Origin of the sequence: Photorhabdus cinerea, assembly GCF_011189575.1 — a bacterium.
Lineage (GTDB): Bacteria > Pseudomonadota > Gammaproteobacteria > Enterobacterales > Enterobacteriaceae > Photorhabdus > Photorhabdus cinerea.
Window position 1 is genome coordinate 57,672 of the sequence record NZ_PUJW01000009.1, and the last position, 57,671, is coordinate 115,342.

Here is a 57,671-nt window from a genome sequence, read left to right on the forward strand (position 1 = left end):
CAGCAGGAAAAAGACGAAGGCTGCAATAAATACTTTCAGCACTTCTTTCCCCTTCTCATTGATTTTTCTGTAGGTATGGCTCAAAGGCTTTACTGTAACGCTCTTCGAAGCCTTTCTTTGTTTTTATAATCATAAAAACCGGGATATTAAGTTTTTCTGCAACTTCCATTCCTTTCTCTGGGCCTAAAACATTCAGTCCAGTAGAAAACCCATCAGCACTCATACAAACTGGAGCAATTACCGTAATAGAGACCAAATTATGGGAAATAGGATTCCCTGTTTTTGGGTCAATCGTATGTGAATAGCGCACACCATCTTGTTCAAAGTAATTACGATAATCACCAGAAGTCGCTATCGACATATTCCCAGGCGTTATCACTTCCTGAGCATTCTGGGCCATGCCAGTGTCAGATGGCTTTTCAATAGCAATCCGCCACGCCAGATCTTTACCATTATGGCCTGATGTACGGACTTCCCCACCAATATCAACCATATAATCTTTGATATTCTGGGATTCCAGATATTCAGCAACCACATCTACACCATAACCTTTAGCAATAGATGACAAATCGACATACAACTCTGGAACGGTTTTAATCAGGTTATTGCCTTCTACCGCCAGTTTCTCAATCCCCGTCCATTCACGGCGTTTTTCCAGTTCACTTGCAGAAGGTGCTTTCGTCACACGACCTTCAGGACCAAAACCCCATAAATTAACCAATGGACCAACCGTCACATCCAATGCGCCATCCGTCAATTTGCTAATATGAATTGCTTCCTTAACGACTTTTGCCGTCGCTGGCGATACAGGGAATGGTTTATTAATTTCACGACTTTGATTAAAACGACTTAATTCAGAATCAGGGCGATAAGTCGACATCTGGTCGTTAACTTCTTCCAGCAAACGATCAATCTCTTTTTGCAGAGTTTCTGGTGAAGGAGCCGATGAATCTGTAACAAATTTAATGGAGTAGTAAGTCCCCATTGTTTGCCCATGAATATTTTTCTGCTCCAGACTATCGCATGCCGCCAGCAGCAATACTGCAAACATTAACGCTATCCAGCTACTTATCTTTTTACGCACAATTAACCACTCTTTCCGAATCGTTAACGCCCACAAAATTGTGGGCGCCAGTCATTAAAATCAAACTATTTATGACTTATCAGCCACCAAAGTCATCTAACATAATGTTCTCATCCTCAACACCGAGATCTTTTAACATCTTAATCACCGCGGCATTCATGACCGGAGGCCCACACATGTAGAACTCACAATCTTCAGGTGCTGGATGATCCTTCAAATAATTCTCATACAGAACATTATGGATAAAGCCGGTGTAACCATCCCAATTGTCTTCAGGCAATGCATCAGATAAGGCAACATTCCAGGTAAAATTTTCATTTTCAGCCGCCAGTTGATCGAAATCCTCTGTATAGAACATTTCACGTTTAGAACGAGCACCATACCAGAAACTAATCTTACGTTTGGAATTCAATCGATTAAGCTGATCAAAGATATGAGAACGCATTGGTGCCATACCTGCACCACCACCGATGAAGATCATTTCCGCATCAGTATCTTTTGCGAAAAATTCACCGAACGGACCAGAAATAATCACTTTATCACCGGGTTTGAGTGACCAAATATAAGAAGACATAATTCCCGGAGGAACTTCTGAATTTTTTGGCGGCGGTGTCGCAATACGGACATTTAGCATGATAATACCGTGTTCTTCCGGGTAATTCGCCATTGAGTAAGCCCGAACTGTTGGCTCTTTCACCTCAGAAACGAAACGAAACAAATTAAATTTATCCCAGTCTTCACGGTATTCTTCTGGCACATCGTAATCCGCATAACGCGCAATATGTGGCCGAGCTTCAATCTGAATATAACCACCCGCACGGAAAGGTACGACTTCCCCATCAGGGATCTTCAATTTCAACTCTTTAATGAAAGTTGCCTTGTTATCATTGGAGATAACTTCACATTCCCATTTCTTAACACCAAATATCTCTTCTGGCAGGTTGATTTTCAGGTTCTGTTTTACATTGACCTGACAAGCCAGACGGCAACCCTCTTTCGCTTCACGCTTATTAATATGAGAAAGCTCTGTCGGCAGAATATCGCCACCGCCATCTTTAATTTTTACGCGGCACTGACCACAAGATCCACCACCACCACAAGCAGAGGATACAAAAATACCCTGGCTTGATAACATATTCAGTAACTTATCACCGGCAGGAGCTGTAAAGCTCTTTTCCGGATCACCATTAACTTCAACTTTGATATCCCCAGTGTTAACTAACTTTGATTTTGCGAACAAAATCAGCGCTGTTAGTACCAACACAATCAGGGTAAACATCACTACGCCTAAAATTACTATATCCATGAACTCTTCTCGCCCTTATAGCTGCACACCGGAGAAGGACATAAAGCCCAATGCCATTAAACCGGTGGTGATAAAGGTGATCCCTAACCCTTTTAAACCAGCCGGAACATCAGCGTATTTCATCTTTTCACGGATAGAAGCCAGCAGAACAATTGCCAACATCCAACCTATACCTGAACCGAAGCCATACACGATGGATTCAGAAAAGTTATAGTCACGTTGTGCCATGAAAGAAACACCACCGAAAATTGCACAGTTAACGGTAATCAGTGGCAAGAAAATGCCAAGAGCGTTATAGAGTGAAGGGAAATAGCGATCAAGGATCATTTCCAGAATCTGCACCAACGCCGCGATTACACCGATAAAGGTGATAAAGTTCAGGAAGCTAAGGTCAACCCCTTCGACCAATGCGCCATCACGCAAAACTAGGTTATACACCAAATTATTGGCAGGAACAGAGATCCCCAACACCACCGTTACAGCAATACCCAGACCGAACGCTGTCGCTACATTTTTCGATACCGCCAGAAAAGTACACATTCCGAGGAAGAAAGCCAACGCCATATTCTCAATAAAGACAGCGCGAACAAACAGGCTAATATAATGTTCCATGTTGTCAGTTATCCTTTCTCAACCTGCGCCGGTTTCAAAGTCCTCAGACCCCAAATCAGCATACCAATAATGAAAAACGCGCTAGGTGCTAACAGGAACAATCCGTTCGGCTGATACCAGCCACCATTCTGTACGGATTCCATAACGGTAATACCAAACAGTTTACCGGAGCCGAACAACTCACGCAGGAAGCCAACCAATACCAGAATAACCCCGTAACCTAAGCCATTACCGATACCATCCATAAAGCTCTCAATGGGAGGAGACTTCATTGCATAGGCTTCTGCACGCCCCATCACAATACAGTTAGTAATGATAAGGCCAACAAATACAGACAGCTGCTTGGAAATTTCATAAGCATATGCCTGCAAGATCTGATCTACCACGATAACCAGTGATGCAATAATTGCCATCTGTACAATAATTCGCACACTGCCAGGGATGTAATGACGGATCAACGAGATAAAAAAGCTGGAAAAAGCAGTAACCAATGTTACCGCCATGGTCATCACCAATGCAGTTTCCAGTTTGGTTGTTACAGCCAGCGCTGAACAGATCCCCAGAACCTGCAATGCAATCGGGTTGTTATCCAATAGTGGCCCAAGAAGGACTCGCTTTATTTCTTTACTATCAGCCATCTTTCAACGCTCCTTCGCGTACTTTTTTCAGGAACGGACCAAAACCGTTATCCCCTAACCAGAAATTAAACATATTCTGGACACCGGTAGAGGTGAGAGTCGCACCAGACAAGCCATCAACACCATGCGGGTCACCAGTAGCAGCGCCGCCACGGACAATTTTGATCGCCGGATTACCTTCGTCGTTATACAGTTTTTTACCTACCCACTGCTTACGCCATTGTGGATTATCAACTTCACCACCCAGCCCCGGTGTTTCACCATGCGAATAATAAGTGATACCACGAGCCGTTCTACCATCCACATCAACGGAGATAAAGGCATACATGACAGACCACAAACCAGAACCATAAACAGGCAAAACGATTTCACTGGTTTTACCCTGCTCATTCTTCACCAGATAGACCTCGGCCATATTGGCGCGACGGCGGATTTTCGCCAGATCCTTCTCAGGTGGTAATGCGATACTGGTATCATCACCGCGCAGTGCATCGTTCAAGTTAAACTTGCCCTGACTGCTTGCAAGCGTTGCAGTCTCCAGATTCAATAACTCAGTTTTAATACGGCTTCTGAACGTTTCTTTAACTTCATCAGCACCCATTTGAGGTTTCAATAAGCCAGCAACATCAAGAATATTACGTTGTTTATCCAGCAGTTTTTGTTCCTGTTGCTGAGATTTCAACCCTACCGCAGAACCTGCTACAACAATTGAGCAAACGAGACATAGCACAAAAACAACGATAAACGTTCTGCCGATGCTGTCATTATTTTTGGGTTTATCATTAGCCACGGGCTTTTCTCCGCTTAATATTGGCTTGCACTACCAGATAATCAAACAATGGCGCAAACAGGTTTGCGAACAGAATCGCCAGCATCATACCTTCTGGGTATGCTGGATTAACAACCCTGATAAGAACACACATCACACCAATCAGAATGCCGTACCACCATTTACCTTTATCAGTAAATGAAGCGGATACCGGATCTGTCGCCATAAAAATCATACCAAAAGCGAAACCACCCAGAACCATATGCCAATACCACTGCATTGCAAACAGAGGATTAGTGTCTGAGCCGATAGCATTCAACAAGTAAGAAGTTGCAACCATACCCAACATGACACCCGCGACAATGCGCCATGAAGCAATGCGGGTAAACAGAATAAGTGCGCCACCGATGAAAATCATCAGAGTAGACACTTCACCGATAGAACCAGGAATATTGCCAATGAAAGCATCCATCCAGGTAACAGGTTGACCGGTAACCGTATTCACTAATCCCTGACTACCACCAGCCGCCCATTGAGATAACGGGGTCGCACCAGAGAAACCATCAGCCGCAGTCCATACCAAATCTCCGGAAATCTGTGCAGGATAAGCAAAGAACAGGAAAGCTCGGCCAGCCAGTGCCGGGTTTAAGAAGTTACGGCCTGTACCACCGAAGACCTCTTTCGCAATGACAACACCGAATGTAATACCCAGCGCCACCTGCCACAGAGGAATCGTTGGTGGAACAATCAACGCAAACAAAATAGAAGTAACGAAAAATCCTTCGTTAATTTCATGTTTACGGATAATGGCAAACAGCACTTCCCAAAAACCACCAACCACAAATACGACGATATAAATGGGCAGAAAGTAAGTTGCACCAAGCAACATTTTACTGCCCCAACCCGCATCCAGTGTCAGTGATGCGCCCAAAAACTGAGCAACACGATAGTGCCAGTCAGATGCCAAAATTTGTTGCAGTTCTGCACCACTGTATAAATGATACAGTGCCGGAATCGCCTGCTGACCAACGTTATACATCCCCCAGAACATTGCCGGGAATACCGCCAACCATACCGTGATCATCATACGCTTTAGATCGATAGCGTCGCGGACATGAGCACGGCCAGAAGTTACTGTACCTGATGTATAAAAAATCGTGGTTACCGCTTCATACAACGGATAATATTTTGCTAACTTGCCCCCGGGCTCAAAGTGGTGCTCAATTTTTTCAAAAAAGTTTTTCAGGCCCATGGATTATCCTTCCTGCTCAATCTTAGTCAGCACTTCACGCAATACCGGACCATATTCATATTTGCCCGGACAGACGTAGGTACAAAGTGCCAAGTCTTCCTCATCTAACTCTAGGCAACCCAGCGCCTGAGCACTGTCGGTATCACCTGCAAGTAAATCCCGCAGCAAATGCGTTGCCATGATATCCAAAGGCATAACACGCTCATAGTTACCGATTGGTACCATAGAACGTTCACCGCCATTAGTTGTGGTTGAAAAAGCAAAACGCTTATTTTTCAGGAAATGGCCAATAGTAGTACGAGTAATGGAAAACTTATCAGAACCCAGCATAATCCAACCGAACAGCTCTTTTTCACGGCCTTCACGCAAAACAGAAACCAGAGTGTGGAAACGGCCAAGATAATGGTGAGCGTCATCTGACTGAGTACCGCACAACACAGAACCTGAAATAATACGGTTTTCACCCTCTTTCAATTGATCCTGAGTCAACTCAAGCAAATCTGCCCCCAGACGGGTACGTATAAGACGTGGCCTCTCAACCTGTGGACCGGCCAATGCAATAACACGGTCAGTATAAAGAGTGCCGGTAGTGAACAACTTACCGATAGCAATCACATCCTGATATCCCAGGTGCCATACAGTTTTAGTCGCACTGGCGGGTTCAATAAAGTGAATGTGAGTTCCAACTAATCCCGCCGGGTGCGAACCAGAGAACTGACTATAAGTGATTTGTGCATTATTACCGACATTCGGCAAACTTCCTACACCGTGGCAAACATGAACTTTACCTTCGGTCAGTTTAGTCAGCACATTCAAGCCATCAATGAAAGCCTCTTCTTCGGTAGCAATAATAACCTGTGGATTTGCAGCCAGAGGCTGAGTATCCATAGCAGTTACAAAAATTGCTTTTGGCGAGGAGCCAGGAACAGGACTTCGGCTGTAAGGGCGGGTACGCAGAGCAGTCCATAACCCAGAATCGATAAGATTCTTTTCTACTTGTTGACAGGATAACTGAGAAAGTTGGGCACGATCATAACGGTCAAAATTAACTTGTTCGTCTCCCGTTATCTCAATCACAATTGACTGTAAAACACGTTGTTCACCGCGATTAATCGCCACAACCTGCCCACAGGCCGGACTGGTGAAAACCACACCTGGATTCTTTTTATCTTCAAAAAGAATCTGCCCTTTCTTAACATGCTCACCTTCCTTAACCAACATAGAAGGACGCATTCCAACATATTCTTCACCCAACAATGCTACGTGGCAAATAGTCGGACCGTCTTCTATCACTTGAGCAGGCACCCCTGCAATCGGTAGGTCGAGTCCTTTTTTAATTTTAATCATAAGATTTGCACAAGTTTATCAATTAAATCATATGCTACAAATTACCTGGTGGTAACATAGCCACTCTATAAAAAATCCCTTAAGTCACGAATCGTGCCCAGGTTATTATTCTCCGATAATTATTACGATTTTCTCTTAATCTCAGGGCGGCAATTTTAACATCTCCCCCCCTAGACTGTCTGACTAATCAAGTGATTTAGTTCAAGCAAACAGGAATAATTTTGGCACTGAACCGTTAATAGATCGTAAAAAACGAACTATTATATCACCTTTACCGACAATTGATTGTTTTTTGATCTTATAATCACTTTGTAGAAAAAAGCCATGGTTATTATTTTTTATTCACAAAGTTGATAACTCATGGCAATCTTAAGCTAAATTTTTAGTTAATTCGTTATGTCTCTATATGGTAGTCACATGAAAAAAACTGCTGCTTTTGCTGCAATAATATTGATGCTTTTTAGTTCATTCCCTATCTATGCTCAGGATACTCCTGTAGAGTTTAAGCCAAACTCGTCTACACAATTTGGTTATCCTATATTCATCCAAATATTCAAAGAAGAACGGATATTAGAGCTCTATACTAAAGGCAGCCATGGAAGTTACCAACTGGTTAAAAGTTATCCCATATGTAATTACTCTGGCGGCCTTGGTCCCAAAACCACAGAAGGGGATCTAAAAAGCCCAGAAGGCTTTTATCGTGTGAAAACCAGTCAATTAAATCCGAATAGTCGGTATTACCGATCTATTAATCTCGGTTTTCCAAATGAATACGATAAATCCAGAGGTTATTCCGGCAACTATTTAATGATCCATGGAGAATGTAAATCTGTAGGTTGTTACGCTATGACTAACAGTTATATGGATGAAATCTATCATTATGTAGAAAGTGCATTACTGAACGGACAATATGAAATTAATATCAGTATTTATCCATTCAGAATGACACCACAAAATATGTTACATCACCGGGCATCTTCCCATTATATGTTTTGGCTGCAATTACAACCGGCCTATGAGTATTTTATAAAAACCCGTCGACCGGCTGCTATCAACGTCATCAATGGTCAATATGTTGTTAACGCTATACCGATTAAATCGCCACTTTTGCAAAATCAATCACAATATGCGTTCACCAAGGTGAAATAATGCATAGCAACCCGGCTCAATCCGGTTCCAGAATTCATTGCCGGTTAAAGGCTGGGTAACAATGACAGAAACTACATCATCCGGCTGCGTGTGCTGCTGGAAATCAATTTCAACATCCTGATCCAGAAGCTTCGCTTTCCCAAACGGTGCTCGTCGGGTAATCCAGTAAAGATTAGTTGAACAATATGCCATCACAAAACACCCATCTGACAATAGCATATTAAACACACCTTTCTTTCTGAGTTCGTCCGCTAATGAAGCAATGAAACGAAATACTGCTGGCCAGTTAGAGGGAGTCCTTGGATATTTTTGTGAAAGTCGATGCAAAATCCAACAGAAAGCATGTTCGCTGTCAGTTTGCCCGACTGGGCGATATTGACCTGTTTCAAGCTGCCGATAACCTCGAAGCTGCCCATTATGGGCATAAGTCCAATTACGTCCCCACATTTCACGAATAAAAGGATGCGTATTTTCCAACGTAACATTACCGCGGTTAGCCTGTCGGATATGAGAAACCACCACTCCGGATTTAATCGGGTATTCCTGCACGAAGCGGGCAACGGGTGAATTATAACCCGGTTGATGATCTTTAAATGTGCGACAGCCCCGCCCTTCATAAAAAGTGATCCCCCAACCATCTTTGTGGGGTCCAGTATGACCACCACGCTGAATCAGACCACGCAAACTAAAGCAGATATCTGTTGGCACATTTGCACTCATGCCAAGTAACTCACACATTTCCCACCTCTGTAACCTGTAAAATTAGGCTTTAATCATCTCTTTTTCAATAAGTTGAATCAGTATATGAATAACTTTGATATGAATTTCCTGAATACGATCTGCATAACCAAAATGCGGGACACGAATTTCCACATCAGCCGTTCCTGCCATTTTGCCGCCATCCTTGCCTGTCAGCGTAATTACTTTCATGCCTTTTAGGCGAGCTGCTTCAATGGCTTTAATAATATTACCGGAATTACCGGAAGTAGAGATACCCAGTAACACATCACCCCCTTTCCCGACCGCTTCCACATAACGGGAAAAAACAAATTCATAGCCAAAATCATTACTAACGCAAGAAAGATGGCTGACATCAGAAATTGCAATAGCCGGGTAGCCAGGACGGTTTTCACGGTAACGGCCAGTCAGTTCTTCAGCGAAATGCATCGCATCACAGTGCGAGCCACCATTACCACAGGAAAGCACCTTACCACCTGCTTTAAATGAATCAGCCAATAATACCGCTGCTTTTTGAATCGCTTCAATATTCGCATCGTTACTTAAAAACTTTGCCAGTGTATCCGCGGCTTCACTCAATTCACTACGGATCAGGTCTTGATACATAGGTTCCTCACTTCAGTCAGGTAATCTTTAATTTTGTGCCAAATGTCAGTGTACCGGATCAGGAGAATTGAAAGAAGACACCATCACATTTCAGAAAAATTAATCCATGTCCGATCACCATGAGTTTGTGAGCTACATTGTAATTAAGATGTAAATATATTGATAAAAACGCCTTAGTCGTCTAAAAAGAAAAGAATGCCACAACAGGTCAGACCTCTGATGACTTACCCTGAGATTAACCGGGAGCTTTATTATGACCACATTTAGTATTGTTCTATTTTTAGTGTTAATTGGGATGCTTTGCTACCACAAAGTAAACCTCAATCTCAGCAGCCTACTGCTCCTTGTCTATACCGTCTTGATGGGCGCTATTGATGCATGGAGCTACTGGATGTTGTTACCAATGGCCATTATTCTATTCCCGCTGAATTTTGCGCCAATGCGTCATTCCTTACTTACTGTTCCGGCCTTAAAAGCCTTCCGTAAAGTGATGCCAAGTCTGTCCCGCACGGAAAAAGAAGCTCTTGACGCCGGTACTACTTGGTGGGAAGGAGAACTGTTCCGCGGTAAACCCGACTGGAAGAAATTACATGACTATCCAAAACCTCAGCTAACTGCTGAAGAGCAAGCGTTTCTAGATGGACCTGTAGAAGAAGCTTGCCGTATGACAAACGATTTCCAAATAAGCCATGAACTTGCTGATTTGCCGCCTGAATTATGGAACTACCTAAAAGAACATCGTTTCTTTGCCATGATTATAAAAAAAGAATATGGTGGTCTGGAATTCTCTGCTTATGCCCAAGCGCAGGTATTACAAAAACTGGCGGGTACTTCCGGTATCCTGGCAATCACTGTCGGCGTACCTAACTCCCTCGGTCCAGGTGAATTATTACAACACTATGGTACTGATGAGCAGAAGAACCGTTATTTACCCGGGCTTGCCCGTGGTGAAGAGATCCCATGTTTCGCACTAACCAGTCCAGAAGCTGGCTCAGATGCCGGATCTATCCCAGATACAGGCGTCGTTTGTATGGGAGAATGGCAAGGTGAACAAATTCTGGGTATGCGTTTAACCTGGAACAAGCGTTACATTACACTTGCACCTATCTCCACCGTGCTTGGTCTGGCTTTCAAACTTTCTGACCCAGACCATTTACTGGGTGATACAAAAGAATTGGGCATTACCTGTGCATTGATCCCAACCAATATACCGGGAGTAGAAATTGGCCATCGTCATTTCCCGCTGAATATCCCATTCCAGAATGGCCCAACTCGCGGTAAAGATGTTTTCGTGCCAATCGACTACATCATTGGTGGACCGAAAATGGCCGGACAAGGCTGGCGTATGCTGGTTGAGTGTCTGTCTGTTGGCCGTGGCATCACTCTACCTTCAAATGCAACGGGAGGAGTGAAAAGCGTTGCTATGGCAATTGGCGCATACTCTTATATCCGCCGTCAGTTCAAAATGCCAATTGGTAAAATGGAAGGAATTGAAGAACCACTGGCACGCATTGCTGGTAACGCCTATCTGATGGACGCAGCTTCAACACTTGCTACAACAGGTATTATGCTGGGCGAGAAACCCTCTGTGTTATCAGCTATTGTAAAATATCACTGTACCCACAGAGGCCAGAAATCTGTTATAGATGCAATGGATATTGCTGGTGGTAAGGGTATTTGCCTCGGTCCATCCAATTTCCTTGCCCGCGCTTATCAAGGCGCACCTATCGCCATTACCGTTGAAGGCGCTAATATTTTGACCCGCAACATGATTATCTACGGTCAAGGCGCTATCCGCTGCCATCCTTATGTACTTGATGAAATGGCCGCTGCTGAGAATAACCGTATCAAAGATTTTGATAAGGCATTGTTCCGTCACCTTGGTCACGTTGCCAGTAATATGTTGCGTAGCTTCTGGCTTGGCCTAACCAATGGCCGTACCAGCAGTACACCCGTCAATGATGCAACACGCCGTTATTATCAGCAATTAAACCGTCAGTGTGCCAATCTTGCGCTGTTATCAGATGTAGCAATGGGTGTATTAGGTGGCAGCCTGAAACGCCGTGAACGGGTTTCCGCCCGTCTTGGGGATGTTCTGAGTCAAACCTACCTGGCTTCAGCAACTTTGAAACGCTATGAAGATGAAGGTCGTCAAAAAGAAGATTTACCGCTAGTACAGTGGGCTGTTCAGGATAGTCTGTACCAAGCTGAACAGGCGATAGATAACTTACTACGTAACTTCCCAAACCGACTGGTTGCTGGTCTGATGCGCGTTATTGTCTTCCCATTAGGACGCGTAAATTCAGCACCATCTGACCATTTGGATCACAAATTAGCGCAGCTCTTACAACAGCCTTCAGCTACCCGTGATCGCATTGGTCGTGGTCAATTCCTGACACCAAGTGAGTACAACCCTCACGGATTATTGGAAGAAGCTCTGCAAGACATTATTGCCGCAGAGCCGATCCATGCCCGTCTGAGCCGCGAAGCTGGTAAACGTCTTGGCTTTACTCGCCTAGATAAACTGGCAGAACAAGCATTGGCAGAACGTAAGATTACTCAAGAAGAGGCCGAAATTCTAAAACGTGCCGAAGCAAGCCGTTTGCGTTCTATTAATGTCGATGAGTTTGAACCGGAAGCACTGGCTGTTCCCGTTCCAGTTAAAAAGCCGAGAACAAAAGCAGCTTGATACTGACGGCTGAAAAAGAGTGAAAATTAATCATGGGGCGATATCCCAGGGTATCGCCCCGTATTTTATGACAAGGATACCTCTTCCAATGCTAATAACTCTTCAATCGTTTGACGACGGCGAATCAATTGAGGTTTGCCATTAATGAACAACACTTCGGGGATAAGCGGGCGGCTATTGTAATTAGAAGACATCGACGCACCATAAGCACCAGTATCATGGAAAACCAAATAATCGCCAACCTGAGCAGGCTGCAACATTCTTGACGCAACTCCCCCACCCTCAACCTGCGTAAAAACATCACCTGATTCACACAACGGACCCGCAACTAACGTTTCCTGTAATGGAAGCTGATCAATCTTGCCTCCACCAGAAGGCAGAACCGAGATATTATGATAACTGCCATACATTACTGGGCGCATCAAGTCATTGAACCCCGCATCCACCAGAACATAATTACGGCTACCCATCTGCTTAACCGCCCGGACTTCTGTCATCAGAACGCCAGATTCCGCAACCAGAAAACGTCCCGGTTCAATTTCTAGCTTAACGTTATGACCCAAGTGTTGCTCAATTCTTTTGCGGGCATCATCCCACAACCCAAAATAATGAGCGATATCGATTTGTTCATCTCCCAACTGATAAGGGGTAGATAACCCCCCACCGGCTGAAATTGCCTGAATATCTTCACCACAGAGAATAACCTGCTCAACCATTGCATCGCACACACTGGCAAGGTGCTGATAATCAACACCAGAGCCAATATGCATATGTAAACCAAGCAACTTCAATTCATAGCGACGTATTTTCTCAATTGCCTGTGGCAGATCCTGATACCAAATACCATGTTTGCTGTTTTCACCACCCGTATTGGTTTTCTGACTATGACCATGACCAAATCCCGGGTTAATCCGCAACCATACCGGATGCCCTTTTCTATATTGACCAATCTGCTCCAACATATCGATAGAACCCGCATTAACCGGAATATCTAATTCAATTATCCGCTTAAGTGTTGGCACATCTATTAAATCAGCAGTAAAAACGATGTCTGCCGTTTCTTGACCAGAACAAAACCCAGCCCGCAAAGCACGTTCAATTTCACCCAGCGAAACTGCATCAACCTTCACACCATACTCACGCATAAGGCGTAAAATATGAGTATTAGAGCAAGCTTTCTGGGCGAATCGAACCACATCAAACTGATGTAATATTTTGATTCTCTGAATAATTGTTTCACTATCATAAATCCATAACGGAGTACCATAAGTCTCTGGCAAACAACTCAGATTCTCTGGTATCAGAGCAGAACAATTATTACAGTCAAAAGTATTCATCAGGGTTTCTCTCACAAAATCAGTAGATAACCTATTATTGGCAGTAAAAAAACAGGAATAAAAATATCTGTTTCGCTATAGTCTATTCATCTGTGATATCGGGTTATCATCTGAAGGGATCATCTATGTCCTCTTGTTCATGGCGCCATATTGAAATCTTCCATGCAGTAATGACGACAAAAAACCTGACGGAAGCCGCTGTTTTATTACAAACATCACAGCCGACGGTCAGTCGTGAATTAGCGCGATTCGAGCATTTGATAAAATTCAAACTGTTTGATCGGGTAAAAGGCCGCCTGCATCCGACAGCACAAGGATTACGCCTTTTTGAAGAAGTTCAGCGCTCTTATTATGGGCTTGAAAGAATAATGAATGCAGCTGAGAGTATCCGCAAATTTCAACATGCCCAGCTTTCTATTGCTTGCTTGCCGGTATTCTCACAATCATTGTTACCGAAAGTTTGTCACAATTTCGTTCGCCAATATCCTGATACTAATTTGACAATCATTCCACAAGAATCCCCTCTGCTAGAAGAATGGTTGTCAGCTCAACGCTATGACCTCGGTTTGACTGAACATTTGCAGACACCACCAGGTACTCAAAGAGAAACCCTAATAACGATGAATGAGATTTGCGTACTGCCCGCAACTCATCCACTCAGTTATAAATCATTACTAACACCCGAAGATTTCAGAGAACAAAATTTTATCAGCCTATCGATAACAGACAGCTACCGCCAGCTCATTGATGGGATATTTGCAGAGCATCATATTAACCGCAAAATGATTATGGAAACTCACAGTGCTGCGTCAGTATGTGCCATGGTGCGGGAAGGTATCGGTGTTTCTATTGTTAATCCGCTGACTGTACTCGATTATATGGGCTGCCACGGCCAATCTGAAATATGCGCCCGCCCATTTAGTATTAACATTCCTTTTACTGTCAGTCTGATAAAACCCATTCATCGCCCTTCTTCTGCTCCAGTTGATGCCTTTATTGAATACCTGAAAGCTCGGATCGTACTATTTCCTCAGAAATTGGAGTCAGCTTTTCAACATTAGTTTTTGCCAGTATGGAGAAGAAGCAAACCATTTCACTAAAAAATCCAGTAATGCCCTAAGCGTTACTGGCATATTTTGACGGCTGGCATAAATGCCATAAATCCCCATAGCCTGAGGTTGATATTCCGGCAACAACTGAATCAATTTTCCGGATGCCAAATGAGAAGCAACGGAATAATAGGGTTGCATAGCAATTCCAGCGCCTTGCAATGTTGCTTCCATTAATACAATGGATTCATTAGCACTTAAAGTACCACTGACGGGAACAGAATATTTCTCCCCCAGGCGTTCAAATAACCAAAGGCTTTTGCCAAAGAAATTATAAGTCATACAGTTATGCAAGGCCAAATCAGCAGGCTTTTGAGGAATCATTTTACCCGTCAGATAGGAAGGAGCAGCACAAACAACAGAATGACAAGTCGATAGCGGTCTGGCGATCAAATTCGGTTCTAAATTATTAGTGATCCGTAATGCCAAATCTATCCGTTCTTCAACCAAATTTATTGCCTTATTACTCATCTGCATATCAATGGCTATCTGAGGATAAATTTGCATAAACTCAGGGATAGCGACCGACAATGCACTCATTGCCAGAGACTGAGAACTGCTTATCCGCAAAAGACCGCCAAGTTCCTGAGCTTCCACTGGCTGATGAACTGGTATCTCTTCTGCCAATTGCAACAACTTACGGCTACGCTGATAGATAACCTCTCCTGCTGACGTCAGGCTGATCTTTCGCGTTGTGCGATGTAACAGACGTACTCCCGTCCATTTCTCCATTTCAGCCAGATAGCGAGATACCATTGCCCGCGACATATCTAACCGTTCCGATGCAGCAATCATGCTACCTTGTTCTACAATTATAGTGAACACCTGCGCAGCAGTGACTCTATCCATCAATTAGCTCGATTTATGCAACAAATAATTGTCAATTATGCTGTTTTTCCATCGAAAAACGCAACTTATTATGAACCTCGTTCACACAACATCAGGAATTCAATTATGACTCGCAAAACAAAATTAAACATCGCGCTGGCTGGTATCCTTTCCTTGGGTACCATTTCTCTGGCACAAGCCACTAACCTAAAACTGGATGTTTTCAATCCAGGTGAAAGAAGCGTATTTCCCGTCTCTTCTGAGCTCATCATCGGTGATAGAGAAGTTGTACTGATCGATGCTCAGTTCCAAAAAAATGACGCTGAAGCACTGGCCAGAAGAATTAAGTATACCGGCAAAAAACTGACAACTATCTATATCAGTCAGTCTGATCCTGATTTCTATTTTGGCCTTGATACACTGACCAAAGCGTTCCCTAACGCAAAAGTCATTGCATCACCAGAAACCATTGAAGAAATCAAAAAGACCAAAGATGGCAAACTGGCTTATTGGGGAGGTGTTCTGAAAGGACAGGCCCCAAAAAAAGTTATCGTGCCGCAACCGTTGGAAGGTAACACTTTTACAGTTGACGGTGAGAAGTTAATCGTCGAAGGTCTTGATGGCCCTGCGGCTGACCGTACTTTCGTTTGGATTCCAAAACTGAAAGCGGTAGTCGGTGGCGTCACCGTTTCAAGCAACATTCATGTCTGGATGGCAGATACACAGACTAAAGAGTCGCGTAAAAACTGGATGCAAACATTAGATCGTATACAAGCACTGAAACCAACAATTGTAGTTCCGGGACATTTCATTGGTAACACACCAATGACATTGGAATCAGTCAAGTTTACGCAAAGATACCTGACTACTTTTGAAAAAGAGCTAGCAAAAGCAAAAGATTCAAAAGCGCTGATAGCAGCAATGGAAAAGTGCTATCCAAAACTTGGAGACAAATCCAGTCTCGAATTAAGTGCTAAGGTGTTGAAAGGCGAAATGAAGTGGCCTCAATAAATCAATTAACTCTTTTTCAGGAATAAGTAGTATGCCCGGAATAACTCTGCATTATATCTATGATCCACTATGTGGCTGGTGTTATGGCGTTTCCTCTCTGATACAAGCAGCAAAAGAGGTCGCAAATGTGAAAATTGAATTGCATGGCGGCGGAATGCTGACAGGTGATAACAGACGCCAAATAGACAACGCATGGCGTGATTATGTCCTTAGTCAGGATAAACGGATTGCAAGCCTTACCGGGCAAGTTTTCAGTGAGCAATATGTCACACTGCTAAACGATAAATCACTGATTATGGATTCATTACCACCAATATCAGCCATTCTGGCAGCAGAAAAGCTGGCTGGTAAAGGTGTCGAAATGTTACTGGCAGTACAAAAAGCGCATTATGTTCGTGGATTAAAAATCAGCGAAACTGAAACATTATTGAATTTAGCAAATGAATTACAGCTTAATTCAGAACTGTTCCAGCAAGAACTGACACTGAATAATGAATCAGAAATTCTCCAACACATTAGGAAAAGCCGTGAACTATTGGCAAAAGTTGGCGGCTCAGGCTTCCCAACGTTTATTTTAGAAAATAACAGAAACGAGCTATCTATTATTTCTCTTGATAAATACCTGGGACAACCCAAACGTTGGCAAGATGCATTGATTCACTATCAGTTTTGATACCACAATTTTAACTACTGGCGCCCATACATTTTCAGCTATCGGGCGCCATCCACGATACCCCATCCATTCCCAATAAATTCAAATAGATCATTATGATCGCAGAAATAGCTATATATGGGCCAAAAGCGATAGGCGCTTGATAACTTCGCCGCATTTTCCATATCCACAAGTACCCAATAACACCAAACAGTGAGGATAAGAGCATTAATAAAGGAATTGTACCAATCCCCAACCAGGCACTGACCGCCGCCATTAACTTAAAATCCCCATATCCTAATCCTTCTTTACCACAAATTATTCTGAATAACCAATAGAGTGACCATAAAATCAAATAACCCGCAATCGCACCTGTCACAGCTTGTTCAATAGGCACAAAAGTTTGATTCAAATTCAATAATAATCCCAACCATAAAAGTGGATAATTTATTATATCTGGCAATAACTTAATTTTTATATCAATAAAAGAAAGTATAATTAGCACCCAAACAAATATTAAAACAACATATAAATGGAAATTCAATGTAAAATAAACCATAAAAAAAGCCGTTATAAACAGCGTCACTAATTCAACCTGAAAATAACAAAAAGCTATTTTTTCATACCCATAAATAATTTTAGGGAATAGTGACACCATTTTATTCAAAGTTATTCCTGCCACTATTCCAATAAAAACGGCCAGAATAAAGACATTAATGTTAAAATCCACTTAATAGAACACCTCTAATTTTATTACATTAATGAATATTTTAATTAAATAACAAAAAAATATTCATTATGTTTTTAGCATAAAAAGATAATAATAAACATCGCCACTTTAAAACAATAAAATAAATATAAAACAGTCAAATAAGATATAAATATGCGAGCAGACTCGCAATATCTATCCAGAGATAAAAATCTGTGTCAGAGATAACTTGATAGTTGGATTAAGCCTCCCTTATTATAGTCACCATTATTTATCGCCATATGTATATATACCCGCTGGAAGGAAAGAAAAACATGCGTATACCCCGCATTTATCACCCGGAATTACTCTCATCTGATTCTGAAATTTCTCTAAGTGATGAGGCAGCCAACCATGTCGGGCGGGTACTCAGAATGAGTCATGGTCAACAGTTACAACTATTTGATGGCAGCAATCAAATCTTCAATGCTGAAATTACAGAAGCCAGTAAAAAATCGGTCAAAGTACATATCAGTAATAGCACACTTGCCGATAATGAATCACCACTGAATCTACATCTAGGGCAAGTCATATCCCGCGGTGAGAAAATGGAATTCACCATCCAAAAATCTGTAGAGTTAGGGGTAAACACCATCACACCGTTAATATCTGAGCGCTGTGGTGTAAAACTGGATGGAGACCGACTAGCTAAGAAACTTCAACAATGGCAGAAAATTGCGATTGCCGCCTGTGAGCAATGCTGCCGTAACCGTATACCTGAAATTCGCCCAGTGATGCAACTTGAACAATGGTGCGCAGAAAATGACGGCAGCTTAAAATTGAATTTACATCCACGAGCCAGCCAAAGTATCAATACCCTGCCTTTGCCTGTGGAAAAAGTACGTTTATTGATTGGCCCAGAAGGTGGTTTATCAATAGATGAAATTGCTATGACGGCTAACTACCAATTTACTGATATCCTGTTAGGACCACGAGTCCTGAGAACAGAAACCACAGCGCTCACCGCAATTACTGCATTACAAGTGCGTTTCGGCGATTTGGGTTAAGGAGAAATAATGATCAAACTAGGAATAGTGATGGACCCAATTTCATCCATCAACATCAAGAAAGACACAAGTTTTGCTATGCTATTGGAAGCACAACGTCGCGGCTGGGAACTCCATTATATGGAGATGAGCGATCTCTATTTACACCAAGGGGAAGCTCGCGCACGAACCCGCCTATTGCAGGTAGAAAACAATCCACAACAATGGTATCAACTTAATAAAGAACAAGATCTGGCATTAGAAACACTCGATGTTATCCTGATGCGTAAAGATCCTCCATTCGATACTGAATACATTTACACCACATATATTCTAGAACGTGCTGAGGGGAAAGGTACCCTTATCGTCAATAAACCCCAGAGTCTGCGCGATTGTAACGAAAAACTATTCACAGCCTGGTTCCCTGATTTAACGCCAGATACACTGGTTACCCGCAACGCTATTCGCCTGCGTGAATTCCATCAGAAACATGGTGATGTCATCTTTAAACCTCTGGATGGCATGGGCGGTGCATCCATATTCCGTCTGAAAAAAGATGATCCAAACGTCGGTGTTATTATTGAAACTCTGACAGAACATGGCAGCCGCTTTTGCATGGCACAAAATTTCTTGCCTGCCATAAAAGAGGGCGATAAACGGGTATTAATTGTCGATGGCGAACCTGTTCCTTATTGTCTGGCACGCATTCCTGCGCAAGGTGAAACTCGTGGTAACCTTGCTGCGGGTGGTCGTGGTGAGGCACGCCCACTTTCAGAAAGTGACTGGGCTATAGCCAAAGCTGTTGCTCCCACTTTACAAGAAAAAGGGTTAATTTTTGTTGGACTGGATATCATTGGTGACAAACTAACCGAAATTAATGTCACCAGTCCAACCTGTGCATGTGAGATAGAAGCCGCTTTCCCTGACATTTCAATAACAGGCATGTTAATGAATGCTATTGAAAAACGATTAGCGAAATAAAAAACTCTTTTTGTTAATTTGCCTGTCAGGATTTGTCATTTATGCTTTTAGCCCACATACTATGGGCTAAATAACTCTTACATATCCAGGTTAATTACTAGAAATAAAATGAATCTACAGCACCATTTTCTTATCGCCATGCCCTCATTATCTGATCCCTACTTCAAACGCTCAGTTGTTTACATTTGTGAACACAATGAAAACGGGGCCATGGGATTGGTGATAAATAAGCCTATTGAACAAATTTCTGTTCGGAAAGTTCTACAAAAACTGAAAATATCGCCAGAAGATCAGGATGAAAGTATCAATCTAAATAAACCAGTCATGACAGGTGGCCCTCTTGCTGAAGATCATGGTTTTATATTGCACACACCAAAACCAGGTTTTAGCTCAAGTATCAAAATCTCCGATGACACGATGATCACCACATCCAAAGATGTACTTGAAACCTTGGGTACCCCTCGTCAACCCAAACAGGTATTGGTCACGCTGGGGTATGCAAGTTGGGAAAAGGGTCAACTCGAAAAAGAGATAATGGAGAATAGTTGGCTAACAGCAAATGCTGATCCACATATTATTTTCAACTCACCCATCGCGGACCGCTGGCGTGAAGCTGCATCTTTACTCGGCATCAATATCTATAACATTGCCTTACAAGCAGGACATGCATAGATGAGTAACCGTACAATAATGGCTTTCGATTTTGGCACCCGCAGTATCGGCGCAGCTATTGGACAGGAAATTACGGGTACTGCCAGAGCATTAACCTCGTTTAAAGCCACTGATGGTATCCCCAACTGGCAGCAAATCGAAAAATTACTTAAAGAATGGCAACCCGATCTGGTTATCGTTGGCCTTCCTCTCAATATGGATGGTACTGAGCAATTTGTAACAATACAGGCTCGTAAATTTGCAAACCGGCTGCATGGCCGGTTTGGTGTACAAGTTGAACTCCAGGATGAACGCCTGACCACTGTTGAAGCCCGAGCTCATCTATTTGACCGTGGTGGTTACAAAGCCTTAGATAAAGGTAAAGTAGATGCTGCTTCGGCTGTCATTATTCTAGAAAGTTGGTTTGCGCAACATTACTAACAAAAGTCATTGATAGCATTTTCTTTAACCCTCATTTCTTGCTGCTCTGCTAGTAATCCCTGTAATTTACGCTGCTGCCAGCCTTGCTCATAGGTTTGCATCCCACTGGCAGCACCTGTCTGCATAAGCGTTAATATCTGATGATTTTTTCCTTCCCGTATCAGATGACTGACCGCTTGATTAACCACCAATATCTCATACACGGCAATTCGCCCTCCTCCCCGCGCAGAGACTAATTGCTGTGCTATCACGGCCTTCAAACTCCCTGCCAATTGGCTACGTACCCATCCTTTTTCTTCAGCTGAAAAAATATCCACCAGCCGGTCAATTGTCTGTATAGCCCCTCTGGTATGTAAAGTTGAAAATACTAAATGCCCCGTTTCTGCCGCAGTTAACGCCAAGCGAATTGTCTCTTTATCCCGTAACTCACCCAACAACAGTACATCAGGATCTTGTCGGAGAGCCCCTTTCAATGCTTCCTGATAGCTGGACGAATCCAAACCAATTTGTCGTTGTTGTATCAGGCAATTGCGACTACGGTGGACAAATTCCACAGGATCTTCCAATGTAATAATGTGCTGACAGCAGTAACTATTCAGCATATCCACAATGGCAGTTAATGTTGTAGATTTCCCACTACCTGTAGCACCTGTTACCAGGATCAATCCACTTTCTTCTCGCAAAATCATTTCACCGATAATGTCAGGCACTTTTAATTGTTCCAAAGTTGGGCACTGAGATGTAATTAAACGTAAAACTACTGACAACCCAGATTGCTGGCGAAAAAAGTTTCCTCTCAATCGTTGGCCATTTTCTGTCTCCAGCGCAAAATCTACATGTCCACCAGTTAATAGCTGTTGTCGCTGATTTTCTGATAAAAACTGCCAGCACCACTCTTCCAGCAATGCATTATTTACAGATGGCAGTTGAGTTTGCGGATAAAGCACACCATCTATACGTAATACAGGAACTTGCCCAACACAAAGATGCAGATCTGAAGCATTATGCTTTACACTAAGGGCCACTAACTTATCCATATTCATTTTTTAATCTCCTGAGTCACTATGAACAATATTGAACAAAATTTACAAGATGTCAGGACCCACATAGCCATTGCCGCACAGAAATGCAAACGCGCTCCAGAAGAAATTACCCTGCTTGCAGTCAGTAAAACCAAGCCTGTGGAAGATATCGAAAAAACAATAATTGCCGGTCAGCGCCAGTTTGGTGAAAATTACGTGCAAGAAGGGGTAGAAAAAATTGCTCATTTTGCAAATCATGATGATCTGGTATGGCACTTTATCGGCCCATTACAGTCTAATAAAAGCCGATTGGTAGCAGAAAACTTTGACTGGTGCCATACCATTGACCGCCTAAAAATAGCACAACGGCTGAACGAACAACGCCCAGAAGGAATGAAACCGCTGAATATTCTTATTCAAATAAATATCAGTGATGAGCAGAGCAAATCAGGTATTCAACTTAATGAATTACCAATGCTGGCAGCCGAAGTGAATAAACTTCCCAATGTGAAGCTACGCGGTTTAATGGCAATACCCGCACCAGAATCTAACTATGAGAGACAATTAGTGGTTTTCAGGCAAATGGAACAAGCTTTCCTTAATCTGAAAACTAAATATCCTCAAATAGATACCCTTTCAATGGGGATGACTGATGATATGGCTGCTGCTATCAACTGTGGTTCCACATTAGTACGAATCGGGACGGCAATTTTCGGCTCACGTCAGTATCACAACTAACCATTTCAATGCGACGAGGTACTCAATGGAAAAACGTAAAATCACCTTTATTGGTGCAGGAAATATGGCTCACGCCATCATTGCTGGATTAGTAAAAGGAGGTTATCCCGCTGAGCTGATTAATGTCTGTGCACCAAGTAATACTCGCCGTGATGTACTGGCAAAAGAATATGGCGTCAACAGCAGCAGTGATAATATTCGCTACGCACAGGAAGCTGATGTTATTGTTCTGGCGGTAAAACCACAAGTGATGGCAGATGTTTGCCAACCTCTAAAAGATCACGTGGATTTCAGTAACAAGCTGGTTCTGTCTATCGCATCAGGCATTCCTGTTGCACGTTTTAATGTTTTATTACAAGACAAACTCAATATTGTCCGTATTATGCCAAACACCCCCGCATTGGTTGGTCAGGGATTGAGTGGATTATTCGCACCTGAACAAGTTCGCCAATCTGACCGAGATTTTACTGAAATACTGATGAACAGTGTCGGTAAAACCTGCTGGGTAAAGGATGAAAACAGTATTAACGATATTATTGCCGTAGCAGGCAGTGCCCCCGCTTATTTCTTCCTGTTTATGGAGTCAATGCAACAGGAGGCAGAGCGTTTAGGTTTTGACAGTGAAACAGCCCGTGAAATCGTTTTGCAAACGGCGGCAGGTTCTGCGGCACTGGCCGCATCAAAGGCAAATCTCCCTTTTGCAACCCTGCGCGAACAGGTAACATCTAAAGGCGGCACTACTGCGGAAGCATTACGTATTTTTTATGAAGGCAAATTGCCGGAAATCGTATCCAATGCCATGCAGGCAGCTATTCGCCGGGCACAGGAAATGGAAAAACAATTTTAATCTTATCAGGGCTGCTAAATGCAATTTTTAACCTTTATTCTATTCACAGTTTTGGATTTATACATCGCTGTTTTATTACTTCGTGTATGGATGCAATGGGCGCGTTGTGATTTTTATAACCCATTTGCCCAATTTATTGTGAAAATAACTCAACCGATCGTTCGGCCATTACGCCGGGTTATACCGGCTATTGGCTCGCTCGATACTGCTTCCATAGTTGTCGCTTACGTTCTGGTATTGTTTAAATTAATCATGCAACTTTGGTCCAATACCGGTACGGTTACCTTCCTCACACTTTTCATCCCAATCGGGTTAATAGAATTGCTGACAGCAGCCGGTAAACTGGTATTTTGGTTAGTACTGGTACGTGCTTTACTAAGCTGGATAAGCCAGGGACGCAATCCGATTGACTATGTTCTCATGCAACTGACAGAACCACTAATGGCTCCTATTCGCCGTATTATCCCGGCAATGGGCGGCCTCGATTTCTCCGCGATGATCGTCATTTTGATTCTCTACGCACTGAACTACCTCCGTGCTGATGTTATCTCATGGCTAATACAGTAAATAAGAATTTAAATTAGGTTCAAAATGATGCAAAAAGTTGTTCTGGCAACCGGCAATCCCGGAAAAGTTCGTGAACTGGCGCAATTACTGGCTGATTTTGGTCTGGATATTGTCGCTCAAACTGAGCTAAACGTAGATTCTGCCGAAGAAACTGGGCTAACATTTATTGAAAATGCCATTCTTAAAGCTCGCCACGCCGCACAAGTTACCGGCCTGCCAGCTATTGCTGATGATTCCGGCTTATCCGTAGATATTCTTGGTGGTACTCCAGGCATCTATTCAGCCCGCTATGCAGGTGAAAATGCCACTGATCAGCAGAATCTGGAAAAACTGTTAGATACGTTGAAAGATGTTCCTGATGATAAACGTCAGGCTCAGTTTAACTGTGTGCTGGTTTATATCCGCCACGCAGAAGACCCAACACCGCTGGTATTTCATGGCCGTTGGCCGGGTGTCATTGCCCACAAGCCTGTTGGTAATGGCGGTTTTGGTTATGATCCCATCTTCTACGTACCGGAACTAGGCTGTACTGCGGCTGAGTTAACTGGTGAACAAAAAAATACCGTTTCACACCGTGGGCAAGCACTGAAAATGATGTTGGATACACTGCGTGATGCTTAAACTTCCACCACTAAGTCTTTATATCCATATTCCGTGGTGTGTACAAAAGTGTCCTTACTGTGATTTCAACTCTCATGCACTGAAAGGTGATGTTCCGCATCAAGAATATGTTGACCATTTATTGGCAGATCTGAAAGCAGATCTGCCAATGGTCAAAGGACGGGAAGTTACCACTATCTTTATTGGTGGTGGAACCCCCAGCCTACTCAGTTCACAAGGGATGCAACAATTACTGGATGGTGTTCGTACTCTCCTACCGGTATCGACACAAGCTGAAATTACTATGGAGGCCAATCCGGGTACGGTGGAAGCCGACCGTTTCAGCGGTTATCAGCAAGCAGGTATTAACCGAATATCCATTGGCGTTCAAAGTTTCAGTCCAGATAAACTGGTACGCCTTGGCCGTATTCACGGGCCAGATGAAGCCAAACGAGCAGCACGTTTAGCCGCTAGTCTGGGGCTACGCAGTTTTAATCTGGATTTGATGCATGGTTTGCCAAACCAAAGCCTTGATGAGGCACTGGATGATTTACGTCAGGCAATCGCATTATCACCACCGCATCTTTCATGGTATCAGTTGACTATTGAGCCAAATACCAGCTTTGGTTCCCGCCCTCCGGTTCTGCCTGATGATGATGCGTTGTGGGATATTTTTTCACAAGGTCACCAATTGCTGACAGCAGCGGGTTATCAGCAATACGAAACTTCTGCTTATGCCAAACCAGGTTACCAATGCCAGCATAATCTCAACTACTGGCGCTTTGGGGATTACCTTGGTATTGGCTGCGGTGCTCATGGAAAAATCACATTTGAAGATGGTCGTACTCTGCGTACAGTAAAAACCAAACATCCTCGTGGATATATGCAGGGGCGCTATCTGGATAAACAAAATCAGGTAGAAAATGAAGATCGGCCATTTGAATTTTTTATGAACCGATTCCGTTTACTAGAAGCAATGCCAAAACAAGATTTCAGTGATTTCACTGGATTATCTGAAGTTTCAATCCGCACCCCAATAGATCAAGCCTTAGCCGCAGACTATCTTGCTGAAACAGCAACACATTGGCAAATTACGCAGAAAGGTAAATTATTCCTGAATTCATTATTGGAGCTATTCCTTTAACACAAAATTATCCCCGAAGAATTCAGATTCACAAAGATCATCTGGTGCATGAAAGGGTTTCAAATCTATTCATAATACATTTATCCCTACTGGGCTTCAGTGGGGATTCCCAGACAGTAAGACTGATTGCTCAGTATCAGATTACTACTTCAGCGAGGCTAATTGTCCTACTGAAATTCCTCGCCTTCCTGATATCAGAGAAGTACCCTTTTGGCGAATTGATAACGCTCCTAAGATTAAAATGCTCAATATCTCAATGAATAAAGATAATAGGGTAATGCCCTAAAAATCCCCGTTCCCAACAGTTAAGCAAACAAATAACCACAAATGGCTTTAATACTTAGTCAAAACTGATGCATTTAATATAGGAAATTAGTCATTACTGTAACCACAAATTAAACAATATATAATTTACAATTCAATTAAATCATTAATATTAAAATAATAATTCAATTATCAACAATAAAAGGCTAATATATAGAAAAGAAATTGAAAAACAATCATTCCAAAGCAATAACATAAACATCTTTTAATCCTTCCTGCAACTATATTTATCCACGTGGACAATAGTTAATAATGATCATCAACAAACGTATTAATTCCAATAAAATAAAATTAAAAAATATATTTACCGCAAGATTAAAACCATAAATTTTTAATATATGTGAATTACGACACAATAATATCATTTAAATTATCTCAAATACGACTATATTTAATTTGTGCTTAGTTACATTTCTATTTATAAGCACGAACATTTTAAAAAATCATTTTTAATTTCACTTTGCTTGGGGTAAAAAATGAATATTGAAAATAAAGAAATGTTATATACCTTGTCCAAAGAAGACCTAGCCACAGAACTAACTCCGTATTATCAAGATTTTTATGATCAACTTTCCGATCATCAAAAGGAAAATATTAGTTTTGACATGGTTGTAAATGATGCTTACAAGAGATTGCATTTTAATAATTCAGCTCCAACTGACACTGATGGAAGATTAAAATTAATAGAGTACGCAGGAGTATCTCCATGCACTCTTGCAATTGGTACTGTTGTCGCAGGTGCTTTTAAACTTGCATTTAAATTCATGGGTATACATGAATCCGAAAGAGAATCAGCCACACAGATATTATTGAAAAAATTAGGTCATGATGCTATACATGAGTTATTTACTATAGTTCATGACCTTAAGAATTCGAATTCTATTACTGATAAATCAAAGCATACCTGGTCATTAATTTCTGCAGTTGAAAATAAGATAGGTATTTCTGGAATAACTAATTGCTTAAAGGAGTCAATGCACTGGTACGACTGGGTTATTACTGGAATAACTGCAATAGCACAATTAACTATATGGTTTGCTACAGGTGGAGCTGCATTTATTGCAGAAATAGCACTAGCTGGTCCTGCTATAGCCAGATTGGTACTTGACTCTGTAAACGCAGTTAATACTTACTCATAAAATATTTATCTGTAATCTCATTTCATTATCAAGGAACTTATTATTTATTATAAGTTCCTTTCAATATAAATATCATTTTTATATCACAAATGTAAATAGGTTAAATACTAAATATATAAAATTAATAATGATTACTGGCCATCTATTGAATATGAAATTATAACATTCCCTCTGGTTATTATTTTATATTTCACCAAGTGGAATAACCCAGAATTTCACAAAAACCTTCGCTTTAATTTTCATTGCTGAAAATAAGAAGATAAATAAAGCCTCATAATAATACACTTGCTTTATTTGAATACTCAATTTGGTTATATATGAAAAACCACCCATAACAGACTTATTATTTAAACTAACTCAATCCTTTATTTAGCAAATACTGAAATAAACCAAAGCCAAATGAAATACTTAAAAGAAAGAGAGCCTGATAATACCTGACAGTAAATTATATCAACTGGCATTAATCCTGACAGTTACCAGTATAATAACCGATAACTGTCAGATCAGAACCACTATATTGTAGAATTTTAATCACTGCTACAAATTCAACATGATCAAAGTGGCCTGATTAAAGGGCATCCTCAACAGCATTGATTTGTGCCATTAGGCTTTCCAAACCGCCACCAGACAAGTACCACAGATCAGATTTCAGATAAGTAATTTTGCCACTTTTATACGCTGAAGTGGATTTTATTTTATCATCTTCAAACTTTACTTTATCCAGCTTACCCGCACCAATTGCTTCACTGCGGTCAATAATTAAAATCACATCCGGATTAGCCTTAGCGATCATGTCAGAAGTCACTACAACGCGTTGAGTTTTATCCTCAGAAGCAGGAATAGGTAATTCCGCTTTTTGTGCCTTAACCACGTCAAACACGACACTCTGGTTATTCAGTATTAACTTATCTGCGTTATGCAATAATACTAAAACTTTCTCATCAGAAGACTTAGCTTTGTCCTGAGCTTTAGCAATTACTTTTTCCAACTCAGTAATCTGCTCTTTCGCTTCACTCTGTTTGCCAAACAATTCACCTAATAACTTTAGGTTACCTTCAACTGAAGCCAAGTAGTTTTTGCTATCGGTTCCCAGATTAATTGTTGGTGCTATTTTGGACAGCCTTTCGTAGAAAGGCCCTTGACGACCAGTGATAACAATCAGATCCGGTTTAAGCTGAGCTAATTTTTCCAGATTTGGCTCTTTTATTCCACCCGCACTTTCTACTCCTTTAGGCAGACTATTACGGATATATTCAGGTGTATTACCAGTAGGTAATGCAACAACCCGATCTGATAGACCTAATTTAACCAGTGAATCATAAGTACCGAAATCAAATAAAACGACTTTCTGAGGATTCCTTTTAACCTCAGTTTCACCAGAGAGATGTTTAACTGTAACCTTATCATCAGCCTGAGCTATAACAGCATTTGGAGTGAATACAGCAGACGTCTGACTCACTGCGGAATGGCTTGCAACAACAAATAATGAAGCCAGAACAACAGGAATTATCTTTTTCATATATCGCGCCCCAAGAAAAATATTAATAAGAATTTGTATTCTAGGTAGCAAGAAAAATATGTCAATACAAATAAGAATCAATTTGAAATTGATTCTTATTTGTCATTATTGATGATTATTTAATAGAGTTAAGTAATTCAATTCGCTGTTGTTCAAGAGTACTCACTTTACCGCAAACCTTTTTACCAAAACGCTGGAAATCTTCTTCTTGTACTTTCCATTCAGCTTTCAAATTATTCTGCAATCCACCTAAACTACCCAGCAAAGATTGTAGCGCCTGATTATTATCACCATTCAGACTAAACTGTTTATTACCAATCTCATTAATGCTGTCCTGCAAAACCCCACCAAGGCTTTGTTCAATTAAGCTACGACTATCTTTTTCAACTTGCTTAATTGCCTGATGATGGAATGCCATACCATCCGAACGGATTTCAATAATCTGGTCTATCTGCTTATTCAGCCCTGATTCGAGTTCAGACAATCGGTTACGCACATTACTATCCTTACCCATAGTATCAACCACAACTTTGTCCAAGGATTTACGGGCAGTTATCAAATGGTTGCTTGTCTCTTGTTTTATCCAGGGTAAATCCTGCCGTAAAACCTGCTGATAACGTCGTGCTTTCTGACGCTGCTCAGTATTTAAGTTCAGGTTCTTACCGTCACGGATAATCGAGCCATCAGGTGAAATCTGGAGATTGCCACTTGCTCCCACAACCTGAACTGATTTAGGCGTGATAATAATGTCATTCTGTGGGTTTACCTGGCATTCATAACGTGCCTGGGCTTGAGCAACAAATAGCAAAGATACAGCAATGATAGTTTTGCGTAACATATTTTCTCCTAAGAAAACCACCTGAGAGTTAAAAAACAGATCGCCCGACACGATCGGCTAACAGTTCTAAGGCAGCACAACCCGCTAAAGAGTTCCCCGATCGATCCAATTCCGGTGACCAAACAGCAACCGTCAATTCTCCCGGCACGACACACACGATCCCACCGCCAACGCCCGATTTTCCCGGCATACCAATTCTGAATGCAAATTCACCTGAACCATCATACATACCACAGGTCATCATCAGCGCATTAATCTGCCTAGCCTGACGTGGACTTAAAATCTGTTGTTCAGAACCTATCGTACTCCCCTGATTCGCCAAATAAATGAAACACCTGGCAAGTTCAATACAGTTCATTTTCAAAGCACAATAATGGAAATAAGTTTGCAGTACAGCAAGCACATCGTTATCGAAATTACCAAAGGATTTCATCAGATAGGCAATCGCCGCATTTCGGTGAGAATGTTCCATTTCAGAACGGGCAACTTTGTTGTCGTAACAGATATCAGAGCAACCAGCAAGTTTACGTACAACCTCCAGCATGCGTTGCTTAGGTGCACTCAACCGCGACTGCAACATGTCACACACAATTAACGCACCCGCGTTAATAAAAGGGTTACGAGGTTTGCCTTTTTCCAGTTCTAACTGAACTAATGAATTAAATGGCTGACCAGAAGGCTCCTGTCCGACCCGCTGCCAGATTTCCTGCTCCTGATAACGTGTCATCGCTAAGGTCAGGCTCAATATCTTAGAAATAGACTGAATCGAAAAACGCTTTTCAGCATCTCCGGCATGAAATATCTGCCCATCAATGGTGCAGATAGCTATTGCCAGGTTATCAGCGCGAACCTCCGCCAGTGCAGGAATATAATTTGCCACTTTCCCTTGGCCAATCAGGGGGCGAACTTGTCGCAAAATATCCGACAATAACGTGTTAGAGAACGTTGTACTCACTGATTTTACTCCTGACAGGGGCACCTATTATAAGGTGCCCCTGTTGTTATTCACTCAGGCTATTTTACAGCGATATGTTACTCAATCCCACCAAACATCAAACAATTCAGAGGTCATGACATCTTCCATACCGCGATCCTTCAGCCATTTCTCAACCAATTGGCGGTGTTCTTCTGTACACATACCAATTTTTTGCAGGCAGATTAAACCTTCCCAATGCAGGTAACCACTGGCATCCAGTGCTAAACCATTAGATTCAATCAGCTCATCAATAAATGCATCCACAGTGCTGTCAATCACATCTATAGGTGTATTAGACGGAAAGCTCCACTTAACAGAAAAGCCCATTTCTTTGAATTCATCAATGTGCATCTTTTTACGCAAACGACGACTGCGGTTTTTAGCCATTACTTAACCCTCTTAAACATGATATCCCACACGCCATGCCCCAACCGCTGACCGCGCAATTCAAATTTTGTTACCGGGCGTGAAGATGGACGCGGCACATAATCACCATTCTCAGACAAATTAAGGTAATTATCCACGCCATTCATCACTTCCAACATATGTTCAGCATATGGCTGCCAATCAGTCGCCATATGGAATACACCACCCACTTTCAACTTGCTTTTTATCAAGTTAGCAAATGGCGGCTGGACAATCCTGCGTTTATTATGACGCGCTTTATGCCACGGATCTGGAAAGAAAAGCTGTACCATTTCCAAACTGTTCTCCGGGATCATATTCTCCAGCACTTCAATAGCGTCATGACACATCACCCGCAAGTTACTGATATTTTCACCTTCAGCAGAAGCCAAGCAAGCACCGACACCAGGTACATGAACTTCAATCCCAAGAAAGTTTTTTTCGGGATTCTGGCTTGCCATAGTGACAAGTGATGCTCCCATGCCAAAACCAATTTCCAGTACAATGGGGGCTTCACGCTCAAAAAGTGCCTCCATATCCAGCTTTTCCGCCTGATATTCAACACCCATTTTTGGCCAGAGATCATCAAGTGCTTGTTGCTGACGATTAGTTAACCGGCCTTGACGACGAACAAAACTCCTAACACGGCGCAATGGCCTGCCATTTTCATCAAATTCCGGCGAAATTACGTTATTTATCATGATATTTCTGTCAGTTTTAAAGGCATTTATTCAGGCGCTTATGGCTGCTTTACCGGCAAACCACCTAAAGAGAGCGCATTATCCAAAGATGGGCGATTTTAGCAAGTCCAATAGTGACAAGTACAATTTTAATCCCAGATTGCGCAGTGCCGCGAAAACAAAATTCCGGTTTACAGCGAGGTAACACTATGTTGCAATCCTGTTCACGAAACACTGATTTTCCCTAAAGATAATTATCCCAATGATGGAAGCAAAGCAATTCTCCAAAGTGGTACTGGATTGGTACTACCTTTACGGTCGTAAAACCCTGCCCTGGCAACTGGAAAAGACGTCTTATCACGTCTGGCTTTCAGAAGTGATGTTACAACAAACTCAAGTTGCAACAGTCATTCCCTATTTTCAGCGTTTCATTTCACGTTTTCCGGATGTCGCTTCACTTGCCGCCGCACCGCTTGATGAAGTCCTTCATTTATGGACTGGCCTTGGTTACTACGCTCGTGCCCGCAACTTACATAAAGCAGCACAACAAATCGTGGAACGGCATCATGGCAAATTCCCGACAACATTTGATGATGTCGTTGCCTTGCCTGGCGTCGGTCGTTCAACAGCCGGTGCAATCCTTTCGCTTTCTCAGGGTAAACATTTCCCTATTCTTGATGGCAATGTTAAACGAGTACTGGCTCGCTGTTACGCGGTGGAAGGCTGGCCGGGTAAAAAAGAGGTTGAAAACAGCCTTTGGCAAACCAGCACCAATGTAACACCAGCAAAAGAAGTGGAATATTTTAATCAGGCAATGATGGATTTAGGGGCAATGGTTTGTACTCGCAGTAAACCAAAATGCGAAATCTGCCCGTTGAATCAAGGATGTATCGCTTATGCGAACCATAGCTGGACAAAATACCCGGGTAAAAAACCTAAACAGAGCATTCCTGAGAAAACAGCTTATTTCCTACTGATGCAAAATAATGACTCTGTCTGGCTGGAACAGCGCCCACCAACCGGGATCTGGGGTGGTTTATTTGCATTTCCTCAATTCGAAAGTATAGATTCACTGAATGACTGGCTGGAACAATCAGGTATTTCTCACAGCAAACATGAGCAACTCACCGCATTCCGCCATACATTCAGCCATTTTCATCTGGATATCGTACCGATAAAAATAAATATTTTATCTTTTGCTGCCTGCATGGATGAAAATAAAGGACTTTGGTATAACTTACAGCAACCCGCGACTGTTGGGTTGGCAGCTCCAGTTGAATATCTGTTGCAACAACTGAGCTGAACCCCATACCCACTATATTTGAGGATTTATTATGAGCAGAACTGTTTTTTGTACTTTCTTACAACGCGAAGCCGAGGGGCTGGATTTTCAGCTTTATCCGGGAGAGTTAGGCAAACGCATTTTCAATGAAATTTCCAAAGAAGCATGGGGACAGTGGATGAACAAACAAACCATGCTAATCAATGAGAAAAAGCTTAACACCATGAACCCGGAAGATCGTAAATTACTTGAACAGGAAATGGCTAAATTTCTGTTCGAAGGTCATGATATTCAAATTGATGGATATACCCCACCGGAAAAATAATATATTAGCTTTCATCAGAGCCGCTGGCTCTGATGTTGTATTCAACACCAGATGGCAATGTAAGATGAAAAAATTGTTAGCTCTGTTTGTTATTGCCCCACTTCTCGTTTCCTGTACCAACACTAAAAATATCGAATACAACGAAAAATATATAAAAGATACCAATAGCTTTGATATTTTGATGGGCCAATTCGCTCACAACATTGAGAACATTTGGGGATTGCACGAAGTATTAATTGCAGGCCCAAAAGATTACGTTAAATATACCGATCAATACCAGACCCGCAGCCATATCAATTTTGAGACTGGGACGATCACCATTGAAACAATTTCTCCGACTGAACCAACAACACATTTGCGCCAAGCCATTATCTCTACCTTATTAATGGGTGATGATCCAGGTTCAGTTGATCTCTATTCTGATACTAACGATATTCAGATCAGCAAAGAACCATTCCTTTACGGGCAGGTTATGGACAATAACGGTCAGCCAATTCGTTGGGAATGGCGGGCAACACATTTTGCAGATTACCTGATTACCAATAAATTACAGAAACGCCAGTCTGGTTTACATATAATCTGGTCTGTCACTATGCAATTGGTGCCGAACCATCTGGATAAACGTGCACATAAATATCTACCGCTGGTTCGTCAAGCTTCCATCAAATATGGTGTGGATGAATCCCTGATTCTGGCAATTATGCAAATAGAATCCAGTTTTAACCCGTATGCTGTCAGCCGTTCTGATGCACTTGGGCTAATGCAGGTTATGCAATATACCGCTGGCCGTGATGTCTTTAAAATGAAAGGCAAATCAGGACAACCAAGCCGCAGTTATCTGTTTGACCCAGAAAATAATATTGATGCTGGTACTGCATATTTATCGATATTACAAAACAGCTATCTGAATGGCATCATTAACGCAACATCTCGCCGTTACGCGGTAATAACAGCTTACAATGGCGGTGCCGGCAGTGTATTACGAGTATTCTCCAACGATAAGAAAAAAGCAGCTCAAATCATTAATAGCATGGCACCGGGTGATGTTTATGAAACTTTAACGACCAAACATCCATCGGCAGAATCACGCCGCTATCTGATAAAAGTAAATACGGCCCAGAAAAGTTACCATCATTAGAATATTAAAATGTTAAGACAGTGAAAAAATAACGGAGAGCAGTTTTTTTACTCTCCGTTATTTTTTGCTTATATTTTTAGCCAACAGACTAATTTTAGGGCATAAATTACTATTTCAGAAGAAATCTATTGACGAGTTCTACCAAATACGGTTTAATGCGCCCCGTTGCCCGGATAGCTCAGTCGGTAGAGCAGAGGATTGAAAATCCTCGTGTCGGTGGTTCGATTCCGCCTCCGGGCACCAATTCAAAACGCGTTGGTTGAGAGATGAAGAAGCTCAACGAGCGTTCGATACCGGAACCTAAAAATGCATCGCGTGGTATTATTCAATCATGCAATATTTCGATTTTAATCAAAGGGGTTCCAGATTCAGGATATCTGAGAAATCAGATGTCTTTTTTTCGTTCGAGCGCAATATTTACAAGTTCTATTACAACTGTCAAGCCATCCAAACTAAAATCAATGAATTAATTAACACGATGTTGTAGTTGGTTACTCAACTTTCCTAAATTGATCAGAAGAAAGTCAGTTATGGGAGATTGTCTCAGTTCAAAAAAATTCCCTATCTTGCGACAGGGAATTTGTAATAGATTAAGACAAGTTCAATCAATAGCAGGCATATTCTGTTTTATCCGATTAACATTTCGCCTCTCTCTGGCTCAGCATCGATATACAGCATTAATTCACGCTCCAGCGCACGCCCGGCAGTATCCAGATTGATATCAATATATTCCATCGTTGTGGCAATACTGCGATGGCCCAGTAATCCGCGCACCATTTGCAAATTACGATCAGGCGCTTTCATCAGTTCAGTTGCCAATGTATGCCAGAAACGGTGTGGACCCACATCAAATCCACACTCCTTTGACAAGCGCCGAAAGAATGATTTTATCGTCTGTAACTGGTCGGTTTCGTTTCCCCTGTCTGTTTTGGCGGTAAAATAGTCCACACAAAACAGGGGATCATTCAGTTTTGCCCCAGCGGCCTGAGCACGTTCCAGCAAAATTTCCAGTCGCGGATACAACCATTTCACTACCGGCACCTGATGTTCATAATGGTTCTTACTCCCCTCGGAGCAAAGAATAATCCGACGTTCTTTCAGATCAATATCTCCAAGCCGGATATGTAATAACTGATTTTGCCGCATCCCGGTATAACGCAACGTATCCAGTACAGTCAGCCAATACCAGGTCGGATATAATGCACAGCGGGCACGATGGTTATCCGCTGTCCGTCGCTCCCGCTCTTCAAATTGCCCCATCGTGAGATACAGGGCTGTCAGTTGTTTTTTGGTTAATGTTTTCTTTTTCTTCTTGTTCGCATTAACCACGACACCATTAAATGGGTTTTCCGTTTGAGGCAGTATTTTTTCTTTTATCGCCAAATTAAATAACGCCCGCATATGCGCAATCTTACTGTTCCAGGTCACACCTTTCCGTCCGGACTGATGCAATACATATCTTAGGGACTATCCCGACGCCATCATACCGTTTAGCGGACTTTTCCCCCTGATTTAACAGCCTTTTTCTCCGCCGCTTTTTCCCACCCTGTTAAAGAGCATATCAACTCGCCCCGACGGGCACTTGGCCGATTTTAGCTCACTTTTTCCCCGATGTCAGTGCCGGGTTTCGCCCCGCTTTTTCTGCCAGAACCGGGTTTTCTCGGGAACCCGTGGCGGCGGGGCAGCTTGCCTGCGCCGCTGACGCGGGTTGGCCGGGTGCGGGCTGGCGAAGCCCGCAGGTGACGCTGTTCAGCAGGGAAGCCCCTGGGGGCTGCACGGGGCGGAGATGGCGAGCACGGGGACGAGCAACGGAGCGCAGCGCAGTGCGAGCCGCGCGCAGCCAGTGCAGCGGGGTTGGGGCGGGGGTAATTAACAGCGGAGGCCGTAGGCCGACTGGCTTACCGGGCTGTGGCTGTTGACCTTAGCGGGCTGACCGACAACGTACTGGTGAAGAGGTAGTTGCGCAGTGCCACCTGCTTAGGAATGTCCACATAGGCGGGCGCCGCATTGGCCTGATTCGAACCGTTATAGCCAAGGAAATACGCCGCCACGCTGTTTGTCGATATGTCACTGGTTCTTTGCCCGGTGTATTCAAGCTCATACAAGTTAGGCGTGACCTTCACCAACTGGGCATTACCCTCTGCCGGCAGGCGGCCCGACTTGACCAGCGCCTCAGCACTGATGATATGGGTTTTAGCGAACTGTATAGGATCAGTGGCAAACTGATGGATATCGGCACTGCCTTGGCGGGACTCAAATCCATCACCTACAGACGCCAATCCGGCCCTGAGTTCGAGATCCTTCGCCGCCTGTCCCAACAGCGCCGGCATTGGGCCAATGCGGGTAAAACGAGGTGGATGAAACTCATCAGCCACCGGCAAGCCCTGATTGATGATTGTCAAGACTCGCGCCATTACTCCGTTATACAATTCACCCTGCAACGCCATCTTGCTGCCTTCAGCGCGGTACTCGTCGAACATCTGCAATATGCCCTTACCGATACTACCTGCACCCTCCGGTTCGTAACGCGCAGCGACGTAGAAGGTTTCGAAGAACGAATGATAGCCGTTACGGATCATGAAGGCCGCATTGGCCATCTGGAACTGCCAGTACTGTTTGACGCTCAACGCGCTACCGAACAATTCCGGCAAGGCATTGCTGACAGTCTGGGTGGTCCCGGAAATTCCCCCCACGAACGGGATGTCCAGGTCATTCATGTAACGTGTGGCGTCATTCTTGGGGTCCGGACGGAACTGGTTGTAGCTGCGGTACTTATCGTCCTTGATCAGGTACTGACCATCGTGATACGCCAGCTCTCCAGAACTGGTATTGAGGAGCAGATACGGATCCGGCTGATTCAAGCGGTTATTGATCATAACCTTGTTGTCACCCAGCGCGGCGTGGGGATTGACCGGGACTGCGGCTTTGGAAAGGCCATCGGCTACCGGACGTAAAACATGGAACAATACCTGTTTGCGCAGGCTCCTGCCTTCATTACTCAACAGCGCCGCCTCAACTACCGGACGCAGTTGCACATCGTCGCTCTCAAGGCCATTGGGACCGGCCAACAGCAAGGTGAGCAACTTGCCATCCAGCAAACGCTCAACCGCGACTTGATCGAAGACCTGTATTTTGGGGTTGTTTGGATGCTGTGCTGCATTGGCGCTAGCGACCCGCTGGGTTTCCGCTTCGACAGCCTGAATGCGCCACTGTTCATACAACGGTGCCAACAAATTCTTGGTCTGGGCAATATCACTTTGCACATAGCCACTTTGCAGAACCTTGACTACAGCTGGATTTTTCACTAGGTTCTCCGCCAACCCTAATAGCAGCGGATCATTATCAGTACTATGCCAGACCGAAGCGGCAAATGCCTGTTCCCACAGCACCTTGTTCAGATTATTGCCCTTGATATCGCGCATTCTGTCATAGGTGTACTCCGACTCCAACACCCCTGCGGGGGTGATGTGATTGCGTTCGAGCAAACGCACCAGTTGCTGCTCGAACGCTGTACGTTCGATGCTGTTAAACAAACGACTGGCCTTCTCACCATCGTCTCGCAATCGATCCAGCTTCTCGAAAAATGCGGCATTGTATTGATACAATTCGGCGGTCTGTGCCTTACTCAAATGACTACTGCTAACCTTGTCGCCATCAACGCTCATCACCACAAAGGGTGTTGCGGACAGGTAGGTTTTGTTCGGAGTTTTGCCCTGTGGCATTTCCAGCAAGTATTGGCGACTGGCAAAACCAACCGAGCGTTCCAGCTCATGGATATTGACGAAAAGCCCGTCACGATCCGGGTGGTAACTGTTCTGGCGAAACCCCTCCAGACCGATAGTCTGGAAGCTGGAGATATCAGCATTCTGGTTGATCAGGTCACTCAAGGCGCCTGGCAATGGTACCTCACGGGTGATAGTGGTATTCAGAGCCTGACCAGAAACCTGAATCCCAATCTGGTTCAGCACCTTACGATCAACATTGGTCAGCAACATCTTGCGGCCATTACCCAGCAACTGCGCTTTGAAGCCTTCGCGCAAAGTGCTTTCCGAAACCAGGTAGTTGGCAAAGTACTTCTCGACGAATGCAGTTTTGACCAGCACTGAGCGAATTGGCGTATAGGTCGGCGAACGGAAAGATGGCGGCTCACTTTTGAGCCGGTATTGTTGTTGCCAGGCCAGAGAGCGGGCTGCGGTACCGAAGGAAAAGTTGAGTACACCGTCCGTCGGCACTACCAGCCTGCCGTTCTCTAGGAAGAAGTCCTTGAAGCGACCATCAGTGCTGGCATTGACCAGCGCGACGTTCATGCGGATGTAGCCAGGACGTTCCTCCATCATCAGTAGTGAAATATTTACCGGCAGATCATCGGAGGCTTGGGGCACCTTGGTCAGCGCGGCGAGGGCCGTAGCTTCTTCCGTAGGAGGTACCTTGAGCAAGGCGTTGTAGCGGGTATTGACGTCCTTGTAAGCCTGCAATTCGGAAAATAGCGTCACATATTTTTGGCTGAACGTGGAAACAGCCACCTGTGTGGTCAGTTGCTGTTCCAGATGCTTGATCTTGGTATCCAGTTTGGCCTGCTTGCCCGCCGCATCCTCCCTCAAGGTCACCGCATTCAGGGTCTTGGTACCACCGGGACTGAGGATGGCTAAAGCCCTATCCCAAGTGCTGTCAAAGTGCGTCATGGCCGTCTGCTGGCGGCTGTACAACAGGATGTCACGGTCTAATTGCTGCTTGTAAGCGTTGATCGCCGGCGTGCCGAGCACATTGACCATCTGCTGCCGTCTTTGCTGTAGCGTCTGCAACTGGTCGCCGACAGAAACGGGGTTGTCCTGCATCTGAAAATGTTGGGCAGCCAGCACACTCAGGGTACTCTGCTGCATTTCTTGCAGCCGTTCGTTTACCTGCCTGATATAGTCAGCACGCTCGTCAGGACTCATGTTGAACCATTCGGTCTGACGACCTGCTGCTTTGATCTGTCGATCGATCAGGGTATTAAGCAACTTCGTAAAATCTTTAGATATAAAAGCCATTGCAGTGATCCTTTGTCTGTTTTTGAAGAAAGCCCTTCGCACCGCGAAAGACGGTCTGTCGATACGGATTTGTTATTCAATTACTTGGGAAATAGTTGCAGGCCATGGTTCTTTAGGTTGATGAATATTGGATAGTCAATAGTTCTTTGCTCTGTAGTTGCAGTCATCATTATTTCCTCTATTTTTCGTTTATATTGCAGATCACATGAGTGATAACATGGGAATATAATCAATTTTCGGTATATTTAAATATCAATTATTAACAACTGGTATTATTTATTAAAAAAATCATGTTCGCGTGAACATAGTTTCAATTATGTTGTTACATTTTTTATAATATGTTGAATAAATAATGACTAATTTCAGGAAGGTTATTTATTAGCGAATTGTTATATCTAATTTTTGCGTTATAACGCGATATTTAAAAACTCCACTGCAACTGTTAAGCAAATCAAATTAACAAGTTAATGCAATGTTTTACTATTGATCGATTAGATATCTGTATTTAAATAATCTACCTCTTTATTTATCAAAAAAACCGTCATGGGTGTCATTTACATGACCTAAAAAATTCCCCGTCTGCCACTAAGGAATTTATGTAGAAAAGGCAAATTCAGACAACAACAAAGATAATCAATATTGTTTGATTAATATCCCCCTCTTTCCGACTTAACATCGATATACAGCATCAACTCGCGTTCCAATGCATATCCTGCAATACTAAATCGGCTTATTAATAACAGGCAATGCGATATTCAGCCTAATCGCTTCAATGTTAAGACACGAAAGCTGAGGAGGTACACATGCTAATTTCCGGCAGTTGTCATTGTAGGAATATTGAATTTACCTTTAATTGGAAACCAGATCCTCTGGAAATTCCGGCACGAGCATGTACTTGCTCTTTTTGTACCAAGCACAATGCAGTCTGGACATCATTCCCAACAGGGCAGCTTCGGCTGAGTATCAGAGAACAACAGCTTCTACATAGATACTCTTTTGAAACAGGTACGGCGCAGTTTCACATCTGTAGCCAGTGCGGAGTAGTACCTGTTGTCATTAGTCAGATTAACGGTCGCGATTATGCCGTAGTTAACGTCAATACCTTTGAAGACGTTGATCCTGCAATGCTTAAGTATATTTCTGCTAAATTCACTGACGAAAGCGAGCAAGCTCGATTGACACGTCGTCAACAAAACTGGATTGCTAATGTTGAATACATATAGGCTATATCAGAGCAAAAGTGGACCACTACAATCGCACATCTTCCAGACGCATCAGATTACTGATAAGCCTCACTCACAGTAACATGGGTAGGTTCTTGGATCACTGTCACCATAGGTTTATTCATTGTGACTGTTCCCCGCCCTATCGGATATAGGGCCAGGGTTTACGGCGGATTTCACTAATGTTATTAAATAATTATCTTTCCCAGTAAGATTCTTCCAAGCTATCTTCTTTTTCCGGCAAACCACGGCTTAATCGTGGGGAATGCTGACTCAATACCTGATAGCTGACTCTGTTTGAATATTTACAAACCTGAGCAAGGGATGAATATGTCAGGTAAATACGAGTATGCTTACTGGAATTCGGCACATTCATTCTGTGATAGTTGTTAGCCGTTATATCATGCAGTAAAGCAGATAAAGCACCATCACCTGCACCATTGGTATTCATAATTTTTTCTGGTCCACCCATATAAGGTTCAATATGGGAATAAACCTTCATAGGGGTCTGGCAATCAGATTTACGCATAGCACGGCTAAATTCATAACGGTTAAATTCAGCAATAGCACCCGGTAACAATGGATGAGTTGTCTGGCGCTTATAATCTTCTTCGGTATAACCTGCCATATATAATCCAGCCGGGCCAGCAGTACACAAAACTAAATCTACCCAATTTAATGCCATATCTGAAGCCAATAACGGATCACTGAAACCAGTAAGCTCATAAGCTTCATCTTCATTCATTGCCAGAACAGAAATATTCTCAGCCAGGAAATCACGCCACCATTGTGGATCATCAGCAATGACATATTTTGTCCCCAAAGTCAGAACGACAGGAACACTATGTTTTTTCGCATATTCAATAGCTTTCATTGTTGCTTCAGGCATTGGCTCACCTAGCTTGCAACGAACCAAATAAGCAGTTAATACTAAAGCTGAAGCTTCAGCAATAATCTGTTCAGGAATACTCTCAGGCTTAAGTTGATTCATTTGTCCGGGACTGATGGCAAAAGTCCGTTCACCATTTTCTGTTACCAAAGTAAAACAGCGGCCAATTGCTCCATCCACACCTTGCAAATAATTTAGATCAGTACGGCTAGAGGTATTACATAAATAGCGATAAGCATAGCTGCCAATCTGAATATTGTTACACATAGCTCCCAGTAAAATAGAGCGATCATCAGCAAGAACTGAGTAATTATGGAGGGTATTACCGATAGTACCACCAGCAAATTCATGGCTAATAAGATTATTATCAGTAAGTTCTTTATACAAGGTTTCAGCTACATCATCTTCAATAACCAATGAGTGTCCCTGGCTAAGGTTATAACGCCGGATAAAATCTTCGTCTACTTTCGCTTCAATATCCACTAATGTCTGATCAATACCAACGATATAAGCCCGATTATTCTCACTATCCATCATGTCTTTAATTGGCTGGAGTAAGGGATCACGCAGGCTGACAGGAAAATAGTGTTTTGATTTACGTTTACCAGGGAATTTCATATTTGATTGATGCTATAGGGACATAAAGATGCAGCATATTAGCACAATAAAAACAGACAAGCAGCAAATGTCACAATGACACTTGCTGCCAGAGAACATTAAGCCGCTTGTTGACGACTACGCACCATGTGACGAATCATAACGAAAATTACAGACAGGATCAGGCCGATAAAAGCACTGCCTACCAAGATAAGCAGGCGCTTAGGAGAATCTTTCGCCGTTGGTTCATAAGGAGCCTGCATATATCTGAACGGTTGGAAGTCAACTTTATCTATTCTAAGTGACTTAAGTTTATTTATATAGAACATACGGTTACGTAAATCAGCATCAATTGAGGCTGGATCTTTAATTTCTTCCGTAATTTTTAACTTACGCTGTAATGCATCAGAACCTAAAGCAATAGAGTAATCTGGATCGTCTTTGATCATTGCACCTTCACTAGAAATAGGTTTTTTAATTCCCGCTGAATTAGCAATGGACAATGCATGTTTCAGTCGCTCAATATTAGCTCTCTGTATATTACTCACGCGGTTTAAATCAAGCTGGTATAAACCATCAGAGTAAGCAAGCTTCTGTTTAACCATATCACCCAATTCGTTTTTCACTTGGTCACGCACAACAGACGATGCATAGTTAATGTAACCATTTAGCAGGTTATATGCATCTTCAGCAGTCTCTGCACTGAAAGCCAGTTTAACCTCACCATCGTCATTATCTTTTTCCACTTTTGAAGAAGATGAAATATTATCATTTACAATTTTTTCAATAAGTTTTCTTTTTGCAAGTGTTGAATGATCATCTGATTTAGCTACCAGATTTTTAAAATATTCCGTATTAATCAGATATTCTTCTCGTAAAACCCGTGAATTAAAATTATTCAAAAAATTATGATACAACGATGATGAAGTTACCGATGGTTGTAAATTTAAAACCTCTAACGTAGTCAAGAGATTCTTAAGTGGCTGTATTTCTTCAAGTTGAGGTTGAATAACTGAAGCTGAACTAGTCCACTTTTGAGGCATTAAAGATGCTACAGCAAAACCAATAACAGCAAAAACGATAGTAACAACAATAATCAATAACTTTGATTGAAATAAAACAGAAAATAACTCAAACAAATCGATTTCATCGTCTTGTTTTGAATTGTAATAATTAAAGTATTCTTCATTGAAGTTAGTGCTTTTAACCGGTTTATTAATCATTATTTATATCCAAATTCAAATATGGCTGTTACTAATTGCTCTACAAAACATCATCCCACTGAACCCTATGGTTAATTTCATTTATCCTAAAAACCAAGTATGGCAGTTCAGACAGGCACTTGTGTCGGAATATACCATTAAAGAATCAATTAACCCTAATGATAGATTAATTCCATTACTACTCAACTCTACCTCTGACAAACCTGTTCACTAACACCTCAAGCAACAAAATATGACGACTATTGTCGTTAAGCGCCGGAATATATTCAAATTTCTCTCCACCAGCATCAAGAAATATCTCCTTATTCTGCTGCTTTATCTCTTCAAGCGTCTCTAAGCAATCAGATGAAAAACCAGGACAAAGTACCTGAATATGTTTTATTCCCTGACCAGGTAGTGATTTCATAGTCTGATCTATGAATGGCATCAACCACGGTTCTCGACCAAAACGCGATTGATAAGCCATCATGACTTGCTCCGCTGGATAATTAATAGTTTGCTTTAGCAATCGCGTTGTTAACTCACATTGCTCCGCATAAATATCACCAGTATCAACAAAACGTTGCGGAATACTATGATAGGAAAGCAATAATCTATCCGGTTGACCATGCTCATAAAAACTCTTCTCAATTGTCTCCTTCAGTGCAGAAATATAAGCCGGATGGTCAGCATAACTGCGAATAAAGTGGACTCCGGGAATAGTACGGTATTTCTGCAATGCCAGACTAATACCATCAAATACAGCCGCAGATGTGGAACACGAATACTGGGGATAAAGCGGTAAAACAATCAATTGTTCAACATTCTGTCTGAGTAGATTGTCAATTGCCTGCTCAATAGATGGAGAGCCATAACTCATTCCTAGTTCAATAGGAATGTCTACTAATTTTTCTGCCAATAATTTCTGCTGACGACGGCTATATACCAACAGAGGAGAACCCTCATCAGTCCAGATTTTCTGATATAACTTTGCTACACGTGAGGAACGTAAAGGCAAAATAATACTATATAATATTGGTTTCCAAATTAGTTTGGAAACATCTACAACTCTTTTATCACTAAGAAACTCGGCTAAATAACGCTTTATAGCCGCAGTTGTCGGCTGATCAGGAGTGCCAAGATTAACTAATAAAACGCCATACTTATCGCTTCTGCTCATTATGCCGATTTCCTATTGTTTTCACTGATGAGAACCCTAACATAATAAAATACAGATGAAAATCATGTTTATCCATGAGAGCAATAAATAAAAACCAGCTAATCAGCTGAAATAGTAAAGAAATAATGTAAGATTAAGGCAGCTTAAAGCCGCCTTTTAAGAATCACTCAGCTTGATTAATCAGAATTTTGGTTAATTCTTCGCTAACTTCAGACACCTTTCGAGTACCATCAATTTTGAAGTATTCGGTGTTGCCTATCTCAGCTTCTTTCTGATAGTAGGATACCAAAGGTGCTGTCTGCTGATGATATTCAACTAAACGTTTACGCACGATATCTTCGTGATCATCTTTACGAATAGTCAGTTCTTCACCAGTAACATCATCTTTGTTTTCCATTGCTGGTGGATTAAATCTGATGTGATAAACACGTCCAGATGGTGCATGTACACGGCGCCCAATGATACGTTCAATAATCAGCTCATCAGGTACATCGAATTCCAGAACATAATCAACATTAATACCGGCTTCTTTCATTGCATCAGCCTGAGGAATAGTACGAGGGAACCCATCCAACAAGAATCCATTGCGGCAATCATCTTGTTTGATGCGCTCTTTTACCAAAGCAATGACGAGTTCATCGGTAACCAGCTTACCATTATCCATCAGCTCTTTTGCTTTTAAACCCAATTCTGTGCCAGCCTTAACTGCAGTACGCAACATATCACCGGTAGAAATTTGAGAGATCCCATATTTCTCCATGATAAATTGCGCCTGAGTCCCTTTACCGGCGCCCGGAGCGCCCAGCAGAATAATACGCATTGCGTAAATCCCCTTGCTAGTTAGTTTTTATATTTTAAGAAAACGAATCACCATACCATTTGGAATGGGGTTCGCTCAAGGAAACAGGTAAACGATTTCGTGATATTTTTCTGCAAAAAATAAACCACGCCCCATCTCACTACCAGAGGCGTGGTTTACAATCGTTACCAGGATATAACTAAATCAAGCTTTCTCAGATAGTAATAGCTGATTCATACGACGGATAAACTGATTTGGATCTTCCAATGTGCCACGCTCAGCAAATAATGCCTGATCGAACAGTAGTTCGACCCAATCAGCAAATTGTGTTTCATCACTAATATCAGCCGCTAGTTTTACTAATTGATGATCAGGATTCAGTTCAAAATTGTATTTAACTTCCGGTACCTGCTGACCAGCCGCAGCAAACAATTTCGCCATCTGTGTACTCATTTCATCCGCGTTTGTTGTCACAATTGCCGGAGTATCAGTTAGACGGTAAGTCAGTTTGACCTCTTTTACCCGATCGCCAAGCAATGTTTTTACACGTTCAACAAATGGCTCTAGTTGCTTTCCAGCTTCTTCCTGCTCAGCTTTATTTTCATCTGCCAGTTTATTCAAAGATTCATCAGCCTTACTGACTGACTGGAATTTTTTACTATCAAATTCAGTAAGATAGCTCATCATCCATTCATCTATGCGATCTGACAGTAGCAGAACTTCGATACCTTTCTTACGGAACAGTTCCAAGTGAGGGCTGTTTTTCGCCGCAGCATAACTATCCGCAGTGATGTAGTAGATTTTATCCTGACCTTCCGTCATCCTACTAACATACTCTTCCAGAGAAACTGTCTGTGCAGAGCTGTCATTATGGGTAGAAGCAAAACGTAACAATTTAGCGATAGCTTCTTTGTTGGTATTATCTTCTGCCGGACCTTCTTTCATCACCAGACCAAACTGTTGCCAGAATTGCTGGTATTTTTCTGCATCATCTTTTGACAATTTATCCAGCATCTGTAATGCACGTTTGGTCAATGCATTACGCAAATTACGGGTAATAGAATTGTCTTGTAGAATTTCACGGGAAACATTCAGTGGCAAATCATTGGAATCAATCAGACCACGAACAAAGCGCAAATAGTTTGGCATGAACTGTTCTGCATCATCCATAATAAATACGCGTTGGACATACAGTTTCAATCCGTGCTTATGCTCACGGTTCCACATATCCCACGGAGCCTGAGATGGAATATAGAGCATGCTGGTATATTCCTGTTTACCTTCTACACGATTATGGCTCCAGATCATCGGATCAGTAAAATCATGAGAGATATGTTTGTAGAACTCTTTGTATTCTTCATCTGTAATTTCAGATTTACCACGAGTCCACAACGCTTGGGCTTTATTAATCTTTTCCCAAGTTACTGTATCTTCTTCGCCTTCTTCTTCACTCTTATTTTTAGTTTCAATTTCAACTGGAAGAGCGATATGGTCAGAATATTTGCTGATAACAGAACGCAAACGCCAGTCATTCAGGAATTCATCTTCCCCTTCACGTAAATGAAGAGTGATCTCTGTACCACGAGTTTCTTTTTCAATATCAGCGATAGTGTAATCGCCTTCACCAACCGATTCCCAGAATACCCCTTGATCGGTTGAAGCACCAGCAGCACGGGTACGTACAGTGACTTTATCCGCCACAATAAATGCAGAGTAAAAACCAACACCAAATTGACCAATTAGCTGGCTGTCTTTCGCCTGATCGGACCCAATAGACTCCAGGAAAGCTTTTGTTCCTGATTTAGCGATAGTCCCAAGATTATCAATTACTTCATCGCGGGTCATACCAATGCCATTATCACTAATCGTAATAATTCTCTTTTCTTTATCAAAAGAGAGGCGAACACGCAATTCACCATCATTTTCATAAAGATCTGGGGCAGATAATGCGCGGAAACGTAATTTGTCAGCAGCATCGGAAGCGTTTGAGATTAGCTCACGAAGAAAAATCTCTTTATTGGAATAGAGTGAATGGATCATTAATTGCAGAAGTTGCTTTACTTCAGACTGAAATCCACGGGTTTCCTGACCTTTCATACTCATTTGTTACCTCAATCTAAATCCAGTTCAGACAGATAAAATCAGACGATGAAGTTCAAATGGGGATAAATAAACTGAATTTCAAGTTAGGTTATTCAAAAGAATGTAAAATAGGGTAAATAAGTTAAATATTTAAATAATTTATAGCCATACGCTGCATAAATGCAGCGTCTCAAAATCTTCACGGTTTGATCTATAACAGGCTACGCAACAATATTTTTCCAGTCAGACAAAACCGTAAGGCATTGGCAGAAAATTAATAAGTAATCTTCTGCCGCCCAGCAAGTGAATGCGACAAAGTTGTGCCATCTACCATTTCGAGTTCACCACCAACCGGTACACCATGAGCAATACGGCTTGCAGTTACCCCGTACTGGGCGCACATCTCTGCAATATAATTAGCAGTTGCCTCTCCTTCTACTGTCGGATTGGTCGCCAGAATGACCTCTGAAATCACTTCAGTGGAGAGACGTTCCTCAAGGCGATCCAACCCAATATCCATCGGACCAATACCATCCAACGGAGATAGGTGCCCCATCAACACAAAGTAGCGCCCTGCAAGCTGACCAGTTTGCTCAATGGCATGAATATCCGCTGGGCTTTCAACTACACAAATTTGACCATTTTGCTGACGGCGTGAGTTGGCACAAATAGTACACTGTTCCTGCTCAGTAAAGGTCCGGCAATATTTACAGTGTCCAATTTCCGACATTGCTCTTGTCAATGCCTGAGCCAAACGCATTCCACCACTGCGATCACGCTGTAGCAAATGAAAAGCCATCCGCTGCGCAGATTTAGGGCCAACCCCTGGCAAACAGCGCAATGCTTCCATCAAGGATTCAAGGAGAGGACTAGTTTGCATCAGAATGGCATCTTAAAACCTGGTGGCAGTTGCATTCCGCTAGAAACGCTTGCCATTTTCTCTTTCTGAGTTTCTTCGATGCGACGAGCTGCGTCATTGAATGCCGCAGCAATGAGATCTTCTAACATCTCTTTGTCGTCTTCCATCAGGCTTGGATCGATTTCAACACGACGGCAATTATGAGCGCCGTTAATGGTCACTTTAACCAAACCTGCACCAGATTCACCAGTCACTTCCAAATTGGCAATCTCTTCCTGCATTTTCTGCATTTTGTCCTGCATTTGCTGGGCCTGTTTCATCAAATTGCCCAAACCACCTTTACCAAACATAGTTTTCTCTCTTCGCTATGGCTACATCGTACAACAGGTACAGATTGCAGCGGTTAGACCGGCCGGATACTCTCTTCATCCAATTCAGCATCAAATACTTGCCTTAATGTCTGAATAGTTTTATCCGCAATAATTGATTGGCGAGCTTGTGCCAACTTCTCTTCATAAATGGCTTGTCGCCACTCCAACGGGGTTTTCTCCGCCGGATTATCATCTTCAATAATGCTGAATTCAATCGTTACACCATACAACTCGCTTAATGCTTCCGTTAATGACTTTTGTGCAAAAGCGGAATTAAGGTGACGCTGGCTCGAACGCAAGTGTAAACAGATCTGATTACCACTAACCTGCTCTTTGAACGCATTTAATGCTAATTGTTGCACCAGTTTAGGAATTTTAAGTTTATCAACTTCTGCTGCCCATGCATCTCTTTGTTTGGATTCTTCCGCTAATTTCTCTGCCAGCTCTGGTGTTTTCTCATGTTCCAACGCTGTTCTTAAAGCCTTTGGCGTAGCCACATAAGTTTCTGGTTTTTTCTCAATATTCTTAGCACGCCAACGGTAAGCCTCTTTTTTCTCAGGCTTGCTTTCCTGAGTTTTGACTACCGATGATTGAAGTTGTTGCCCAGACACTGCGGCAATCCGTTCCAGTGCCGAGGTCGCCGACCTTGTCTTAATAGACGTAGCCGGTTCAGACTTTTTTGGTGGCGTTTGCTCTTGTTGCCGAGATAACGCATTCCTTGCTTTTAGTAGTTGCGCTGTCGGGCTTGATACAAGTGCCTGAGGAATCTGAGGCTCTGTCTGGGAAGTTTTATCCATCTGTACCAATTCACTCACATGATTAGTAGAAGGAATGCTCTTCTGGTGGTCATGTTGCAGCTGTACTGTGGTGGATGGCATAACCGCAGGTTGTACCATCGGTACAGAAACCTCTTCTATGACTGTTTTTGGATGAAATGCCAAAGCCCTGAGCAAAGCCATTTCAACGCCCATTCTGCGTTCTGGTGCATATGCCAGATCTCTACGACCAATCAGTAAAGTTTGATAATAAAGTTGCAAATCTTCCGGTGAGATAGCCTTTGCTAATAGCCGCAAACGACCGTCAATTGAAGAAGGGGCGACCTCTGATTGAGAAGGTAACAGTTGGATCATTGCAATACGATGCAGCAATGAAAGAATCTCCACCAACAAATTTTCCCAGTCAGAACCCCGTAAAGCAACTTGCTCCACCAATGCCATAACCTGTTGACCATCAGCTCGGACCAATGCTTCAATTATTGATAGAGACTGTTCATCATCCAACGTTCCCAACATCCGGCTGACTATTTCAGCCGTCACCTGTCCTTGTCCCATAGCAATAGCCTGATCTGTCAGGCTTAAGGCATCACGCATACTGCCATCAGCAGCACGAGCCAAGAGCTGACGAGCACGACTGTCACTCTCTAGATGTTCAGCTTTAAGAATATGCTCAAGCTGATCGCTTATTTGAGCGACATCCAGCGCTTTGAGATGGAACTGTAAACAACGAGAAAGAATGGTCACTGGCAATTTTTGCGGATCAGTCGTTGCCAGTAAAAATTTCACGTGCTCAGGCGGCTCTTCCAACGTCTTCAATAATGCATTGAAGCTGTGCCGAGAAAGCATATGCACTTCATCAATCAGATAGACTTTAAAACGCCCTCGAGTTGGAGCATATTGCACGTTATCCAACAGTTCACGCGTATCTTCAACTTTGGTACGAGAAGCAGCATCAATCTCAATCAGATCGACAAACCGTCCTTGCTCGATTTCAAGACAATTAGCACATTTACCACAAGGCTTATCAGTAATACCTGTTTCACAATTCAACCCCTTGGCAAACAAGCGGGCAATCGTTGTTTTCCCAACTCCTCTGGTGCCAGAAAACAAATAAGCATGATGAAGCCGGCCATGGGCAAGACCATTAGCTAACGCAATCAGGACATGTTCCTGACCAATCACATTAGAGAATATTTGTGGGCGCCACTTACGGGCAAGTACCTGATAGCTCATTGATACCGGGGAAATTGAATATAATTGGGCACCATGCTAACACAGCCCCACTATAGACAGCGAGGCCGATATGTCAGTAATGCGAAAATAAGCAGATTAATGACCTGGGAATTCAAGCAGGGTAAAGCTACTCACACCTTGTCTTTGCAAACGCTCAACGCCCCCCAAATCAAGCAAACCAATAACAAAGGCCGCTTCAAAAACTTCACCACCTAAACGACGAATTAAGTGGGCGGTTGCCTCAACAGTACCACCGGTTGCTAACAAATCATCAATAACCAGCACCTTATCGTTCTCTATTATACTATCCTTATGCATTTCCAGTGTATCGGTGCCATACTCCAGATTGTAAGTTTCACTCAATGTTTCACGAGGTAATTTACCTGCTTTACGCACTGGAACAAAACCAACACCGAGACGCAACGCAACAGGGGCTCCGAATAGAAAACCACGAGCTTCAGTACCAACAATTTTTGTTATGCCCTTGCCTTGATATCGCTCTACCAGAAGATCAATTGTTGCCTGATAGGCTGGAGGGTTATCCAATAAGGTTGTAATATCACGAAAAAGAACCCCTGCTTTCGGGTAATCGGGAATAGTTTCTATGCTGTCTTTAATAAATTGCAGTTGCTGCGCGTTTGCGGTCATAATCGGTGCCAGTGAGTAGAACACGAAGGTGCTAAAATCTATGCAAACTGATAGAAAAAAGCAACCAATGAACATTCATTAGCCTATTTTTTGTCGTTCAAAATCAATTCTGCTTCACAGCACATAACCACTTTAGGGTATAAATGAGTACACGAAATTTATTAAATTTGCTCGAAAAACAAGTTGGTATACTGGCAAAAGAGATCGCTCCACTAGCAAACACACCATTTTCCACTGCCCGGTTTGATCAGGCTTTATTTAACCGACACAGTGATAAGCTCCGTGACTATCTCCAAGAAGTAAAGCACAACATGGAACAACTCAAAAAGTGTGTTCAGGATAACCAGACAGAACAAGTCGCATTTCTAGCTGAACGTTTAACGATCCAAATAGAAGCATTAAAGCGTGAATTATCTACCCAGTCTCTGAGAAAAAAAGAGAGTCAGTTCGAGCATAAACAACAAGCCACTGACCTATATCATAAACTCGCTGAACATCAGGATTATGAACGCCGTCTACTCGAAATGATCAATGATAGAGAGCTAAAATTGAATCAACAAACTACACTTAGTAATCAGCAAAAAGTACAGAAAGAAATTGCAGCCTTAGCAGGAAGACTAGCACGTTGCCGCCAGTCTATGATGCGAATTGAAAAATCAATCGAATATAAAGAGAATACGAATTAACGACTCAGATGAGGAATGTTTTATGTCTGTCGAACATGCACCGCCTGAAGTTCAACTTGCTGTTGATCTAATCTATTTACTGGAGTGCAACGAAATCACTCCTGAAATCGCACTCGCCACACTGGAAATAGTCAAGCGTGATTATCAAGCAAAATTAGTGAAGCAACCACAATCTACAAGTGAATAATTGAGTGATTTGCGCCAAACACCTCAATAGATACCTCGTCGATACTACAAAAGATCCGCATTAGTCTTAATGGGTTCTTACACATTCCCAGTTCAGCCTTTGTAACATTTCAAATGACTTTATGTTAACCTCGCCTTTAATTCTTCCCATCGCTTCTTTTTAGGAACGTTGAGGCATAATCATCAACAGCAATTCGAGTACAAAGTTGCTCCCACTCACAACCTACACAGGCGGCCCTTACAATCCCACGTCTGAAAGCCCATCGAGCCTGTCTAAAATAGGCTGAATCAAGTCTTAATATATGACCTATTTCGACAGGCCAACCCATAAGAGTGCTAACAGCTTCTAAAGCATGGCTATCCCGAATAATGACACTTTCTCCTAAACAATGAGGGGCATCCTCTCCAAGTAAAGGCATACATATATCATCTGGCCCTGCCACAATCAGGATGTCTTCGTCCCGAATTCGGGGAATAATTTTATTGTAGTTTTCAATAAAACTAGGGGAATATCCGTTGCCGGCGTAGGTAAGAATACAAAGAAGGTGGTGACCTCTCAGAGATATTGTCATTATCGCGCTCCTGAACATGGTCAAGTGTTGCATTATTATACAATCAGTGTTATATGATCAATTTTCCTAATATAAAGAAAATAAACTAGGAATTGGCTATCATGTTGTCAAGGTGGGTATCAAACGAACTTATCAAATTATCATCAGAAAGCTTGCAAGCACTCATAGATAACCAGATTCCAGCAGCAGTGATAAATGATTTTGCAACGACAGAGGAATCTGAACAGCTTTCAACTATAATACTGAGCATGAAAGCAAAACCCTATGAATTCGGGAGACCGGGCTTTTACCTAGGAAATCCGTTAGCTCATTATCGTAACCGACCCAAAGAAGAGTACTTTGCTCAAGTCAGCACAGCTGAAAAAGAACGTACTCAAATCATCAATCAGGCTTTTGATCCAGTCGATCGGTTTATACGATGTATCGATCATGATACAGATTTCAACATTTCAGTCGCAGAAGAGCCGGGATTAGGTCCCTATTTTGCCGGTATCGTTCGTATTATCTCCGGTGGTTCTGACTTGCATATAGACTATGCACCCACTTTTGCGAAAGGAAACCTAGTTATCGGAGATGTGTCTACCCAGCTTGCCTGGAACCTCTATGTTTCGTCTCCCTCTCAAGGAGGAGAAACTGTTATCTATAATCAACCATTCAAAAATACCATCGCAGATAAAACATATAAGCCATATGATAGTTCTCTATTGGTTGATTGCGAATCTTTCACCTTCCAACCTCAAGTTGGTTCCGTCGTCATTTTCAATACTAGTAATCCTCATATCGTCTTGCCTGCGAGAGGCAATCGGATTGCCACAGGCTCTTTCATCGGTCTGTTAAGTGAGAAGAATCTGATCCTATGGTCGTAATGCATTTTGATAAGATGCTGGAGTCTAAGCATGAAGATGACCTTTTCTTACGCTACCGCTGTTCTGTACATCGTGACGATCATCACGGGAGGAACATCGTGGTATGCAGCAAAACTGCAATTAACTGACGTTTCGCCTGCAATATCTCTGATTTATCGTTTTGGGTGTGCATCAGGATTGTTACTTCTGATCGCGGCAATTTCGCGGGAAAAACTCACATATACCTGGCGCGATCACCTTTCCTTCGCTTCGCTCGGAGCGTGCGGATTTGCTATTGCATTCTTACTAATTTACAAGGCTGCGGCCTTGATCACCACCGGTTTAATCGCTCTCATCTACTCTTTAGTCATATTATTCAATTCCGTGAATACCACTCTCTTTCTACGGCAATCAACTTCACGAACAGTTCTGGTAGGTGCGCTAGTCGGTCTAGCAGGGATAATTTTAGTCTTCAGTCCAGAATTTTTTAATAATGAGTGGAATTGGGCAGGATTCGGTTACGCCATCTCCGCAACCCTAGCGTTCTCATTCGCCAACATTTCCGCAGTTCAATTACAAAGAAAAGGTATCACTGTTCTACCAATGACCGGTATTTCTATGGGATATGGCGCTATATTCCTGCTCAGCTATGCTTTATTAACCAAGCAGACATTTAGCTTTGATCCGTCACCAATCTACGTAGCATCTCTATTCTATTTGATCCTATTTCCTTCTGTGATTGGATACACAACTTATTTCGCTGTTGTTGGCCGTTTGGGTGCAGAACGAGGAGCTTATACGATGCTTCTCGTTCCACTTGTAGCATTAGCCATCTCCAGCGTGACAGAAGGCTATCGTCCAACTATCTGGGCCATAGTCGGTACAATGATGACTCTTAGCGGCAACTATTGGGTGCTCACAACCAAGTACCAACCAGTCACAAAGACCAACGTTTAAAAATGTGACTCATGAGTAGGGTAAGCCCGACGAACAGTTTTAGCAATCAAGATAACCAGTATGACTTTGATAATATCTCCTGGTATGAATCCAATCGAACCTACGGTTGCTTGCCAGAGGTTGATATTGGCAAATGCTGCAACCCATGGAATGCCAATCACGTAAACAAGCACTATCCCACCAAAGACAAGAAATCCAGATTCTTTAAAAACATTCAGCTTTGCAAGATTCTGTTCATACAAATAGCCGATGACAAAAGCTGCAATCGGCCATGCCAAAACAAAACCACCACTCGGACTGAGAAATACCCCAAATCCCCCCATACCTCCAGCCATTACCGGTAATCCGATTGCAACGAGCACACAAAAAAGCAGCAATGCTAATCCCCCGCGTTTTGCACCAACAATAGCGCCAGCGAGCATCGCTCCCATTGATTGAGCCGTTATCGGAACGCCCACAACAGGAAGTGCCAATGGTGGAAATAAACCCAGCGCTGCGGTTAGTGCAGCAAATAATGCGATATAAACAATATCTTTCGTGGACATTTGATCCCCTTTCTTTTCGATAGGCTACAAATTGTGCTTTATTTACTGTTTGATTTCTTTCTCTCAAACCCGGGATCATAGGAGCGGGCGTCGATAGCAGCAGAGATATCATCTGCCATCTTAAGCGTTCTTACGATAACGGGCACCGCAATTGCTATGACACTCTTGTCAAGACCCCTTGCTTTCTGCGCTTCCCGTACTTCCCCTGTAATTGACGCTAGAACAGGGATAAATCGTAAAGCAAGCGATAACGCTAGGCTCACTTTTCCAGGATTAACACCAAAATAGTACAACCACCCAAAGCCCTTTTCCAATGCGTCAATCATATCAGAGGTACGAGTAGTGAAAGTGACCAGCGACGCCAGCAGCAAAAGTGAAACAAGGCGAACTACCACAAGAACACCAACAGTCCAATGATGCAGAAACACTTGGACGATAAAAATAAGTGACAGAACCCATATAGCCGGTCGCAGTTGCGCCCAAGCTGTTTTCAATGAGATTCTGGCTAACAAATATAAAAGTATGATGCCTGCCAAAGCTGCAACTGAAAGATCAATACGCGGAACAATGAAGAGTAATGTTCCTAAAATAATCAAAGAAACAATCTTGAGCCCTGGACTGGCTCGATGTACAAATGATGAACCATGCTCATTCCCAGACAAGCTCATGACATCATCCTTACATACTCAGGAATAGCGATGGAGGGAATGTCGTCGGCAACCACCTGACCATCATCGAAAACAAGCACGCGATCAAACCCTGCCAGAAACTCAAGGTCATGAGATACTACAATCACCGTTTGAGATAAGTTATCGATTGCTTCGGCAACACGGCGTTTATTTCGCAAATCAAGCAAAGTTGTAGGCTCATCGAAAATTATGTAAGCGGGGTCCATCACAAGAACACCTGAGATTGCAAGGAGTTGTTTCTGACCACCACTTAAAAGATGGGCAGGATACTCTCTAAACTGAAGTAAATCATATCGCGAAAGTGCCTCCTGAATTCTCTGTTGAATCGTGTCCTTGGTAAAACCGAGATTTTTCATTCCAAAGGCCAAATCCTCTTCAACAACGGGAAAAACGATCTGATTATCAGGATTCTGGAATACAAAACCGACCTTGCGCCGGATCGCTTTACCATCTGTTCTAGTGTTCAAACCATCCACCAGAACATCACCCCTTTTCGGTACCAATAATCCATTGAGAAGACGCACGAATGTACTCTTGCCACAGCCGTTACTACCTATGATGGCAATTCTTTTTTCCTTCAGCTGCAAATTTAAGTCTTTCAATATCACACGCTCGCCGTAAGCATGCGTTACATTTTGTATTTCCAGCATAGATAGTTATTCCTCAACAGCTACGACCAGCTACACAGCGCTGCATCAACTCAAAACTCGACCTGACTGCAAAGCGTCTACCGGGCAAATTCAACTAATGTACTGATTTCAACACCGCTGACCAATTTCAACTCACTGATATCACAAGCATCTGTACTAGTATTGCTGAATTCTACCGGTATATTTTATGCAGTCAGAATCACCAGCATTTGCTTTAGGCTATAACTTTCCTTAAGGGTTACGGCCCTGAAGATTGGTAGCAATAGTATCTGATATTAGATATAACTTTGGGCTAGTTTCTGGGTATTGTTCTTTTTATAGATAAACGAAGAGCACAAGATAATGGCTTTTGACCATTAGCCAAGCTATATTAAGTAATTACCAAAATAGAACTCCTCTATATTCTGGTTCTTCATTTTTCATCGATTTTCATATACTCACTATATTTAAGTACATCGATAAAGCTATCCGTTAACGATTCGGCTTCTTTCTGAATATCAAAACTATCTGGTGCAAACAACCAATTCTCCAGCAAACCGGTTATCAACCCTCTCAACATGATAGCGGCCCGCCTCAGATTCAGATTATAAGGAAGCTGACCTGATGCAATACAATTAGAAAGTGACTCTTCAATACGAACATAGTCTGCAACACACAGTTCCTGACGAGCTTCCACCAAGGCAGACATTTCACCAACAAACTCACATTTATGGAAAAAAATCTCCATTAATAGCCGACTTTTCGGATCGTCAACAACCGACGTCAAAATATGGATTATGAAAGTTCTTAAAATCAGGAGTGGATTATTCGAATATTTTGCTTGATACTCTTTTTCTAATTCATCAATCTTAGAATCTGATATTTTACAAGCTTCAGAAAACAGGTCTACTTTATTTTTAAAATGCCAGTAAATTGCCCCTCGGGTTACCCCAGCCGCTGTAGCAATATCTGTCAGTGAAGTAGCCGAGACACCGCGCTCAGAGAACTCTTTTATAGCCGCGTCTATAATCTGTTGCCGGGTCTCCTCAGCCTGTTGTTTAGTTTTTCGTGCCATATACTCTGTTTTTAGCCTGAAGTTGATTTACATACATTCATGTATGTTTGTATTATAGCATGCTGTTATTAATGGAGTAATGGTTTTACGGATTGAAAGATTAACATTTAAAAATATTGA

The 57,671-nt window shown here is 42.5% G+C and carries 58 protein-coding genes and 1 tRNA gene (1 of these 59 only partly in view); 24 read left to right on the forward strand and 35 right to left on the reverse strand.

Annotated features, from left to right (window positions below; genetic code table 11):
* The 8 genes from nqrM to C5469_RS10355 form a co-directional block, all read right to left on the reverse strand.
* A protein-coding gene (gene nqrM / locus C5469_RS10320; protein WP_166306078.1) for a (Na+)-NQR maturation NqrM crosses the window boundary here: on the reverse strand, positions 1 to 42 show its beginning. 186 nt of this gene lie to the left of the window's left edge; 42 of the gene's 228 nt are visible here — the first part of the coding sequence; it begins with the start codon at positions 40 to 42; the stop codon falls past the left edge of the window.
* Positions 43 to 55: 13 nt separating this feature from the next.
* Complete coding sequence (locus C5469_RS10325) at positions 56 to 1,084, reverse strand: FAD:protein FMN transferase (RefSeq protein ID WP_339414068.1); 1,029 nt, start codon at positions 1,082 to 1,084, stop codon at positions 56 to 58.
* Positions 1,085 to 1,163: 79 nt separating this feature from the next.
* Positions 1,164 to 2,390, reverse strand: a complete 1,227-nt coding sequence (gene nqrF, locus C5469_RS10330; RefSeq protein WP_166305768.1) for an NADH:ubiquinone reductase (Na(+)-transporting) subunit F — start codon at positions 2,388 to 2,390, stop codon at positions 1,164 to 1,166.
* Positions 2,391 to 2,405: 15 nt separating this feature from the next.
* On the reverse strand, positions 2,406 to 3,002 hold the full coding sequence (gene nqrE / locus C5469_RS10335; protein ID WP_015835373.1) for an NADH:ubiquinone reductase (Na(+)-transporting) subunit E: 597 nt from the start codon (positions 3,000 to 3,002) through the stop codon (positions 2,406 to 2,408).
* Positions 3,003 to 3,010: 8 nt separating this feature from the next.
* Positions 3,011 to 3,640, reverse strand: a complete 630-nt coding sequence (locus tag C5469_RS10340; protein WP_166305771.1) for an NADH:ubiquinone reductase (Na(+)-transporting) subunit D — start codon at positions 3,638 to 3,640, stop codon at positions 3,011 to 3,013.
* Positions 3,633 to 4,430 (reverse strand): Na(+)-translocating NADH-quinone reductase subunit C, encoded by a 798-nt coding sequence (locus C5469_RS10345; RefSeq protein WP_166305774.1) that lies wholly within the window; start codon positions 4,428 to 4,430, stop codon positions 3,633 to 3,635. The genes C5469_RS10340 and C5469_RS10345 overlap by 8 nt, the downstream gene beginning before the upstream one ends.
* A complete protein-coding gene (locus C5469_RS10350) occupies positions 4,423 to 5,661 on the reverse strand; it encodes an NADH:ubiquinone reductase (Na(+)-transporting) subunit B (protein WP_166305777.1) in 1,239 nt (412 codons plus the stop codon). Before C5469_RS10350 ends, C5469_RS10345 begins: the two co-directional genes overlap by 8 nt.
* Before the next feature lie 3 nt (positions 5,662 to 5,664).
* Positions 5,665 to 7,008: a Na(+)-translocating NADH-quinone reductase subunit A gene (locus C5469_RS10355; RefSeq protein WP_166305780.1), complete on the reverse strand. Its 1,344-nt coding sequence runs from the start codon at positions 7,006 to 7,008 to the stop codon at positions 5,665 to 5,667.
* A 417-nt stretch (positions 7,009 to 7,425) separates the two neighbouring features.
* Between C5469_RS10355 and C5469_RS10360 the strand changes: the two genes are divergently transcribed.
* The gene (locus tag C5469_RS10360) at positions 7,426 to 8,157 is read left to right on the forward strand and encodes a L,D-transpeptidase family protein (RefSeq protein WP_166305783.1); all 732 of its coding nucleotides are present in this window, start codon (positions 7,426 to 7,428) and stop codon (positions 8,155 to 8,157) included.
* On the opposite strand, the gene C5469_RS10365 is transcribed toward C5469_RS10360, so the two are convergent.
* Together C5469_RS10365 and lpcA are read right to left on the reverse strand one after the other, a co-directional pair.
* Positions 8,128 to 8,895 carry a class II glutamine amidotransferase gene (locus C5469_RS10365; RefSeq protein WP_166305786.1) on the reverse strand — a complete coding sequence of 256 codons (768 nt, stop codon included), beginning with the start codon at positions 8,893 to 8,895 and terminating at the stop codon, positions 8,128 to 8,130. The two genes, C5469_RS10360 and C5469_RS10365, sit on opposite strands and share 30 nt — an antisense overlap.
* 24 nt (positions 8,896 to 8,919) lie before the next feature.
* Positions 8,920 to 9,501 carry a D-sedoheptulose 7-phosphate isomerase gene (gene lpcA, locus C5469_RS10370; protein WP_166305789.1) on the reverse strand — a complete coding sequence of 194 codons (582 nt, stop codon included), beginning with the start codon at positions 9,499 to 9,501 and terminating at the stop codon, positions 8,920 to 8,922.
* A 253-nt stretch (positions 9,502 to 9,754) separates the two neighbouring features.
* Between lpcA and fadE the strand changes: the two genes are divergently transcribed.
* Positions 9,755 to 12,190: an acyl-CoA dehydrogenase FadE gene (gene fadE / locus C5469_RS10375; RefSeq protein ID WP_166305792.1), complete on the forward strand. Its 2,436-nt coding sequence runs from the start codon at positions 9,755 to 9,757 to the stop codon at positions 12,188 to 12,190.
* A 65-nt stretch (positions 12,191 to 12,255) separates the two neighbouring features.
* Here the strand turns inward: fadE and lysA are convergent, their stop codons facing one another.
* Positions 12,256 to 13,527: a diaminopimelate decarboxylase gene (gene lysA, locus C5469_RS10380; protein ID WP_166305794.1), complete on the reverse strand. Its 1,272-nt coding sequence runs from the start codon at positions 13,525 to 13,527 to the stop codon at positions 12,256 to 12,258.
* A 125-nt stretch (positions 13,528 to 13,652) separates the two neighbouring features.
* Here lysA and C5469_RS10385 point away from each other — a divergent pair, with 125 nt between their 5' ends.
* Positions 13,653 to 14,588 carry a LysR family transcriptional regulator gene (locus C5469_RS10385; protein ID WP_166305797.1) on the forward strand — a complete coding sequence of 312 codons (936 nt, stop codon included), beginning with the start codon at positions 13,653 to 13,655 and terminating at the stop codon, positions 14,586 to 14,588.
* On the opposite strand, the gene C5469_RS10390 is transcribed toward C5469_RS10385, so the two are convergent.
* A complete protein-coding gene (locus C5469_RS10390; RefSeq protein WP_166305800.1) occupies positions 14,571 to 15,485 on the reverse strand; it encodes a LysR family transcriptional regulator in 915 nt (304 codons plus the stop codon). The genes C5469_RS10385 and C5469_RS10390 overlap by 18 nt on opposite strands.
* Positions 15,486 to 15,590: 105 nt before the next feature.
* Here C5469_RS10390 and C5469_RS10395 point away from each other — a divergent pair, with 105 nt between their 5' ends.
* Complete coding sequence (locus tag C5469_RS10395) at positions 15,591 to 16,475, forward strand: MBL fold metallo-hydrolase (protein WP_166305803.1); 885 nt, start codon at positions 15,591 to 15,593, stop codon at positions 16,473 to 16,475.
* A gap of 31 nt (positions 16,476 to 16,506) precedes the next feature.
* On the forward strand, positions 16,507 to 17,148 hold the full coding sequence (locus C5469_RS10400; protein ID WP_166305806.1) for a DsbA family protein: 642 nt from the start codon (positions 16,507 to 16,509) through the stop codon (positions 17,146 to 17,148).
* Positions 17,149 to 17,182: 34 nt separating this feature from the next.
* Here the strand turns inward: C5469_RS10400 and C5469_RS10405 are convergent, their stop codons facing one another.
* Complete coding sequence (locus tag C5469_RS10405) at positions 17,183 to 17,857, reverse strand: prepilin peptidase (protein WP_339414070.1); 675 nt, start codon at positions 17,855 to 17,857, stop codon at positions 17,183 to 17,185.
* A 293-nt stretch (positions 17,858 to 18,150) separates the two neighbouring features.
* Between C5469_RS10405 and rsmE the strand changes: the two genes are divergently transcribed.
* The 4 genes from rsmE to ruvX all read left to right on the forward strand — a co-directional run bounded on the left by rsmE (position 18,151) and on the right by ruvX (position 20,934).
* Positions 18,151 to 18,882, forward strand: coding sequence for a 16S rRNA (uracil(1498)-N(3))-methyltransferase (rsmE, locus tag C5469_RS10410; protein WP_166305809.1), 732 nt, complete (start codon positions 18,151 to 18,153; stop codon positions 18,880 to 18,882).
* A 9-nt stretch (positions 18,883 to 18,891) separates the two neighbouring features.
* A complete protein-coding gene (gshB, locus tag C5469_RS10415) occupies positions 18,892 to 19,842 on the forward strand; it encodes a glutathione synthase (protein ID WP_166305812.1) in 951 nt (316 codons plus the stop codon).
* Positions 19,843 to 19,950: 108 nt separating this feature from the next.
* On the forward strand, positions 19,951 to 20,514 hold the full coding sequence (locus C5469_RS10420) for a YqgE/AlgH family protein (protein ID WP_015835397.1): 564 nt from the start codon (positions 19,951 to 19,953) through the stop codon (positions 20,512 to 20,514).
* Positions 20,515 to 20,934, forward strand: coding sequence for a Holliday junction resolvase RuvX (gene ruvX / locus C5469_RS10425; RefSeq protein WP_166305815.1), 420 nt, complete (start codon positions 20,515 to 20,517; stop codon positions 20,932 to 20,934).
* Here the strand turns inward: ruvX and C5469_RS10430 are convergent.
* Positions 20,931 to 21,977 carry a type IV pilus twitching motility protein PilT gene (locus C5469_RS10430; RefSeq protein ID WP_166305818.1) on the reverse strand — a complete coding sequence of 349 codons (1,047 nt, stop codon included), beginning with the start codon at positions 21,975 to 21,977 and terminating at the stop codon, positions 20,931 to 20,933. The two genes, ruvX and C5469_RS10430, sit on opposite strands and share 4 nt — an antisense overlap.
* A gap of 21 nt (positions 21,978 to 21,998) precedes the next feature.
* Here C5469_RS10430 and C5469_RS10435 point away from each other — a divergent pair, with 21 nt between their 5' ends.
* The 6 genes from C5469_RS10435 to C5469_RS10460 all read left to right on the forward strand — a co-directional run bounded on the left by C5469_RS10435 (position 21,999) and on the right by C5469_RS10460 (position 27,315).
* Positions 21,999 to 22,694: a YggS family pyridoxal phosphate-dependent enzyme gene (locus C5469_RS10435; RefSeq protein ID WP_166305821.1), complete on the forward strand. Its 696-nt coding sequence runs from the start codon at positions 21,999 to 22,001 to the stop codon at positions 22,692 to 22,694.
* A 25-nt stretch (positions 22,695 to 22,719) separates the two neighbouring features.
* Positions 22,720 to 23,541, forward strand: coding sequence for a pyrroline-5-carboxylate reductase (proC, locus tag C5469_RS10440; RefSeq protein WP_166305824.1), 822 nt, complete (start codon positions 22,720 to 22,722; stop codon positions 23,539 to 23,541).
* Positions 23,542 to 23,559: 18 nt separating this feature from the next.
* Positions 23,560 to 24,108: a YggT family protein gene (locus tag C5469_RS10445; RefSeq protein ID WP_166305827.1), complete on the forward strand. Its 549-nt coding sequence runs from the start codon at positions 23,560 to 23,562 to the stop codon at positions 24,106 to 24,108.
* A gap of 27 nt (positions 24,109 to 24,135) precedes the next feature.
* Entirely contained in the window at positions 24,136 to 24,729 is a 594-nt protein-coding gene (locus tag C5469_RS10450) for an XTP/dITP diphosphatase (protein ID WP_166306087.1), read from the forward strand.
* On the forward strand, positions 24,722 to 25,852 hold the full coding sequence (gene hemW, locus C5469_RS10455) for a radical SAM family heme chaperone HemW (RefSeq protein WP_166306090.1): 1,131 nt from the start codon (positions 24,722 to 24,724) through the stop codon (positions 25,850 to 25,852). Before C5469_RS10450 ends, hemW begins: the two co-directional genes overlap by 8 nt.
* 800 nt (positions 25,853 to 26,652) lie before the next feature.
* Positions 26,653 to 27,315, forward strand: coding sequence for a hypothetical protein (locus tag C5469_RS10460; RefSeq protein WP_166305830.1), 663 nt, complete (start codon positions 26,653 to 26,655; stop codon positions 27,313 to 27,315).
* Positions 27,316 to 27,883: 568 nt separating this feature from the next.
* Here C5469_RS10460 and C5469_RS10465 read toward each other — a convergent pair.
* From C5469_RS10465 to trmB, 5 genes are all read right to left on the reverse strand, one after another.
* The gene (locus tag C5469_RS10465) at positions 27,884 to 28,834 is read right to left on the reverse strand and encodes a siderophore ABC transporter substrate-binding protein (protein WP_166305833.1); all 951 of its coding nucleotides are present in this window, start codon (positions 28,832 to 28,834) and stop codon (positions 27,884 to 27,886) included.
* 115 nt (positions 28,835 to 28,949) lie between these two features.
* Complete coding sequence (locus tag C5469_RS10470) at positions 28,950 to 29,672, reverse strand: YggN family protein (RefSeq protein WP_166305836.1); 723 nt, start codon at positions 29,670 to 29,672, stop codon at positions 28,950 to 28,952.
* A 28-nt stretch (positions 29,673 to 29,700) separates the two neighbouring features.
* Positions 29,701 to 30,627: a glutaminase B gene (gene glsB / locus C5469_RS10475; protein WP_339414072.1), complete on the reverse strand. Its 927-nt coding sequence runs from the start codon at positions 30,625 to 30,627 to the stop codon at positions 29,701 to 29,703.
* An 81-nt stretch (positions 30,628 to 30,708) separates the two neighbouring features.
* Positions 30,709 to 31,035 carry a YggL family protein gene (locus C5469_RS10480; RefSeq protein WP_166305842.1) on the reverse strand — a complete coding sequence of 109 codons (327 nt, stop codon included), beginning with the start codon at positions 31,033 to 31,035 and terminating at the stop codon, positions 30,709 to 30,711.
* Positions 31,035 to 31,754, reverse strand: coding sequence for a tRNA (guanosine(46)-N7)-methyltransferase TrmB (trmB, locus tag C5469_RS10485; protein WP_166305845.1), 720 nt, complete (start codon positions 31,752 to 31,754; stop codon positions 31,035 to 31,037). Before trmB ends, C5469_RS10480 begins: the two co-directional genes overlap by 1 nt.
* A 241-nt stretch (positions 31,755 to 31,995) precedes the next feature.
* Here trmB and mutY point away from each other — a divergent pair, with 241 nt between their 5' ends.
* The 4 genes from mutY (at position 31,996) to C5469_RS10505 (ending at position 34,721) form a co-directional block, all read left to right on the forward strand.
* Positions 31,996 to 33,036 carry an A/G-specific adenine glycosylase gene (mutY, locus tag C5469_RS10490; RefSeq protein ID WP_166305848.1) on the forward strand — a complete coding sequence of 347 codons (1,041 nt, stop codon included), beginning with the start codon at positions 31,996 to 31,998 and terminating at the stop codon, positions 33,034 to 33,036.
* 31 nt (positions 33,037 to 33,067) lie between these two features.
* Positions 33,068 to 33,340, forward strand: a complete 273-nt coding sequence (locus tag C5469_RS10495; protein ID WP_166305851.1) for an oxidative damage protection protein — start codon at positions 33,068 to 33,070, stop codon at positions 33,338 to 33,340.
* 64 nt (positions 33,341 to 33,404) lie between these two features.
* Positions 33,405 to 34,478: a membrane-bound lytic murein transglycosylase MltC gene (gene mltC / locus C5469_RS10500; protein WP_166305854.1), complete on the forward strand. Its 1,074-nt coding sequence runs from the start codon at positions 33,405 to 33,407 to the stop codon at positions 34,476 to 34,478.
* Positions 34,479 to 34,645: 167 nt separating this feature from the next.
* Positions 34,646 to 34,721 (forward strand) — tRNA-Phe (locus C5469_RS10505).
* Positions 34,722 to 35,105: 384 nt separating this feature from the next.
* On the opposite strand, the gene C5469_RS10510 is transcribed toward C5469_RS10505, so the two are convergent.
* Positions 35,106 to 35,906 (reverse strand): tyrosine-type recombinase/integrase, encoded by an 801-nt coding sequence (locus C5469_RS10510; protein WP_339414075.1) that lies wholly within the window; start codon positions 35,904 to 35,906, stop codon positions 35,106 to 35,108.
* A gap of 470 nt (positions 35,907 to 36,376) precedes the next feature.
* The gene (locus tag C5469_RS10515) at positions 36,377 to 39,508 is read right to left on the reverse strand and encodes a hypothetical protein (protein WP_242689433.1); all 3,132 of its coding nucleotides are present in this window, start codon (positions 39,506 to 39,508) and stop codon (positions 36,377 to 36,379) included.
* An 803-nt stretch (positions 39,509 to 40,311) separates the two neighbouring features.
* On the opposite strand from C5469_RS10515, the gene C5469_RS10520 reads away from it, so the two are divergent.
* Positions 40,312 to 40,731 carry a GFA family protein gene (locus tag C5469_RS10520; protein ID WP_166305857.1) on the forward strand — a complete coding sequence of 140 codons (420 nt, stop codon included), beginning with the start codon at positions 40,312 to 40,314 and terminating at the stop codon, positions 40,729 to 40,731.
* Positions 40,732 to 40,927: 196 nt separating this feature from the next.
* Here the strand turns inward: C5469_RS10520 and C5469_RS10525 are convergent, their stop codons facing one another.
* The 9 genes from C5469_RS10525 to apt all read right to left on the reverse strand — a co-directional run bounded on the left by C5469_RS10525 (position 40,928) and on the right by apt (position 51,367).
* Entirely contained in the window at positions 40,928 to 42,238 is a 1,311-nt protein-coding gene (locus tag C5469_RS10525) for an inosine/guanosine kinase (RefSeq protein ID WP_166305860.1), read from the reverse strand.
* A 98-nt stretch (positions 42,239 to 42,336) separates the two neighbouring features.
* Positions 42,337 to 43,440, reverse strand: coding sequence for an LPS O-antigen length regulator Wzz(fepE) (wzz(fepE), locus tag C5469_RS10530; RefSeq protein ID WP_166305863.1), 1,104 nt, complete (start codon positions 43,438 to 43,440; stop codon positions 42,337 to 42,339).
* Between the two features lie 178 nt (positions 43,441 to 43,618).
* On the reverse strand, positions 43,619 to 44,599 hold the full coding sequence (gene hemH, locus C5469_RS10535; RefSeq protein ID WP_166305866.1) for a ferrochelatase: 981 nt from the start codon (positions 44,597 to 44,599) through the stop codon (positions 43,619 to 43,621).
* A 163-nt stretch (positions 44,600 to 44,762) separates the two neighbouring features.
* Positions 44,763 to 45,419 carry an adenylate kinase gene (gene adk / locus C5469_RS10540; RefSeq protein WP_166305869.1) on the reverse strand — a complete coding sequence of 219 codons (657 nt, stop codon included), beginning with the start codon at positions 45,417 to 45,419 and terminating at the stop codon, positions 44,763 to 44,765.
* Between the two features lie 183 nt (positions 45,420 to 45,602).
* Entirely contained in the window at positions 45,603 to 47,495 is a 1,893-nt protein-coding gene (gene htpG / locus C5469_RS10545; RefSeq protein WP_207628941.1) for a molecular chaperone HtpG, read from the reverse strand.
* Positions 47,496 to 47,754: 259 nt separating this feature from the next.
* A complete protein-coding gene (gene recR / locus C5469_RS10550; protein ID WP_166305875.1) occupies positions 47,755 to 48,360 on the reverse strand; it encodes a recombination mediator RecR in 606 nt (201 codons plus the stop codon).
* A complete protein-coding gene (locus tag C5469_RS10555) occupies positions 48,360 to 48,689 on the reverse strand; it encodes a YbaB/EbfC family nucleoid-associated protein (RefSeq protein WP_021323842.1) in 330 nt (109 codons plus the stop codon). Before C5469_RS10555 ends, recR begins: the two co-directional genes overlap by 1 nt.
* 53 nt (positions 48,690 to 48,742) lie before the next feature.
* Positions 48,743 to 50,719, reverse strand: coding sequence for a DNA polymerase III subunit gamma/tau (gene dnaX / locus C5469_RS10560; protein ID WP_166305878.1), 1,977 nt, complete (start codon positions 50,717 to 50,719; stop codon positions 48,743 to 48,745).
* 96 nt (positions 50,720 to 50,815) lie between these two features.
* Entirely contained in the window at positions 50,816 to 51,367 is a 552-nt protein-coding gene (gene apt, locus C5469_RS10565; protein ID WP_149616003.1) for an adenine phosphoribosyltransferase, read from the reverse strand.
* A gap of 143 nt (positions 51,368 to 51,510) precedes the next feature.
* On the opposite strand from apt, the gene priC reads away from it, so the two are divergent.
* Positions 51,511 to 52,053, forward strand: a complete 543-nt coding sequence (gene priC / locus C5469_RS10570) for a primosomal replication protein PriC (RefSeq protein ID WP_166305881.1) — start codon at positions 51,511 to 51,513, stop codon at positions 52,051 to 52,053.
* Positions 52,054 to 52,075: 22 nt separating this feature from the next.
* The gene (rsmS, locus tag C5469_RS10575) at positions 52,076 to 52,240 is read left to right on the forward strand and encodes a pleiotropic regulatory protein RsmS (protein ID WP_166305884.1); all 165 of its coding nucleotides are present in this window, start codon (positions 52,076 to 52,078) and stop codon (positions 52,238 to 52,240) included.
* 136 nt (positions 52,241 to 52,376) lie between these two features.
* On the opposite strand, the gene C5469_RS10580 is transcribed toward rsmS, so the two are convergent.
* On the reverse strand, positions 52,377 to 52,811 hold the full coding sequence (locus tag C5469_RS10580; protein ID WP_166305887.1) for a DUF1284 domain-containing protein: 435 nt from the start codon (positions 52,809 to 52,811) through the stop codon (positions 52,377 to 52,379).
* 101 nt (positions 52,812 to 52,912) lie between these two features.
* On the opposite strand from C5469_RS10580, the gene C5469_RS10585 reads away from it, so the two are divergent.
* Together C5469_RS10585 and C5469_RS10590 are read left to right on the forward strand one after the other, a co-directional pair.
* Complete coding sequence (locus tag C5469_RS10585) at positions 52,913 to 53,677, forward strand: 2OG-Fe(II)-dependent halogenase WelO5 family protein (RefSeq protein ID WP_166305890.1); 765 nt, start codon at positions 52,913 to 52,915, stop codon at positions 53,675 to 53,677.
* 30 nt (positions 53,678 to 53,707) lie between these two features.
* Positions 53,708 to 54,613 (forward strand): DMT family transporter, encoded by a 906-nt coding sequence (locus tag C5469_RS10590; RefSeq protein WP_166305893.1) that lies wholly within the window; start codon positions 53,708 to 53,710, stop codon positions 54,611 to 54,613.
* On the opposite strand, the gene C5469_RS10595 is transcribed toward C5469_RS10590, so the two are convergent.
* From C5469_RS10595 to acrR, 4 genes are all read right to left on the reverse strand, one after another.
* A complete protein-coding gene (locus C5469_RS10595) occupies positions 54,610 to 55,158 on the reverse strand; it encodes a biotin transporter BioY (protein ID WP_166305896.1) in 549 nt (182 codons plus the stop codon). The genes C5469_RS10590 and C5469_RS10595 overlap by 4 nt on opposite strands.
* Positions 55,159 to 55,196: 38 nt before the next feature.
* Positions 55,197 to 55,826, reverse strand: coding sequence for an energy-coupling factor transporter transmembrane component T family protein (locus tag C5469_RS10600; protein ID WP_166305899.1), 630 nt, complete (start codon positions 55,824 to 55,826; stop codon positions 55,197 to 55,199).
* Positions 55,823 to 56,497 carry an energy-coupling factor ABC transporter ATP-binding protein gene (locus tag C5469_RS10605; protein ID WP_166305902.1) on the reverse strand — a complete coding sequence of 225 codons (675 nt, stop codon included), beginning with the start codon at positions 56,495 to 56,497 and terminating at the stop codon, positions 55,823 to 55,825. Before C5469_RS10605 ends, C5469_RS10600 begins: the two co-directional genes overlap by 4 nt.
* A gap of 412 nt (positions 56,498 to 56,909) precedes the next feature.
* A complete protein-coding gene (acrR, locus tag C5469_RS10610) occupies positions 56,910 to 57,551 on the reverse strand; it encodes a multidrug efflux transporter transcriptional repressor AcrR (protein WP_166305905.1) in 642 nt (213 codons plus the stop codon).
* Positions 57,552 to 57,671: the final 120 nt, after the last annotated feature.

Bases quoted from the DNA above. Each gene is read 5' to 3' on its own strand.
- nqrF (WP_166305768.1), bottom strand. From the start codon at position 2,390: ATGGATATAGTAATTTTAGGCGTAGTGATGTTTACCCTGATTGTGTTG.
- nqrE (WP_015835373.1), bottom strand. From the start codon at position 3,002: ATGGAACATTATATTAGCCTGTTTGTTCGCGCTGTCTTTATTGAGAAT.
- C5469_RS10340 (WP_166305771.1), bottom strand. From the start codon at position 3,640: ATGGCTGATAGTAAAGAAATAAAGCGAGTCCTTCTTGGGCCACTATTG.
- C5469_RS10350 (WP_166305777.1), bottom strand. From the start codon at position 5,661: ATGGGCCTGAAAAACTTTTTTGAAAAAATTGAGCACCACTTTGAGCCC.
- C5469_RS10355 (WP_166305780.1), bottom strand. From the start codon at position 7,008: ATGATTAAAATTAAAAAAGGACTCGACCTACCGATTGCAGGGGTGCCT.
- C5469_RS10360 (WP_166305783.1), top strand. From the start codon at position 7,426: ATGAAAAAAACTGCTGCTTTTGCTGCAATAATATTGATGCTTTTTAGT.
- C5469_RS10365 (WP_166305786.1), bottom strand. From the start codon at position 8,895: ATGTGTGAGTTACTTGGCATGAGTGCAAATGTGCCAACAGATATCTGC.
- lpcA (WP_166305789.1), bottom strand. From the start codon at position 9,501: ATGTATCAAGACCTGATCCGTAGTGAATTGAGTGAAGCCGCGGATACA.
- fadE (WP_166305792.1), top strand. From the start codon at position 9,755: ATGACCACATTTAGTATTGTTCTATTTTTAGTGTTAATTGGGATGCTT.
- lysA (WP_166305794.1), bottom strand. From the start codon at position 13,527: ATGAATACTTTTGACTGTAATAATTGTTCTGCTCTGATACCAGAGAAT.
- C5469_RS10385 (WP_166305797.1), top strand. From the start codon at position 13,653: ATGTCCTCTTGTTCATGGCGCCATATTGAAATCTTCCATGCAGTAATG.
- C5469_RS10390 (WP_166305800.1), bottom strand. From the start codon at position 15,485: ATGGATAGAGTCACTGCTGCGCAGGTGTTCACTATAATTGTAGAACAA.
- C5469_RS10395 (WP_166305803.1), top strand. From the start codon at position 15,591: ATGACTCGCAAAACAAAATTAAACATCGCGCTGGCTGGTATCCTTTCC.
- C5469_RS10400 (WP_166305806.1), top strand. From the start codon at position 16,507: ATGCCCGGAATAACTCTGCATTATATCTATGATCCACTATGTGGCTGG.
- rsmE (WP_166305809.1), top strand. From the start codon at position 18,151: ATGCGTATACCCCGCATTTATCACCCGGAATTACTCTCATCTGATTCT.
- gshB (WP_166305812.1), top strand. From the start codon at position 18,892: ATGATCAAACTAGGAATAGTGATGGACCCAATTTCATCCATCAACATC.
- C5469_RS10420 (WP_015835397.1), top strand. From the start codon at position 19,951: ATGAATCTACAGCACCATTTTCTTATCGCCATGCCCTCATTATCTGAT.
- ruvX (WP_166305815.1), top strand. From the start codon at position 20,515: ATGAGTAACCGTACAATAATGGCTTTCGATTTTGGCACCCGCAGTATC.
- C5469_RS10430 (WP_166305818.1), bottom strand. From the start codon at position 21,977: ATGAATATGGATAAGTTAGTGGCCCTTAGTGTAAAGCATAATGCTTCA.
- C5469_RS10435 (WP_166305821.1), top strand. From the start codon at position 21,999: ATGAACAATATTGAACAAAATTTACAAGATGTCAGGACCCACATAGCC.
- proC (WP_166305824.1), top strand. From the start codon at position 22,720: ATGGAAAAACGTAAAATCACCTTTATTGGTGCAGGAAATATGGCTCAC.
- C5469_RS10445 (WP_166305827.1), top strand. From the start codon at position 23,560: ATGCAATTTTTAACCTTTATTCTATTCACAGTTTTGGATTTATACATC.
- C5469_RS10450 (WP_166306087.1), top strand. From the start codon at position 24,136: ATGCAAAAAGTTGTTCTGGCAACCGGCAATCCCGGAAAAGTTCGTGAA.
- hemW (WP_166306090.1), top strand. From the start codon at position 24,722: ATGCTTAAACTTCCACCACTAAGTCTTTATATCCATATTCCGTGGTGT.
- C5469_RS10460 (WP_166305830.1), top strand. From the start codon at position 26,653: ATGAATATTGAAAATAAAGAAATGTTATATACCTTGTCCAAAGAAGAC.
- C5469_RS10465 (WP_166305833.1), bottom strand. From the start codon at position 28,834: ATGAAAAAGATAATTCCTGTTGTTCTGGCTTCATTATTTGTTGTTGCA.
- C5469_RS10470 (WP_166305836.1), bottom strand. From the start codon at position 29,672: ATGTTACGCAAAACTATCATTGCTGTATCTTTGCTATTTGTTGCTCAA.
- C5469_RS10480 (WP_166305842.1), bottom strand. From the start codon at position 31,035: ATGGCTAAAAACCGCAGTCGTCGTTTGCGTAAAAAGATGCACATTGAT.
- trmB (WP_166305845.1), bottom strand. From the start codon at position 31,754: ATGATAAATAACGTAATTTCGCCGGAATTTGATGAAAATGGCAGGCCA.
- mutY (WP_166305848.1), top strand. From the start codon at position 31,996: ATGATGGAAGCAAAGCAATTCTCCAAAGTGGTACTGGATTGGTACTAC.
- C5469_RS10495 (WP_166305851.1), top strand. From the start codon at position 33,068: ATGAGCAGAACTGTTTTTTGTACTTTCTTACAACGCGAAGCCGAGGGG.
- mltC (WP_166305854.1), top strand. From the start codon at position 33,405: ATGAAAAAATTGTTAGCTCTGTTTGTTATTGCCCCACTTCTCGTTTCC.
- C5469_RS10515 (WP_242689433.1), bottom strand. From the start codon at position 39,508: ATGGCTTTTATATCTAAAGATTTTACGAAGTTGCTTAATACCCTGATC.
- C5469_RS10520 (WP_166305857.1), top strand. From the start codon at position 40,312: ATGCTAATTTCCGGCAGTTGTCATTGTAGGAATATTGAATTTACCTTT.
- C5469_RS10525 (WP_166305860.1), bottom strand. From the start codon at position 42,238: ATGAAATTCCCTGGTAAACGTAAATCAAAACACTATTTTCCTGTCAGC.
- hemH (WP_166305866.1), bottom strand. From the start codon at position 44,599: ATGAGCAGAAGCGATAAGTATGGCGTTTTATTAGTTAATCTTGGCACT.
- adk (WP_166305869.1), bottom strand. From the start codon at position 45,419: ATGCGTATTATTCTGCTGGGCGCTCCGGGCGCCGGTAAAGGGACTCAG.
- htpG (WP_207628941.1), bottom strand. From the start codon at position 47,495: ATGAAAGGTCAGGAAACCCGTGGATTTCAGTCTGAAGTAAAGCAACTT.
- recR (WP_166305875.1), bottom strand. From the start codon at position 48,360: ATGCAAACTAGTCCTCTCCTTGAATCCTTGATGGAAGCATTGCGCTGT.
- C5469_RS10555 (WP_021323842.1), bottom strand. From the start codon at position 48,689: ATGTTTGGTAAAGGTGGTTTGGGCAATTTGATGAAACAGGCCCAGCAA.
- dnaX (WP_166305878.1), bottom strand. From the start codon at position 50,719: ATGAGCTATCAGGTACTTGCCCGTAAGTGGCGCCCACAAATATTCTCT.
- apt (WP_149616003.1), bottom strand. From the start codon at position 51,367: ATGACCGCAAACGCGCAGCAACTGCAATTTATTAAAGACAGCATAGAA.
- priC (WP_166305881.1), top strand. From the start codon at position 51,511: ATGAGTACACGAAATTTATTAAATTTGCTCGAAAAACAAGTTGGTATA.
- rsmS (WP_166305884.1), top strand. From the start codon at position 52,076: ATGTCTGTCGAACATGCACCGCCTGAAGTTCAACTTGCTGTTGATCTA.
- C5469_RS10580 (WP_166305887.1), bottom strand. From the start codon at position 52,811: ATGACAATATCTCTGAGAGGTCACCACCTTCTTTGTATTCTTACCTAC.
- C5469_RS10585 (WP_166305890.1), top strand. From the start codon at position 52,913: ATGTTGTCAAGGTGGGTATCAAACGAACTTATCAAATTATCATCAGAA.
- C5469_RS10590 (WP_166305893.1), top strand. From the start codon at position 53,708: ATGAAGATGACCTTTTCTTACGCTACCGCTGTTCTGTACATCGTGACG.
- C5469_RS10595 (WP_166305896.1), bottom strand. From the start codon at position 55,158: ATGTCCACGAAAGATATTGTTTATATCGCATTATTTGCTGCACTAACC.
- C5469_RS10600 (WP_166305899.1), bottom strand. From the start codon at position 55,826: ATGAGCTTGTCTGGGAATGAGCATGGTTCATCATTTGTACATCGAGCC.
- C5469_RS10605 (WP_166305902.1), bottom strand. From the start codon at position 56,497: ATGCTGGAAATACAAAATGTAACGCATGCTTACGGCGAGCGTGTGATA.
- acrR (WP_166305905.1), bottom strand. From the start codon at position 57,551: ATGGCACGAAAAACTAAACAACAGGCTGAGGAGACCCGGCAACAGATT.